We start from the raw sequence: 57,671 nt of genomic DNA on the forward strand, positions 1-57,671 counted from the left end.
GCACGGTCAAGGCGTCCGGCGCGGAGCACCGTGAGGAGGCGACCGTCCACGCGGCGGCCGAGGAGTCGTGGCGGCAGAGCGTGCGGGCCGCCAAGTGGTCCGCTGCGGCGGGCAACACGGCCGGTCTGGCCATGCAGACCGCGTTCATCACGGTCCTCGCGGTCGGCGGCGCCCGCGTCGCGACGGGCGCCATCGACGTGGGCACCCTGGTCGCCTTCCTGCTCTACGTCTTCTACCTGATGTCACCGATCCAGCAGGTGGTGGGAGCGGTCACGCAGTACCAGTCCGGCGCCGCCGCCCTCTCCCGTATCGAGGAGGCCCTGCGGCTGCCCGCCGAACCGGCCTCCCGGCCCGCGCCGCTGCCCACCCCGGGCGCCGAGCCGGCCGCCCTCGCGTTCGACGACGTCCGCTTCCGGTACGCGGACGATCTGCCGTACGTCCACCACGGGGTGACGTTCACCGTCCCGGCCCGTGGACTCACCGCGTTCGTCGGCCCGTCCGGCGCGGGGAAGACCACGGTGTTCTCGCTCATCGAGCGGTTCTACGACCCCGAGGCCGGCCTGATCACGGTGGACGGCCGGCCGCTGGAGGACTGGGACCTGCAGCTGCTCCGGTCCGCCATCGGCTACGTGGAGCAGGACGCCCCGGTGCTGTCGGGTTCGCTGCGGGACAACCTCCTGATGGGCAATCCCGAGGCCGAGGAGGGCGAGTTGACCCGGGTGCTCAGGACGACGCGGCTGGACGGTCTGGTCTCCCGGCTGCCGCGTGGGCTGGAGACGCTCGTCGGCCATCGCGGCACGAAGCTGTCGGGCGGGGAGCGCCAGCGCGTCGCGATCGCGCGGGCCCTGCTGCGCCGCCCCCGGCTGCTGCTTCTCGACGAGGCCACGTCGCAATTGGACGCCGTGAACGAGGCCGCGCTGCGGGACACGGTCGCCGATGTGGCGCGGACGACGACGGTGCTGGTGGTCGCGCACCGGCTGTCCACCGTGACGACGGCCGACCGCATCGTGGTCATGGACGCCGGCCGCGTCCGCGCCGTCGGCACGCACCGGGAGCTGGTGGCCGCCGACCCGCTCTACGCCGAACTCGCCACCACCCAGTTCCTCGCGACCACCGGCTGACCGGGAAGGGCCCGGCCGACGCAGGGAAGCCCGGCGGACCAGGGGAAGCACGGCCGGAGCAAGGAGGGGAACGGCCGGGCTGCCGGGCAGAGGAGCCGGTGGCAGCGGCCGAGAAGGAGATCCGCCCGGGCAGAGGAGCGGCCGAACCCCGAGCAGGGGAACCGACCCCGGCCGAGGAACTCGACAGGCCCCGAGCAGGGGAGCGACCCCGGCCGAGGAGTCCCGGCCGACGCCGGAGGGGCGCGGCCGGTCGACCGTCCGAGCCGGCTGAAACCGGCCGAAGGCGTCCCTGCCGACGGGGCCGCGGTCATCGTCGCGAACCGGGTCGAGGCGGCCGTCGCGCCGGACCGGATCGAGTGATCGTTCCGACGCGTTCCAAGGCTCCGGAACAGGGGATTGTCGTGCGGATCGTCGCGAATCAGCGGTGATCCACACGACACCTCCCGAACCGCCACCGTTCGCTCACGGTGAGCGATGTCCTGGAATTCCTTGGCCGGGGACCGCCTCTCCTTTAGGGTGATGCCTCCTTCCGCCACTCGGGGCGCCGTCCGCTCGGCGTGCGCCCCTCACCGCGCGGCAGGGCACGTCCCACCCGGATACACAGGCGACTCATGACGGTCAGATACGGACACCCGGCCGGGCAGGCCACCCCCGAGGACACCTCCGCGGCCTCCGTCGGCACCACCGCCGGACTGGAAGTGATCCCGCTGGCCGCCCTGCGCGCCGCGTCCCGCAGCCGCGGGACCGGTCCCGACAGGCCGCAGCGCCCCCCCTGTCACCACCTGCTGACGCTCTCCTCCGGCACCCTGCGGCCGACCGTGGACTTCACCGCCTACGACGTCGGGCCCGGCGCCTGGCTGTGGGCCCGCCCCGGACAGGTTCTTCAGTGGGGAGATCTCACGCACGCCGAGGGAACAGTGATCGTCTTCGGGCACGACGTCCCCGACCCGGCCACCGCGCGCGCGGCGGGGCTCGACGATCCGCACGCACGCGTGCTGCGCACCCCGGAGGCCGAGGACGCCGTGTCCCTGCGGGCGGCGGGCGACCATCTGCGGCACGAGTTCCAGGGCCGCGGCGGACTGCCGGCCGACGCGCACGCCGCCGTACTGCGTCATCTGCTGGACGTGCTGATCCTGCGGGTGGCCCATCTCGGCACGCCGGGCGACCCGGACCAGGAACCAGGGGAAACCTTTCTGCGGTTCCGTGCCGCGGTCGAACGGGACTTCGCGCGCACCCGCCGCGTCGACGACTACGCCGTCGCTCTCGGCTACTCGACGCGGACGCTGTCCCGGGCGACCCTGGACGCGGTGGGGGTCGGCGCCAAGGAGTTCGTCGACCGCCGGGTCGTCCTGGAGGCGAAGCGGCTGCTCGCCCACACCGATCTGGCGGCCGCCCGTATCGCCGGCGGGCTGGGCTTCTCCAGCGCCACGAACTTCGCGAAGTACTTCCACCAGCGGGCCGGTCAGGCCCCGATCGCGTTCCGCACGACGGTCCGGGGCGAGGGGCCGTCCGGGGTGTGAGTCCCGGACCCGCCCCGCTCGACGACTCCGGGCCCGAGCACTCCCCCCGTGGACACGGACAGCCGCACGCACGGCGGGCCCCCGCGGAACGTCGTCGTTCCGCGGGGGCCCGCCGCCGTCGCGCCGGAGCCGGCGCACACTGGCTCGGCTAGCTCTCGATGCCGCCGAGCAGCCCGGTGACGGGCGCGGCGAGGTCGGTGACCTGGTGGAGCTGGTTCAGGTCGTTCAGCCCGTTGAGGCCCTTGAGCTGCGCGGAGGGCCTCGGGAGCTCGGCCTGGTGCTCGGCCGGGATGTCGCTCAGGGCGAGCGAGTCGAGCGTGGCGATGGGGTTCAGCTTCCCGGCGTCGTGGGCCTCGGAGCCCGCCGCGGCCGCCATCGGGGCGGCGAGTCCCGTGACGCCGATGGCGAGACCAACGGCGGCGGCGATACGTCGTGTTGAGATCATGCTTTCAGCAACGGCCACGGACCCCGCGCGGACACGGCCCGCCCGCCGGGCTCACCCGAGAGGCGCATCACGGGGGCCCGCGTTTGCCGTCCGCCCCGAGGCGGAGGAGGCTCGTTACAGAGGCCCTTCGCGGCCGGCTCCTGGCCGGTCGCGGACTTCCCGAGGAGGTCACCATGGGCACAGCGGCAGCCCCCGCCTTCGACACCGAAGCGCTGCGCCGGGGCATCGAGGGAGACAGGGCGGCAGATCTGCTGTCGCTCTACGCCGACGACGCGGAACTGCGGGTCGTCGACCGGAACACCCAGCCCAGCCATCCGATGGTCAAACACGGTCGTGCCGAGATCGGCGCCATGCTCGACGACGTGTACAGCCGGGACATGACGCACAGGATGGACCAGTGCGTCGTCCAGGGCGACCACGTCGCCTTCACCGAGTCCTGCGAGTACCCCGACGGGGTCCGGGTGATGAGCACGTCGATGATGTCGCTCCGCGACGGCAAGATCGTCGACCAGACGCTGGTACAGGCATGGGACGAGTAGGAAGGAACTGGCCGAAGGTCCAGATCAGGTCGAGTCTGAACTGGACCTTCTCGGCGAGCGCGGGGATGGGCCGCTCCAGGCCCACCCGGACGCGGCGCCGGCCGGTCTCCGCGGCGGGCCTGCGGGTGTCCGCCTCCCTGCTGGACTCCCTCCTCAGGGCGGCGCGTTCACAGCAGCCGCCCGGGCCCCCGCGGGCCGTCCGCCGGCTGCGTATCCGACGGCGGTGAGCCCGGCCTCGGCGCCCGCGGACGGCGATCCGGGGTGCGCAGATCGGCCCGATGCCCCGAGGACCCGGGGACCCGACAGCGACCGCCGTGCCGTCGAAGCGGACCGTCACAACGACCCGTCCGCCCGAGGAGTCGGCGCAGGGAGTCAGCGCAGCCAGGCGGAGTAGGACATCACGTCGCCCTTCTTCACGCCCCACTCGGGGTCGCCCCGGGTGACGGTGTCCTCCAGGCCGAGGACCGTTCCGGTCGCCGGGTCCAGAATGAGCATCCGGCGGACCGAGTGGGTCCTGTCCGCGTAGACGTACGCCTGTCCGGGGCGGCCCAGCCGGTCGGTGACGGCTCCGACGGGGCGCAGGTCCGGGGCGTCGGCGAGGACGCGGGTGAGGGCGGCGGTCTCCCGGCTACCGAGCGTCCAGTTGTCCAGCAGCGTGCCGACGGCGTCGAGGAGGCCACCGGTATCCATGGCGTCGAGGCGGTCGATCTCCTCCAGGTAGGCACGCAACCGCCGTGTGTCGTGCGGGGGGCGGGCGCTCGGCGGGGCGTCGCTCCAGCTCGGCGGGTACGTCCGACGGCTGATGACATGGCCGTCCTCGACCGTACGGGGGACGGGGTCGGCGTCGGTGACGACGGGCTTCCCGGGGTGGCTCGGGTCGGTCGCCACGACGAGTTCCGTGTGACTGTCGTCCGCCGCCCAGCGCACGACGCGTTCCTCGGGCAGGGTGACGGGCGGCCGGGCTCCGGGCCCCGAGGTCATGCTCAGGCTCCAGGTCTGCACATGGGTTCCCTGGCGGAGCCCGCGTCGCGCACCCTGAGCGGCGGCCCGGTCGGCGAGCACGTCCAGGGGCAGCGGGGCGGAGCCCGTCTCCACGACCAGGGGGCGCGGGGCGGCGACCGCGGGGACGGTGGCGGGGCCGGACAGGGTGAGGGCCAGGACGACGGCGCCGACGGCGGCCGCCGCGGTGACGGTCCAGGCCCAGTCGCGGGGGCGGCGCGGCCGGAGGGCGTCGAGCAGCGGGCCGAGGCGGGGACGGCGTCCGGTCCTGGCGGGCTGCGCGCGGCCGGTGCGGGTCAGGACCTGGAGACGGTGTTCGGCCCTCGGGTCGAGCGGGCGGTCGTGGAAGCGGGGGTCGTCGGCGGGCACCGGGTTGGCGCGGCGCAGCAGGTCGAGTTCGTCAGCCATGGCCGTCTTCCTTCGGGGTGTCGCGGCGGGGCGTCGCGGGGCCGGCGGCCACGCTGATCCGCAGGCCGTCTATCTCGGCGGCGAGCCGGCGGCGGGCGCGGTGCAGACGCATCGCCGCGGCGCGGCTGCCGCAGCCGAGCGCGACGGCGATCTCGTCGACACCGAGTTCCTCCCAGGCCGTCAGGCGCAGGACTTCCTGGTCGGACGGGGCGAGCCGGGCCAGCGCCTCGTGCACCCAGTCGGCGGGGGAACCGGCGTCGGGGCCCTGGACGACGTGCTTGCCGTGCGCGCTCTCGTCGTTGCCGATCCGGTCGAGGAGCCTACGGCGGCGCCCGTAGCCGCGTACCGCGTTGGCCAGGCAGTGGCGGGCCACGCCGTACAGCCAGGGAAGAGGGATGGCCGGCAGGTCGTTCCGCCGTCGCCAGGCGACGGTGAAGACCTCGGCCACCACCTCCTCGACATCACTGCTGCGGCCGTCCAGTCGCCGCGCAACATAGCGGCTGACCGCCCAGTAGTGCTCGCGATAGGCAGCGGCGAAGCTCTCGTCGTCGCTCATGATCGGTAGGTGTCCGGCACGTCCTCCATGGTCACACCCGTGTGATGTGACGCTCGTCGCAGGGCTTCAGTGTGACGGCCGTGCGGGCGCCGGACACAGGCGGGGCATGGAGAGCAACACTGACACGGCGCTGCCCGCGCCCCCTCCGGTGCGCGTACGCCGCCGGGGAACCGCCGCGGTGAGATGGCTGACCACCACGGACCACAAGACGATCGGAACGCTCTATCTGGTCACGGCGTTCGGATTCTTTTGCCTGGCCGGGGTGATGGCACTGCTGATGCGCGCCGAACTGGCGCGACCCGGGCTGCAGATCATGTCGAACGAGCAGTTCAACCAGGCGTTCACGATGCACGGCACGGTCATGCTGCTGATGTTCGCGACGCCGCTGTTCGCCGGGTTCGCGAACTGGATCATGCCGTTGCAGATCGGTGCGCCCGATGTGGCGTTCCCCCGGTTGAACATGCTGGCCTACTGGCTCTATCTGCTCGGTTCGCTCATCGCGGTCGGCGGGTTCCTCACCCCGCAGGGCGCGGCCGACTTCGGCTGGTTCGCGTACGCCCCGCTGTCGGACGCGGTGCACTCGCCGGGTGTCGGAGCCGACATGTGGATCATGGGGCTGGCCTTCTCCGGCTTCGGCACGATCCTCGGTTCGGTCAACTTCATCACGACGATCATCTGCATGCGGGCCCCCGGCATGACGATGTTCCGGATGCCGATCTTCGTGTGGAACGTGCTGCTCACGGGTGTCCTCGTGCTGCTCGCTTTCCCCGTTCTCGCGGCGGCGCTGTTCGCCCTGGAGGCGGACCGGAAGTTCGGTGCCCACGTGTTCGACGCGGCGAACGGCGGGGCCCTGCTCTGGCAGCACCTCTTCTGGTTCTTCGGTCATCCGGAGGTGTACATCATCGCGCTGCCCTTCTTCGGGATCATCAGCGAGGTGATCCCGGTGTTCTCCCGCAAGCCGATGTTCGGGTACATGGGACTGATCGGGGCGACCATCGCGATCGCCGGTCTGTCGGTGACCGTGTGGGCGCACCACATGTACGTCACGGGCGGTGTCCTGCTGCCCTTCTTCTCGTTCATGACGTTCCTGATCGCGGTGCCGACCGGCGTGAAGTTCTTCAACTGGATCGGCACGATGTGGCAGGGTTCGCTGTCCTTCGAGACGCCGATGCTGTGGGCGGTCGGCTTCCTGGTGACCTTCGTGTTCGGCGGCCTGACGGGGGTGATGCTGGCCTCTCCGCCGATGGACCTCCCCGTCTCGGACAGCTACTTCGTGGTGGCGCACTTCCACTACGTGATCTTCGGGACGGTCGTGTTCGCGATGTTCTCCGGATTCCACTTCTGGTGGCCCAAGTTCACCGGCCGGATGCTGGACGAGCGCCTCGGGAAGATCACCTTCTGGACGCTGTTCATCGGCTTCCACGGCACCTTCCTCGTCCAGCACTGGCTGGGTGCCAACGGCATGCAGCGCCGGATCCCGGACTACCTGGCGGTGGAGGGGCTCACCACACTCAACACGGTGTCCACCATCTCGTCGTTCCTGCTCGGCATCTCGTTCCTGCCGTTCCTCTACAACGTCTGGAAGACCGCCCGCTACGGGGAGAAGGTCGAGGTGGACGACCCGTGGGGGTACGGCCGTTCCCTGGAGTGGGCCACCTCCTGTCCGCCGCCCCGCCACAACTTCCGCGTCCTGCCGCGTATCCGGTCGGAGTCCCCGGCGTTCGACCTGCACCATCCCGGGATCGCCGCCGCTCAGGCCGTCCGCTCGGAGGCGGCGTCCGGGCAGTTGCGGTGACGGCCATGGACGACCGTCCGGCGACGGCGGACGCCCTGATCAGGGAACTGGAGGGTCATCTCCTGGTCGCGGCGGTACGGGCGGAGGGCCGCGCCGAGGCGGTGCGCTTCGCCGGCTCGCTGGCGTGGCTCACGGACAGCCAGCGCGACGAGGTGGAGACCCGGTTCGAGGAGGCCCACCTCGCGCTCGCCCGGCTGTCCTGGGAACGCACCGCCCGCCGGGGAGGGGAGCTGCGGGCCGAGTACGAGGAGCGGTACCGCGCCCTGCGCAGACGCTGGTGCGCGGCAGTCCTTCTGGGCGCCGCCCTCGCGCTGGCGGCGCTGGCGCTGACGACCGTCCGGGTCGGGTGACCCGGGTTCAGTCGCGGGCCGGGACCGCGCCGGCGACGGGCTCCTCCGGGCGCAGCAGCATCGGGGAGGCCAGGTCCACCAGGTCGTGCAGGAGCGCAAGATGGGTGGTGTCCCCGCCGAGTTTGTCGAGGAGTCCGTGCGCTCCGTCCCGGAAGCGGATGAGGTCCTCCTCGTACGGGCGGAGCACGTCCGGTGCGAGCAGGACCGTGGTGAGTGCGGCACGGGCCTCGGGTGAGTGCCGTGCGTCGGCGTGCAGCCGCAGGACCTCGTCGGCGCCGTCGGGCGCGGCGTTGTCCAGGGCGCACGCCAGCAGGTAGGTCACCGTGCCGTTGGCCAGGTCCTCGTTGCGTCCGGTCAGGATGTCGTGCTGGTCGTTGAACAGCTGCCACAGGATGCCGAAGGCGTTGCCGAACTCCCGCCACAGTTCGACTCGTTCGTCGGTCCGGCCCGCCAGCTCGGCGGCCATGGCGGTGACCATGCTGAACGGCGCCCCGGACTTTCCGAGATAGGCCGCGATCACCGCCTCGCGCGTGGCGGCCCCGACGTCCGCGCGCAGGTCCCTCAACTGCCCCTCGCTCGCGTTGATCCAGCACCGCACCACCTCGGCGGACAACGGACCGCGGGCCGCCTCGGGGATGCGCGGGGACTGAACGACGAGCAGGGGCAGCATGGTTCCGCCGATGACGGTGGCGAGCAGCGCCTCGCTCTCGTCGAGACTGCCGGCGGCGGAGGCGGCCTGGCCGTCCGCGAGGTCGTCCAGGTAGCACGCGGCGGTCCACCACAGGTCGCTGACGACGGCGAGCGGGACGGCCGGCCCGGGCGCGCCCGTCTCCACGCCGTGGACGATCAGCGGCAGCACGCCGAGGGGGTAGGTGAACGTCCGGTTCTCCAGGAGTTCGGCCACCACCGCCCGGACCGACCCGGCGGACGCACCCAGCAGACCGAGCACGGCCTCCCGCTCCGCCCGGATGTCCGAGGACATCTCACGATGCAGATCCACGTACGACATCACCTGCACGGGCCCACCCCCCAGCGCCGAGATTAATCGAGCACTGATTCGATCATTCGGCATCATCGGGAGCTAGGGCGAATTTGGGCCATGGCCGATTTCTTGTGCCCGGTCCCCTGCGTCACCGGGCGGGCGGCCTCCGATCCCGCTCCGGCTTCGGCCGATCCGCCGTCGATCCACGACGCACAGGGGCCCGCCCGGGGTCGTGACGGCCGTGCGACCGCCATACTGACCGTCGTGCGAGTAGCGATCATGACCGCGGGTTCGCGGGGCGACGTGGCACCGTTCACCGGGCTCGGCCACGGCCTGGTGCGGGCCGGGCACGACGTCACCCTGGTGACGCACGGATGCTTCGAGCCGCTGGTCGCCGGTTCGGGGGTCGGCTTCCACGCGCTCCCCGTCGATCCCCGCGCCGAGCTGGAGTCGGCGCGCGGGCAGCGGCTGCACCGCAGCGTCACCGGGGTCGGCAAGATCGTGCGGCTCGTCGAGATGGCCCGGGCCCTCGTCGGCACCCTGACCGAGGACCTGATCGCGGCCGCCCGCCACAGCGACGTCCTCCTGCTGTCCGGCTCACTGGGGCCGCTCGGGCTCGCCGTCGCGGAGGGTCTCTCCCTGCCGAGCATCGGTGTGCATCTCCAACCGCTCTCCCCCACACGCGAGTTCGCGCCTCCGGTCATGGGCGTCCGATCCCGGGGGCCGACCGTCAACCGGGCGGCCGGGACCGGGGTGAGCCTGGCCGTGGAGCGGGTCTACGCGGACACCGTACGGACCCTGCGCGCACGGCTCGGGCTGCCGCCGCTCGGCCCCCTCGCGGCGCACCGTTCCCGTGAGGGGCGCAACTGGCCCGTCCAGCACGGCTTCAGCCCGCTGGTCGTGCCCCGGCCGCGCGACTGGCGGCCCGGTCTCGACGTGTCCGGCTACTGGTGGCCCCACGACCGTCCGGACGCCCAACTCCCGGACACGTTGCGGGATTTCCTGGACGCCGGGCCACCGCCGGTCTTCGTCGGACTGGGCAGTGCCACCGTCCCCGATCCCGGGCGGCTGAGCACCGAGGTCGTGCGGGCCCTGCGGGCCGCCGGGCTGCGCGGTGTGATCCAGCGGGGGTGGGGCGGACTGCACGCCACCGGCGACGACATGATCACGGTCGGCGAGGTGCCGCACGCGCTGCTCTTCCCCCGCGTGGCCGCCGTGGTCCACCACGCCGGAGCGGGCACGACGGCCGCCGGGCTGCGGGCCGGCGTTCCCGCCGTGCCGGTGCCGGTCCAGTTCGACGAGGGCTTCTGGGCCGCCCGGCTCGTGTCCCTCGGCGTCTCGCCGGGTGGATTCACGCTGCGGGGGCTGCGCGCCGACCGGTTGGCGGCGGCTCTCGTGCGGGCGACCACGGAACCCGCGTACCGTCGGCGCGCCCAGTCCCTGGCGGAACGGCTGCGCGCCGAGGACGGCGTCGCCCCGGTCGCCCGGGCCCTGGGCCGGCTGGGGACATGAGCGGACCGCCGGGCCCTCACGGGCCCGGGCGGCCGGACCGCTCGGCTCCTCCCACTCGTCAGCCACTCGTCCTGCGCGTCACGTGCAGCAGATACTCCTTCCGGTCCAGCGGGTTCATGTCCGTCCGCGGGCGGTCCGGGATCGCGCCGTGCGCGACGGGCGCGTAGTGGTCGAAGGCGCATTCCAACTCGCCCTCGCCCCGCGTCAGTCCGGGGAGGAGCTGCTCCAGACCATGTGTCTCCATGACGGGCAGGACCCCCTCCAGAACACAGGTGGCACCGAGCATCCGCGTGGTCTGCGGCACGGCACGCTGCCGGGCCAGCACCGGCAGCACGACGGCCAGCGTGTCCGCGGGAGCCTCCAGCCGGAAGCGGTTCATCGGCTCGTTCACCCTGCTGCCGGCCGCCCGCAGAGCGTCCATCAGCACCAGCGGGGTGAGCCCACGGAAGTCGGCGCCCGTGCTGGACATGCTCTTGTCGAAGCGCTGGTGGGCGTGGCTCTGGCGCGGTGAGTACCCCGAGTGCGTCATCGTGACCGTGCAGTCGGTGACCTGCCAGCCGTGCACACCCTGCCCCAGTGTCTCCTGGACGGTGTCCTCGACCGCCTTGAAGAACGCGTAGGGCATCGAGCCGAGTTCGACCTCCAGCCGGAAGGAGACACCCGATCCGACCGGCGCCGCGTCGACACGCAGCCCGACGGTCGCGAGGAAGGGGTTGGCGTCCTTCTTGTTGAACTCGACCGCCGCGCCCGTGCCGACCGGCCGTTCGACGCAGAGCGGGGTCGTCTCGCGGAACACCACGTCGATGCCGAACTCGTCCTCCAGCGTCGCCTGGATGACCTCCTTCTGCACCTCGCCGTAGAGGGAGACGGAGACCTCCCCCCGCACGTCGTCCTGGCGGAGGTCGATCAGCGGGTCCTGTTCGGCGAGTTGGGTGAGCGCGAGATGCAGTGCTCCCCTGTCACCCGTACGGCGGGGGGAGACCACCGTCTCCAGGGTCGGCGGCGCGAAGTGGTGCCCGTCGGCCGACGAGGTCCGTGCCGCGCCGAGGGTGTCACCGATCCGCACCGCGCCGAGTCCCCACAGCCGGGCGATGCGCCCGGCTGTCACGGACTCCGCCCGGACGTCCGAGCCCCCGTCGAAGACGCTGATCCCGGTGACCTTCCCCTCCTCGCCGCCGTGGAGCGTGAGCCGGTCGCGGGTGCGCAGGGTGCCGGAGAAGAGGCGCGCGTACGCGATCTTCTCCCCGGCCGCTCCGCGCTCCACCTTGAACACGGTTCCGGAGACGGGCGCATCGGCGTCCGCCGTGGCCGCCGGGAGCAACTCCCTTACACCGGCGATCAGTTCGGGGACGCCGGCGCCGGTCGTCGCGGAGCCGAAGAAGACCGGGTGGACCTGGGCCGCCCCGGTCTGCGCGACGAGGGCGGAGCGCAGCCGGCCGTACGACATGCGGTCCTCGACGTACGCGGCGAGGAGTTCCTCGTCGTGGTCGGCGAGCGGGTCGAGGAGGTGGGGGCGTAGCCGGGCGGCCGGGTACGGGGTGAAGTACGCGGCGCGGGTGCCCTGTTCACCGACCTCGCCCATGGGGACGACCGCCGGGGTGAGCCGCTCGGCGATCCGCTCCAGGACGTCCGCACAGCGCGCGCCACGGCGGTCGATCTTGTTCACGAAGATCAGGGTGGGGATGCGCAGCCGCTGCAGGGTGCGCATGAGGACGCGGGTCTGGGCCTGTACGCCCTCCACGGCCGAGACGACGAGGACGGCGCCGTCGAGCACGCCGAGGACCCGCTCCACCTCGGCGATGAAGTCGGGGTGTCCGGGTGTGTCGATGAGGTTGACGGTGGTGTCGTCGACCGCGAAGGAGACGACGGCGGATTTGATGGTGATGCCGCGCTGCCGCTCCAGTGCGGACGAGTCGGTCTGTGTGCTGCCGTCGTCGACGCTGCCGATCTCGTCGATGACGCCGACCGTGTGCAGGAGGCGCTCGGTCAGGCTCGTCTTACCGGCGTCTACGTGCGCGAGAATTCCCAGGTTCAGCAAGTGCACCGCGTGTCATGTCCTTCGAAATGGGAGTGGTTCCTTCCTGGGGGGACATGAACGGTGCGCGCATGGGTGTGCTCCTCGATTCGGTGCCGGTGAACGCTTCCCTCTCACTCCAGCAGGCGGCACCACCCGACAGCAACGCATTTAACGCTCGCCCGGCGGTCGTCGGCGGCCGGTCGGGGCGAGGCCGGTGGCCGGCCGGGAGTCAGCCGGTGCGCGGGGGCAGCCGGTGCAGGGTCACGTCGGTGAGCCGACTGTCGTCGGTCACCGTCGCGGTCATGTACGTGCGGTGCGGCTGCCGGCGCCGGTCGGTCGGCGAACCGGGGTTCAGCAGCCGCAGGCCCTCCGGCGCGGTGGTGTCCCAGGGGATGTGGCTGTGGCCGAACACCAGGACGTCGAGGTCGGGGAAGCGCTCCGCGCAGCGCCGTTCGCGGCCCTGGGCGGCGCCGGTCTCGTGCACGACGCCGAAGCGCAGGCCGCCCAGGTCGGCACGGGCGATCTCCGGGAGGCGGGCCCGCAGCTCGGGGCCGTCGTTGTTGCCGTACACCCCGATCACCCGGCGGGAGCGGGCCTCCAGCAGGTCGAGGGTGGCGGTGTCGACCCAGTCCCCCGCGTGGATCACGACGTCGGCGAGCGGGAGCTCGGCGAGCAGCGGCGCGGGGAGTTCGCGGGCCCGCTTCGGGAGGTGGGTGTCGGACAGCAGCAGAAGGCGCACCCTCCCAGCGTGTCACCCGGGCCGTCAGTCCAGCGAGAGTTCGCTCCAGACCTGCTTGCCGCCGCTCACCGGGACCGTGCCCCAGGTGTCCGACATCGCCTCGACGAGGAGGATGCCGCGCCCGCCGGTGGCCTCCCAGCCGATGCTCGTCGGTTTGATCGGGGTGCGCGCCGAGTTGTCCGCGACGGCGATGCGCAGCCGGCGGTGGATGAGGGTGAGGTCGAGCCTGACCTGCCCGTCGGTGTGGACCAGGGCGTTGGTGACGAGTTCCGACACGATCAGCAGGGCGGCGTCCGTGTGGTCGGCGACGCCCCAGGTGCGCAGCGCCCGCCGGGTGTAGCGGCGGGCGTGCCGGACCGCCTCGGGGACCCGCCAGACGGTCCAGCTCTCGCGCAGCGGCAGGACGTCCATGCCGTCGAAGCGCATCAGGAGGAGGGCCACGTCGTCCGAGCGGTTGGCCTCCGTGAGCAGTTCGTCCGCCACCAGACCGAGGTGGGAGGGGTCGGAGCCGGCCAGGCCCACCGCGAGCCGGTTCAGGCCGTCCTCGATGTCGACCTCGACGGACTCGACCAGGCCGTCCGTGGTCAGCGCCAGGATGGTGCCGGGCTGCAGCCGGAGCGGGCTCATGGGGAAGTCGGTCTGCCGGACGACGCCGAGCGGCGGGCCCGGTTCGGATACGGGGACCTCGGTTCTGCCGTCCGGGTGACGGAGCACGGGCGGGAGGTGTCCGGCGCGCACGTACCAGGCGGAGCCCTCCTCCATGTCGACGTCGACGTAGCAGCAGGTGGCGAAGAGGTCGGTCTCCAGATCCAGCAGGAGCCGGTTGGCCAGCGAGACCACCACGTCCGGCGGGTGCCCCTCGACGGCGTAGGCGCGCAGGGCGGTGCGCATCTGGCCCATGAGCGTGGCGGCCGAGGCGTTGTGTCCCTGGACGTCGCCGATGACGAGGGCGACGTGGTTGTCCGGCAGCGGGATGACGTCGTACCAGTCGCCGCCGACGTCGAGGCCCGAGGTGGTCGGCAGATAGCGGGCCACGGCGACCGCTCCTGGCAGCTTGGGCAGCCGGCGCGGGAGCAGGGTCCGCTGGAGCATGCCGATGAGTTCGTGCTCGGCGTCGAAGGCGTGGGCGCGGACCAGTGCCTGTCCGGCGAGGCCGGCGGAGGCGGTGAGCAGGGCGCGCTCGTCGGGGCCGAAGTCGTGCGGGGCGTCCCAGCCGATGAGACAGGCGCCCGCCATACGGCCGGCGGCGGGCAGCGGCAGGACGGCCAGCCCGCCCGGGCCGACGCCGGCGAGCGCGGGTTCCAGGGGTGCGCCCGCGGGCCAGATCGCCGGGCGGCCCTCGTTGAGGGCGGCCTCGAGGGTGGGCATCGAGCGGACGGGGGCGTCGGGCCATTCCGAGCGCCATTCGGTGCGCCACAGTTCCGGCCAGGAATCCGGCTCGGGCGGGTCGAGGACGGTGACGACGAGGCGGTCGCCCTCCAGCTCGGCGAGGGCGATCCGGTCGGCCTGGAGGGGCCCTCGCAGGGCGTCGACGACCGCCTGGCCGACGTCACGGACGGTGCCGGCGGTGGCGAGGGCCGAGGCGAGCCGCTGGACGCGGGCCACGTCGTTCAGGCCGGAGCGCAGCTTGGAGGCGTCGGAGACCGTGCCGACGAGCCGGGCGGGGCGGCCCTCTCCCGAGGGGAGCAGTCGGGCGCGCAGCCGGAGCCACTGGTGTCCGCCGGAGGGCTGGAGGATGCGGAACTCCAGCTCGCGCTCGCCGAGGGACATGTGGTCCGGTTCGACCGCGGACATCAGCGAGGGCAGGTCCTCGGGCACGGTCATCGACAGGAGCGTCTCGACCTTGCCGTCGAAGTCCGCGGGGTCCAGTCCGAACAGGTCGAGGACCTCGTCGTCGACGTCGACGTGTCCGCTGTCCATGGAGAGGGTGAACGAGCTGGCGGGCAGGTCGTCCGCGTCGTCGGGCAGCGGGGTGGGCGGGCAGACCACGGCCTCGGCGAGCATCGCCAGGCAGTCCCGCTCCTCGGGGCCGAAGCCGCCGGTGCGCTCGGTGACGGCGACCATGCAGCCGTTGTCCCGCAGGGGCAGCACGGCCAGGGAGAAGTCCTGGGAGGGCAGCCGCCGGGCGTCGGCGCAGCGGGCGACCTCGTCCGGTCCGAGCCAGCTCGGGTTCCCGGTGCGCAGCACCTCGGCGGCGGGGGACGTGCCCGACAGGGGGTAGCTGTCCCGCAGGCCGTACAGCGTCCGGGGTACGCCCGCGGACTCGGCCAGATGGAGTTCCTCGCCGTCCGCGCTCGGGGCGTAGGCGGCGGCGACGGAGGCACCGCAGAAGACGAGTGCCTGTTCGAGCAGCCGGTGCAGCCGTTCGCGGGGGTCGAGGTCCGCGGTGAGCGTCTTCAGGGCGATTTCGGCGCGCGAGGTTCGCGTTTCGCGTTCCGTAGCGCCCTCACTGACCACGTCCGTCATTACAGCGCTTCCGGGGCTCCGGCGCAGCCCCTGTGACCGTTCCGAACGCGTCGGGCCTGCGCAGGGGCCTCACCCGCGTGCCTGGTCGAACCTCTGCCGGACGGATGCGGGGGTGCCCTACGCGGGCGTACGGCGGAGTGGTCCGGCCCTCCCGCCGGAGGGCCGGACCGTCCACCACCGGCCGGAATCCCTGTTCCCTTGGCCGGATCAGTGGCCCCGCGTCACCGGGGGCACCGGCGGCAGGGGGTTCAGCCGGGTCAGGGGGTGGTCACCATGCCCGAGCCGTCGTCCATGCCGGAACCGGACTGGCCGTAGGCCGCGCCGCCCTGGTCGTCGGCGATCCCTTGGTCGTCGGCCGCGCCCTGGTCGTCGGCAGCGCCGCCGCCCTGGTCGTCGGCAGCGCCGCCGGCCTGGTCGTCCGCCGCGCCGCCGGCCTGGTCGTCCGCGCCGCCCGCCTGGTCACCGGCTCCGGCCTGGTCACCGGCGCCCGCGCTCGGGTCCGCCGCGCCGCCGGCACCGGCGTCACCCGCTCCCAGCGTCGCGCCGACCGCCTGGAGGGCGGTGGTCACCGGCTGGAAGAAGGTCTCGCCGCCGACGGTGCAGTCGCCGCTGCCGCCCGAGGTGAGGCCGATCGCGCTGCCGTCCTGGGTGAACAGGGAGCCGCCGCTGTCTCCGGGCTCGGCGCAGACGTCGGTCTGGATGAGACCGGTGACCGTGCCCTCGGGGTAGTTCACGGTGGCGTCGAGGCCGGTGACGTTGCCGTCGTTCAGACCCGTGGTGCTGCCCATCCGGAAGACCTGCTGGCCCACGGCCGCGTCGGCCGCCTGGTTGATCTGGACGCTCTGCCCGTTGCCGACGTTGACCGCGCTGTTGGCCTGCGTCGCGGGGTCGTCGTACTTGACGAGGGCGAAGTCGCCGTCACCGGGGAAGGTCGCCTGGTCGACGGTGGCGATCGGCGCGCCGTCCTGCGCGTCCGACCACTGCTTGGCGGCAACCCCGCAGTGACCCGCGGTGAGGAAGGCGGGGCTGCCGTCGCCCGCGGTGACGTTGAAGCCGAGGGAGCAGCGCGCGCCCCCGCCGAAGATGGCGTCGCCGCCGTCGACGAAGGTCTTGAAGGTGCCCGCCGACTTCTTGACGGTCGCCACCCCGGAACCGAGGTCCTTGACCGTCGAGGTGAGCGTGTCCCACTTGGAGCCCGTGACGGTGGAGTCCGCGGTCACGCGGATCTCGTTGGTCTTCGGGTCGACGGACCACGCCGTGCCGGGGATCGTCGCGTCCGTCCGCAGCGTCTTGGCGGCGGCCCGCAGGTCGGACGTGCTGTTCTGCACCTGGTGGGCGACGGCTCCGGCCTGCTCGATCCGGTTGACGACGTTGCTGTTGTTACCGACGACGTTGACGACGAGCTGCTTGTTCGCGGCGTCGTAGTACGACCCCGCGAAGGCGCCGCCCAGCTGGGAGGCGAGCTGCGCGGCGACGTCGGAGACGTCGGTCGCCTTGAACGTTCTGGGTGTGGCGTCGTCCCCGTTCGACTGCGAGGCATTGGCGTTGGGGAGCAGGAGAGCCGCTGCTCCGAGCGCTGCCACGCTGCCCACCGCGATCGCGGCCTTGCGCTTGGGTATCCGTTTGTGACTCAACTCTTGACCTCCTGGGGACGGGGCCGATGCCACCGTCCGGCGGCTGACTGGGGGCGCCTGGTTGCCCGTTGATACGCGAGTGCCGGGCGGGGTGTTCAACTGCCATTGCAAAGAGCCGGAGTTGACGGGTCCATAGCTACGGATTGCGCGACAAACGGACCTTTCCGCCGCGCGGCCGACGCCTTCGAGCGGGAGCGGCGGCCACCTTCCGCCCCACGCCACGCGACGCCCCGCGCGACGCTCCGCGTCCGAGCGGTGACCCTCCGTCGAGGATCGGTAGCGGAATCCTGGATTCAGCGAATCTGCACATCCCGCGCTCACCGGAGTCACGGCGTCCGGGGGATCTGCACACTCGCACGCCCCCCTCCGCGTCATTGGGCCGGACTGTCCCATTCGGTCCGCGCGCGGCAACCCGAGGTGTGCGCCGATACCGCGCACGGTGTGAAGAACTCGCCGCAACGTGGTGTGGAGACCTGCACGCTTCCCCGCACTCGGCACTCAAGTTCCCAGGTGGGAGCCCTGGTTGATTGGAAGCGCGCGGCGCGCCCGTGCTTTGATCCGTTGCACCGCGGAGGTCGCAGCAATGCTCCCGGCAACGGGATCCGCACTCCTGCGGTGGCGGCCGCGTCTGTCCCCAGAGGGGGCCGCTCTCCCCCTTGTGAATATCCATATGAAGGGAAGTTCCATCATGAACTCCACCCCCCGTTTCCAGACCGCCGAGATCTCCGACGCCGACCTCGACAACGTCTCGGGCGGCCTCGCGCTGAACGCCGTGGGCACCGTCACCGACCTGGTCGACGGCGTCGTCCCGGTCTCGGGCGTCGTGGGCACGGTCGTCGGCACCGTCGAGGGTGCGACCGGCCTGAACACCGGCGCGGTCACCGGCCTGGTCGCCGGTCTCTGACCGGTCGCTGGATCGCGCTTCACACCGCGGAGTCCCGGAACCGCCCCCCGGTTCCGGGACTTCCGGGTGCCGTACCTCTCTCGAAACAGGTGAGGGAAGCTCCGTGCAGTTCCGTCAACAGGCCCTCGCCAAGCTCCAGTCGCCCGAGGAACTCGACCTCCCGGTGCGCTTCGCCCGCCCGCAGGGCTGGCTCGTGCTGGCCGTGACCGTCGTCGTCATGGCCGCCGCCTCCGTGTGGGCCGTGACCGGCACCGTCTCCTCCACCGTGAGCGCGCCCGCCGTCCTGACGCACGGCCAGGGCAGTTACCTCCTGCAGAGCCCCGTCGCCGGCCAGGTCACCTCCGTCGTCGCGAAGGAAGGTGAACGGCTCCCCGCGAACGCCCCGGTGGTCAAGGTCCGTACCGCGCGCGGCACCACGACAGTGGTGCGCACGGTCGCCGCGGGCCGCGTCACCGCGCTCGCCGCCACCATCGGCGCGATCATCTCGACCGGCGCGAACGTGGCGTCCGTGGAGAAGGTCGCGCACGCCGACGACCCGCTGTACGCGACGGTCTACGTCCCCGCCGAGAGCGCCGCGGCCCTTCCCGCGAACGCCTCCGTCGACCTCTCCGTCCAGTCCGTGCCCGCCCAGCGGTACGGCGTGCTGCGCGGCCATGTGGCGACCGTCGGACGCAGTGTGCAGACCCGGCAGCAGATCGCCGCCTACCTCGGTGACGACCAACTCGGCGAGCAGTTCAGCAAGAAGGGCAGACCGGTCGCCGTCCTGGTACGGCTCGACCGCTCGTCCGGCACCAGGAGCGGACTGAAGTGGTCCTCGTCGGACGGACCCCCCTTCCCGCTCACCTCGATGTCCCTCGCCACGGGTTCGATCCGGCTGGCCGACCAGCGCCCCGTCGATTGGCTCCTGCCGTGACCACCACCGACACCCGCGGCAGACGCCGCGCCGCCCCGCCCCGGCGCGCCGTGCCCAAGAGCCGCGTCCGGGCCGTGCGCACGCCCACGGTGCTCCAGATGGAGGCGGTCGAATGCGGCGCGGCCTCCCTCGCCATGGTGCTCGGGCACCACGGCCGGCACATCCCGCTCGAAGAACTGCGCATCGCGTGCGGTGTCTCGCGGGACGGCTCCCGGGCCAGCAACCTGCTGAAGGCGGCGCGCGGTTACGGCCTCACCGCCAAGGGCATGCAGATGGACACCGCCGCGCTCGCCGAGGTGCGGGCGCCCGCGATCCTGTTCTGGGAGTTCAACCACTACGTCGTGTACGACGGCATGGGCCGCCGGTTCGGACGTCGCGGCGTGCACATCAACGACCCGGGCAAGGGCCGCCGGTTCGTGCCCATGGAGGACTTCGACACCAGCTTCACCGGAGTCGTCCTGGTCATGGAGCCGGGTCCGGAGTTCCGCACCGGAGGCCGCAGGCCGGGCATCCTGGGCGCGATGCCGGCCCGTCTGCGCGGAACCTCGGGCACGATGCCCGCGGCCGTCCTCGCGAGTCTGCTGCTGGTGGCCGTCGGTGCGGCCGTACCGGCGCTCAGCCGGACGTACATCGACCAGTATCTGATTGGTGGTCAGAGTTCGCTGCTCGGCGTGCTGTTCGCGTCGATGGGCGCCTCCGTGCTGCTCACCGTCGTGCTCACCTGGCTGCAGCAGGCGAACCTGCTGCGGGGGCGCATCATCTCCTCGACGCTCTCCAGCGCCCGGTTCCTGCGCCATCTGCTGCGCCTGCCCGTCACGTTCTTCTCCCAGCGCAGCCCCGCGGACCTGGTGCAGCGCCTCCAGTCGAACGACGCGGTGGCCGAGACGCTGGCCCGCGACCTTGCGGCCGCCGGCGTCGACGCGATCGTCGTCGTCCTGTACGCCGTGCTGCTCTACACCTACGACCCGCAGCTCACGGCTGTCGGGATCGGCGTGGCGCTGCTGAACGTGGTCGCCATGCGCGTGGTGATCCGGCTGCGCGCGACCCGCACCGCCAAGCTGCGTGCCGACACCGCCCGGCTGACCAACACCGCCTACACCGGGCTGCAGTTGATCGAGACGATGAAGGCGACGGGCGGCGAGGACGGCTACTTCCGCAAGTGGGCCGGACAGCACGCCACGACCCTGGAGGAGCAGCAGCGCCTCGGGGTGCCGAGCGCGTGGCTGGGTGTCGTCGCCCCGACCCTCGCGACGCTCAACAGCGCGCTGATCCTGTGGATCGGCGGTCTGCGTGCGGTCGAGGGGCACATCTCCGTGGGGCTGCTGGTCGCCTTCCAGGCGCTCGTCACCCGCTTCACCGCGCCGCTCACCCGGCTGAACGGGGTCGCGGGCCGCATCCAGGACTTCGCCGCCGACGTGGCCCGGCTGAAGGACGTCGAGAACTTCCAGACGGACCCGCTGTACGCCCGGCCCGGCGGTGGGGAGTCCACCCGGCGGCTGCAGGGCCATGTCGAGCTGGAGAACATCACGTTCGGCTACAGCCCGCTCGACAAGCCGCTGCTCAGCGGTTTCTCGCTGACCGTGGGCCCCGGCCGGCAGGTCGCGCTGGTCGGCGGGTCGGGCAGCGGCAAGTCGACCGTCTCGCGGCTGATCTCGGGCCTGTACGCGCCGTGGGAGGGCACGATCCGCATCGACGGACGGCTCCTGGAGGACATCCCGCGCGGCGCGCTGGCGTCGTCCGTGTCCTTCGTCGACCAGGACGTCTTCCTCTTCGAGGGGACCGTGCGGGACAACATCGCGCTGTGGGACCCCTCCATCCCTGACGACGCGGTGGTCACCGCGCTGCGGGACGCGGCGCTTTACGACGTGGTGACGCGGCGCCCCGGCGGCATCCACAGCAGGGTGGAGCAGGACGGCCGCAACTTCTCCGGCGGGCAGCGTCAACGCCTGGAGATCGCGCGGGCGCTGGTCCGCAGGCCGAGCATCCTCGTGCTCGACGAGGTGACGAGCGCCCTCGACGCGGAGACCGAGCAGACGGTCATGGACAACCTGCGGCGGCGCGGCTGCGCGTGCGTGGTGATCGCCCATCGGCTCAGCACCGTGCGGGACAGCGACGAGATCGTCGTGCTCGAACACGGAACGGTCGTGGAACGCGGCCGGCACGACGCGCTGGTCGCCGCCGGCGGACCCTACGCCACGCTGGTCAAGGAGCGATGAGATGACCACGGTTCACGAGGGTGTGCACGAAGGGGACCTCGTCCTCGGCGCGCTCGGCGGCATGGGCGCACCGGTGGACTGCGCCGGACTCAACCGCCTCGATCTGGAAGGCCCGCAGGTCCTGTGGCTGGTCGCCGCGGGAGCGATGGACCTGTTCGCGGTGGACGCCGCGCAGCAGGGGCACTGGCACCACCTCGGCCGGCTGGAGGCGGGCTCGCTGCTGCTCGGTCCGGTCGCCGGCCCGCAGCACACCCTGGTCGGGCGCCCGTTGCGGGACTGCGTGGTGCGTCGCATCGCGCTGCGGGAGCTGTATCAGCAGGCCGACACGGCGACCTGGTCCTACGACGCGTACGGCAACGCGCAGTACGTGCCGCCGACGGAGAGCCCGTTGGAGTACGCCCTGGCGCTCGGGGTCGGGCGCAGCCTGTCCATCCTCTTCCAGGCACCGATGGCCACGGAGAACGCGGCCGCCCTCACCGACGACGACGTGTTCTGGATGCGGGTGCCGCCGGGCAGTGTGCAGTACGGCTCGCTGTACGGGGCCGAGGCGGCGGCCGACCTGCTGATGGACCCGGCCGTCTGGCAGGGCATGGTCGACCAGCAGTACCGGTTGCTGGCCACCCTCGACCGCTGGATCGAGCAGGTGGAGGCCGGTCACGAGGACCGTACGGCGGCCGGCATCAGGGCGGGTGAGGCCGTCCGCGTGCAGGCCGACCGCACGCTGCTCGCCTCGATCGGCAGGGCGTCCGACAAACGCCCGACCGCGGCCGACGCGGACGCCACCCACGCCGCCTGCAAGCTGGTGGCCCGCGCGGCGGGGATCACCCTGGCCGGGCCGGCTCAGAGCGGCGCGGAGAGCGACCGCCTCGACCCGGTCGAGCGGATCGCGCTCGCCTCACGGGTCCGCACGCGCGCCGTACGACTCGACGGGCGCTGGTGGCGGGACGACATCGGCCCGCTGGTCGGCCGTCGGGCCGTGTCCGGCGCGCCGGTCGCGCTGCTGTGGCGGCGCGGCGGATACGTCGCCGTCCATCCGTCGTCCGGACGGGAGACGCCGGTCGAGAAGGCCAACGCGGCCGAGTTCGAGCCGCGGGCCGTGATGTTCTACCGTCCGCTGCCCGAGCGGAGGCTGAGCCCGCTGCGACTGCTGCGCTTCTGCCTCGGGGGCACCGCGGGCGACCTGCGCAACCTCGCGATCAGCGGGCTGGTGACCGTCGCGATCGGCGCGCTGGTCCCGATCGCGACCGGCCGGGTGCTCGGCGAGTACGTGCCGAAGGCGCAGCACGGTCTCATCGTGCAGGTGTGTCTCGCGCTCATGGTCACCAGCGTGGTGTCGGCGGCGTTCATGCTGCTGCAGAACCTCACCCTGCTGCGGATGGAGGGCCGGATCGAGGCGAGCCTGCAACCGGCTGTCTGGGACCGGCTGTTGCGGCTGCCGACGACGTTCTTCACCTCCCGCTCGACCGGTGAACTCGCCAGTGCCGCGATGGGCATCAGCGCCATCCGCCGGCTCCTCGCGGGCGTCGGTCCGACCCTCGCGCAGGCGGGCACGGTCGGTGCGATGAACCTGGGGCTGCTGTTCTGGTACAGCGTGCCGATGGCGCTCGCCGCGATCGGCATGCTCGTGGTCATCGCCGCGGTGTTCCTGGGGCTCGGTCTCTGGCAGGTGCGCTGGCAGCGCCGCCTGGTGGTACTGAGCAACAAGCTCAACAACCAGGCGTTCCAGACCCTGCGCGGCCTGCCCAAGCTGCGGGTGGCGGCGGCCGAGAACTACGCGTACGCGGCCTGGGCGGGCGAGTTCGCCCGCAGCCGCGAACTGCAGCAGCGGGTCGGCCGGATCAAGAACCTCACCACGGTGCTGGGCGCGGTGTACCTGCCGCTGTGCTCGCTGCTGATGTTCATGCTGCTCGCGGGCCCCGCGCACGGTTCGCTGTCCGCGGCCGAGTTCCTCACCTTCAACACGTCGGTGACGATGCTGCTGACCTCGGTCACGCAGATCACCGGCGCGTTCGTCTCGGCGGCCGCCGCGCTGCCGATGTTCGAGGAGATCAGGCCCGTGCTCGACGCGACCCCCGAGGTCAGGGTGGCGAGCACCCGGCCGGGCCTGCTGTCCGGCGGTATCGAGGCCCGCAGGCTGTCGTTCCGGTACGCCGACGACGGGCCGCTCGTCCTCGACGACGTGTCGTTCGCCGTCCGCCCCGGCGAGTTCGTGGCGGTCGTGGGCCCGAGCGGCTGCGGCAAGTCCACGCTGCTGCGCCTGCTGATCGGCTTCGACAGGCCGGTGTCGGGCAGCGTCCTGTACGACGGCCAGGACCTGGCGGCGCTCGACCAGTCCGCGGTACGGCGCCAGTGCGGTGTGGTGCTCCAGCACGCCCAGCCGTTCACCGGGTCGATCCTGGACTGCATCTGCGGTACCGAGCCGTACACGCCGGAGGAGGCGATGGCCGCCGCGGAGATGGCGGGTCTCGCCGAGGACATCCGGCGGATGCCGATGGGCCTGCACACGCTCGTGTCGGGCAGCGGCGCGATCTCCGGCGGCCAGCGCCAACGCCTCATGATCGCGCAGGCGTTGATCCGCCGGCCGCGCATCCTCTTCTTCGACGAGGCGACCAGCGCCCTCGACAACGAGACGCAGCGGACGGTGATCGAGAGCACCAAGGCGCTCAACGCCACCCGGGTCGTGATCGCGCACCGGCTGTCGACGGTGCTGGACGCGGACCGGGTCGTCGTGATGGAGGACGGCCGGGTCGCTCAGCAGGGCACGCCCGCGGAGCTGCTGGCGGACACGGGCGGGCGGCTGCACGAGCTCGTGCGCCGCCAACTCGCCTGAGCCATCAGTCCGTTCCGGGCACCGGGGCCCCCGAGGGGACGCCTTCGGCGAGGTACCCGCGGTAGATCTCCTGCCAGCGTGCGAGCCCTCCGGCGTGCGGTCCGCCGGAGGGTTCGTCGCGCGCCAGCGTGTCGAGGGCGGCGAGGCAGACGTCCCAGCCGGCGCCGTTGCGGGCGGCCGTGTCCCGGGCGGCCAGCACGTTGGTGAGCGTGAAGCGGGTGCGCCCGCCGTCGAGGGCTTCGAGGTCGAAGTGCAGTTCGTCGTCGCCCCACGCGAAGGAGAGGTGGCGGTGGGGTTCGACGGCGAGGACGTGGCCCGTCGACTCCGGCATGTTGGGATCGCCGCTGAACGTGACGGTGCCGCCGGGGCGCAGGTCCATGTCGGCGCGCGAGGGGAACCAGGCGGCCAGCTCGTCGGGGTCGGTGACGAAGCGCCAGACCCGCTCGGCGGGGTGGTCGTAGGTGCGGGTGAACCGGACGGCGGGGCGGCCGTCGTCGAGGGTGAGGAACGTCCCGGTGGGGGCGGTGGGTTCGGCGGACATGGCGGCTCAGTCCTTCGGTGAGGGGGCTGGGGGCGGTGTCGGTTCGCGTGGGGTCCCGGTTGGTGGTGTCCCCGTCGGTGGGGTCCCGGTCGGTGGGGTCGCGTCGCCCGGCGGCGCCGGATCCGCGGGCGCTCCGGACGGGGTCGAGGGGGACGTGTCCCCGAGCGGCGCCTCGTCCAGGCGGCGGCCGAGCGTGTCCAGGCTCTCGTTCCACAGCGCGCGGTACGGGGCGAGCCAGGCGTCGAGGGCGGCGATCGGGGCGGGGTCGAGGGCGTAGACCCGGCGTTGCGCGTCCTGCCGTACCCGGACGAGTCCCGCGTCGCGCAGCACCCGCAGGTGCTTCGAGGTGCTCGGCTGACTCAGGCCGCAGGCCTCGACCAGTTCGCCGACGGCCCGCGGCCGCTCCAGTAGCAGGGCGACGATGGCCCGCCGGTGGGGGTCGGCGAGCGCGGCCCAGAGCGAGGCGTCGGACATGCTCACAATATGCCTCCACCGTTATATGCCCGTCAAGGAATGAAGAGGCGACGGACGTCACACGCGCCGGACTAGCGAAACGTTGCCGTTTCGCTCGACGCGGTCTAATCTCGAGACGTCGATGTGTACGAAACCGTTTCGTTTACGTGCACGCACCGTCGAGCCACTTCCCTGGAGTGCTTCTCCCATGTCTCAGACCCTGACCGAAGGCACCGGCACGGGTGCCGCGGACGCGACGTCCGCAGCCACGTCGAAGCGGCGGTGGTGGATCCTCTCGATCATCGGGATCGCCCAGCTGATGGTGGTGCTCGACGCCACCATCGTGAACATCGCCCTTCCCTCCGCCCAGGCGGACCTCGGCTTCTCCGACGGCAACCGGCAGTGGATCGTCACCGCCTACTCCCTGGCCTTCGCCTCCCTGCTGCTGCTCGGCGGGCGCATCGCGGACCTGTTCGGACGCAAGCCCGCCTTCCTCGTCGGTGTCGCCGGGTTCGCCGGCGCCTCCGTGCTGGGCGGCGCCTCGACCAGCTTCGGGATGCTGGTCACCGCCCGCGCCCTGCAGGGTGTGTTCGGAGCGCTCCTCGCGCCCGCCGCCCTGTCCCTGCTGAACACGACGTTCACCGACGCCAAGGAGCGCGCCAAGGCGTTCAGTGTCTACGGCGCGATCGCCGGTGCCGGTGGCGCGGTGGGTCTGCTGCTCGGCGGTGTGCTGACCGACGCGCTCGACTGGCGCTGGACCCTGTTCGTCAACCTCGTCTTCGCGGTCGTCGCCTTCGCCGGCGGCTGGGTCCTGCTGAGCAACCACCGTGACGCGGCGGGCTCCAAGCTCGACCTGCCGGGCACGCTGCTGGTCTCCACCGGTCTGTTCGCCGTCGTCTTCGGCTTCTCCAACGCCGAGACGCACGACTGGAGTTCACCCGCCACCTGGGGCTTCCTGCTCGCCGGCGCGCTGCTGCTGACCGCGTTCGTCTGGTGGCAGACCCGCGCCAAGCACCCGCTGCTGCCGATGCGCGTCCTGCTCGACCGCAACCGGGCCGCCTCGTTCCTCGCCGTGCTCATCACCGGCGCGGGCATGTTCGGTGTCTTCCTCTTCCTCACCTACTACCTCCAGCTGAACCTCGGCTTCAGCCCCACCAAGACGGGTGTGGCCTTCCTGCCGATGATGGCGACGCTGATGGTCATGGCGCAGGTCTCCACGACGATCCTGGTGCCGCGGATCGGCCCGAAGGCCGTCATCCCCGCCGGCTTCGCGGTGGCAGCGGTCGGTATGGCCTGGCTGACCGGGATCGGCATGGGCTCGTCCTTCTCGACCGACGTCCTGCCGCAGGTGCTCCTGATCGGCGCCGGACTCGGCATGGTGATGCCGCCCGCCATGTCGCTGGCCACCAGCGGCATCGCCGCCGAGGACGCGGGGGTCGCGTCCGCCACCGTCAACACCATGCAGCAGGTGGGCGGTTCGATCGGCACCGCGCTGCTGAACACGCTCGCCGCGAGTGCCGCGACCAGCTACCTGGTCGGCAAGGACGCGACGAACAAGCTGGTCCAGGCCCAGTCGACGATCGAGAGCTACACCACCGCGTTCTGGTGGTCGGCCGGCTTCTTCGCCGCCGGAGCGCTCATCGCGCTGGTGCTCTACACCCGCGGCAAGCCCACCCAGGACCCGGAGGCCGCACCGGTCGTCCACATGTGATCGCGCCCTGAGCCGATCACCGTCAGGCCGAGGGGCCGCCGTCTTCAGGGAGACGGCGGCCCCTCATCGTCCGCCGGTGGCGCGCCGTGGCGACGGCTCGGCGCGCCTGCGCACGGACCTCGTCCAGAGGCCGGGTGGGCCGGTACACCACCAGGGCCCGGGGTTCCTTCTCCAGCCGCAACGCGGCCGCGCCGGGGGCGACTTCACCGTCGTACGCGAGTGTGTCCGTACCGGAGACGCCCGACAGCTCCACCCAGGGGACGTGCTCGGCGTCGTAGACCCGTGAGTGACGCAGCGCCCCCACGAGCGCGGAGGCGACGACCCGGGTCCGGGCGAGGCGGCGTTCCGCGGCGACCAGACGCAGGTCGAGGAGTCCGTCGTCCAGGCGGGGCCGGTACGACGGGGCGAAGCCCTCGGGGACGTACCGTCCGTTGCCCGCGAAGAGCAGCCACAGCCGGCGGGGCCGGCCGTTGAGCTCCAGCTCGATCGGTCGCGCGGTGCGCAGCACCCGGGCCAGGGCCATCGCGGCGGCCGGCCACTTGCCCCACCGCGGCTCCAAGTGCTGCCGGATACGCACGAGTTCGGGGTAGAGCCCGATGCTGAAGGTGTTGAGGAACCGCAGGTCCCGCCCGGCGTCCGGGCGGGCCGCGCCGAGGTCGACCGCCACCGCCTCTCCCCCGCTCACGGCGACGGCGGTGGACTCGAAGTCGGGCACGCCGACGTCGAGGGCGAAGTGGTTGAGGGTGCCGCCGGGGAACACCGCCAGCGCCAGGCCGCGTTCGCCCGCGGCGCGGGCCGCGGCGTTCACACTGCCGTCGCCGCCGCAGACGCCCAGGGCGCCCCCGGCTGCGGCGGCCCGGTCGGCGGCCTCGGTGAGCAGTGCCGCGAAGTCGCCGTCGGCGCCGCGCTCGACCAGCTCCGCCTCGGGCAGGAGGTCACGCAGCCGGTCGGCGGGCGACATCGCCGACGCGGGCGCCCCGGCACCGGCGTGGCCGTTGACGAACACGACGAGCCCCCGGCCCAGCGGCAGGGCGGGTGCGGGCGCGACGGGCCGTTCCCGCTCCGGCACGGCGGCGCGGGGCGGCCACCAGCGGCAGGTCAGGAAGGCGGCACCCGCCCCGATGGCCACGCCGGCGAGCACGTCGCCGGGGAAGTGGACCCCCACGTAGACACGGGAGAAGGCGACGCCCGCGGCCACCGGCGCGACCACGGCGCCGTACCGCGTGGACTCCAGGGCGACGCCGGTGGCGAAGGCCGCGGCGGAGGCGGAGTGCCCGGAGGGGAAGGAGGTGGTGTGCGGCTGACGTTCGAGGAGGCGGACCCGGGGGACGCCGTCCAGGAGCGGGCGGGGCCGGCGGGCGCTCCATTTCACCAGCGTGTTGACGGCCAGCGAGGCGAGCGCCAGGGAACCGAGGCCCCGCACCGCCGCACGGCGCGCGGTGTGCCCGCCGACGAGGGTGAGCCCGGCCGCGGTCCCGAGCCACAGCCGCCCGTGGTCGGCCGCGTGACTGAGCCGCCGCAACGCCGGATCGGCGCCGGGGACCCACGCCGCGGCGACCCGTGTGAACAGCCGCTGGTCCAGTTCGCCGAGTGAACCCATGGTCCACGGGTACGCCGTCCGGTCGCGGTCGGCATGCCGGGTGACTCGGAACGGTGAGGCCCTTGCGCCGTGCGGCGGTGCACGGCCGCCGCCGTGCGGTGGAACGTCCCCGGCCGCCGGGCCCCGCCAGGAGCAGGCGCCGCGGGCAGCGGAAGCCAAGTGCGGCGGACGGGCTGCGCGGAGGTGCGGCGGGCGTCGGTGTCCGGACATGCCGAAGGCCGGCCGACAGCCCCACTCCGTCGGCCGACCCTCGGTGCGAAATCACATGGCACCCCCGCGACGGGGTCCGCACTCCCCAGCAACGGACCCCGGTCGTTGTCCACGGGGGCCACGCGATCCCGGTCTCAGAACGCGAAGACCGTCATCCCGTAGGAGCTCTTCACGCACTCGTTGGCGAAGGTGTGCTCGTAGGCCACGCGCTTGCCCTGCCAGACGCCGGCCACGGTCACCACGACAGGGTCGTACTGCCTGGTACAGAAGACGTCGTGTCTGGCGGTCAGTCCTTCCAGATCCCCCTTGATTCCCCGGAGTTCGGCGCAGGCGTCGACGGCGGCCGGGTGCGTCCCGGAGGCCGTGGGCGCGCAGTTGAGGGTGACGGCGCGTTCCGGCGTGGCGTCGGTCGCGCTCTGGCCGTGGCCCGTGGTGAGCACCAGGGCCGAGGGGGCGTAGAGCCCGGACGGCGCGAGGCCGGGGGCCGCGGTGGCGGACCCCATGAGGGGTCCGCAGACGGCGGTGGCCGTCAGAGTGAGAGTCGCTGCCCAGCGTGCGGTGTTCGGCATTGTGTGCATCCTTCCGCTCGATCGAATGCGATACCGGCTCGGTCGGTGCCGGTTCGGCGAGCGCGAGTCTGCCGAGTTCACACCGGAAACACACATCGACCCCATGCGTTTCGGTAACTTTGAGTATTGAAGTAGTGGCGTGAAGTTACGGAATTCGAACGCGTGAAGCCAACGCCTGTGCGGTTGTTGATCGTCGGCGACCACCCCCTGGCCTGATTGGCACGGCTCGGCAATAGGCCTGAAACATTCCGGTTCAGCCCGCGAGGCGCCTCGACTTCACCCCGCCGCTTCCGCCCACAGCGGAGTTCCGCCCCCACTCTTGCCCCTGATCCGCAAGCGCGTAAGGCTGATTACATGATTACAACTGAGCAGAACGAGAAGCTGCGCGGCTGGTTCGCCGGCCGGCTGCCCGACGATCTCTTCGAGAGCCTCTCCGAGGTGACGGTCGACCGGGAGGAGATCACGGTGGTCGGCCGCATCCCCGAACCGAAGCTCGCCGAAGGCGCCTCGGACGCGGAGAAGTCGGCGGCACGGACGTCCCGTGTCCAGGAGTTCCGCGAGCGCACCCGCGAGGAGCGGGTGGCCGTGGCCCGGGAGGCGGAGCACCGCTTCCGCCGGAAGGTCTCCTGGGGTGTGGAGTGCGGTACCGAACGGGCTCTGTTCACGCACGTGGCCGCGCCGGTGATGACCCGGCTGCGCCAGCCGGAGCGCGAGGTCCTCGACACCCTCGTCGAGGCCGGGGTGGCCCGCAGCCGCAGCGACGCCCTCGCCTGGTGCGTGCGGCTCGTGCAGCGGAACACCGACGACTGGCTCGCCGACCTGCGGACCTCCCTGGAGCACGTGCGACAGGTCCGCTCCCAGGGCCCGGACACGGCACGGGAGGAGGCTTCCGGCGACGAGGAGTGACCCGTCCGCCCCGGCCTTGAACGGCCTGCCGCGGGGTACCGCGTCACACTGGCAAGGGATGCCGACGAGACGAGGTGGTCGCCCATGAAGTTCGGAGTGTCGACGTTTCTCACGGACGAGGGGATCGGACCCGCGGCGCTGGGCCCGGCCCTGGAGGAGCGCGGGTTCGACGCGCTGCTGCTCGCGGAGCACTCGCACATTCCGGTCAGCCGGGAGACCCCCTACCCGGCCGGCGGCGAACTGCCGCGCGTGTACTACCGGACGCTGGACCCCTTCGTGGCGCTCGGCGCCGTCGCGGCCGTGACGAGTGAGCTGCTGCTGGGCACGGGCATCGCGCTCGTGGTCCAGCGCGACCCGATCAGCACGGCCAAGGAGGTCGCCTCCCTCGACCTCGTCTCCGGCGGACGCGCCGTGTTCGGGGTCGGCGCGGGCTGGAACCGCGAGGAGATGCGCAACCACGGAACGGATCCGACCCGTCGCGGCCGTCTCATGGACGAGCGAATCCGCGCCATGATCGAACTGTGGACGAAGGAACAGGCCGAGTTCCACGGCGAGTTCGTCGACTTCGACCCGGTCTTCCAGTGGCCCGAGCCCGTCCAGCGGCCGTATCCGCCGATCTGGGTCGGGGGTGACGGGGAGCACGCCTTCCGCCGGGTCGCCGAGTACGGCGCGGCCTGGATGCCGACCGGAGTGCCGGCCGATCAACTGGGTGACCGGATCGACGAGTTGAGGAAGACGGCGGGAGACGGCCCGGACGTGGTGGTGTACGCGGGCCGGCACGACCGCGAGACCCTCGACCGGTACGCGGAACTCGGCGTCGACCGCGTCCTGCTGTACCTCCCGACCCGGCCCGGGGACGAGACCCTGCGGACCCTCGACGAACTGGCCGCCGCCGTGTCCTCGCACCGCTGACGAGGCAGGGCCCGCCGCCGGACGACAGGAGCCGACCGTGCCGGACATGGACGAGGACGAGGCGCGCCGCCGCTTCCTTGCGGCGCGGGTGGCCCGGCTCGCGACCGTCGACGCGGAGGGGCGGCCCCATCTGGTGCCGCTCGTGTTCGCGGGGTGCGGTGGCGGGCTGGTGAGCGCCGTCGACCACAAACCAAAGCGGTCGCCGCTGCTGCGGCGGCTGCGCAACATCGCCGTGCATCCCGGTGTGTGTCTGCTCGTCGACCGCTATGACGAGGAGTGGGAGCGGTTGTGGTGGGTGCGGGTGGAGGGGGATGCGCGGGTGGTGGCGCCCGAGGATGCGGGGATCCATCCCGCAGCGGTGGGCGCGCTGCGGGAGAAGTACCCCCAGTACGGGGACCGGCCTCCCGACGGTCCCGTCATCGCGATCACCGTCCACCGGTGGCGCGGCTGGCAGGCGACGGGGGCCGCCTGACCGCGGGGTTTTCGCCCCCTCCGCCCCTGCCCGTCCCGTTCCCGGGGGCTGCCGCCCCCGGGCCCCCGCTTCGGCCTGAACGGCCTCGTCCTCAATCGCCGGAGAGGCTGAACTTTCCAGCGCCCCCGGTCAGTCGCGGATCGTTCGGGCGATGTCCAGGGTGAGGCGGTGCCAGGGGGTGCGGGGGTCGCGGCCCGTGAGGTCGTGGATGCGGCGCAGGCGGTACCGGAGGGACTGCGGATGCAGGTGCAGCACGCGGGCCGCCGCACTCGCGGACCCGGCGTCGAGGTACGCCGTCAACGCCTCCAGCAGATGCCCGCGAGCGGCATCGGTGAGCGGCCCGAGCACCAGCCGGGCGATGTGGTCCGGCGCCGCGGCGGGCCGCGCGGCCAGCAGGGCGAGGACGTGCGCGTCGGCGTCGGTGAGGACGTGCCCGGTCCGGTGGGCGTGGGCCGGCGCGGTGTCGAGCGCGTCGGCGGCGAGCCGGTGCGCGACGGCGACCCGGTCGAGGCTCTCGCCGGTGACGGCGCACCCGCGCCAGGCCCGCTCCCCCAGCACCGCCCCCGCCCGGCCGGCCGCCGCGACCGGCAGCAGCAGGACGGCCCGCGGCCCCCGCACCGTCGCGAGGGAGGTCACCTCGCCGGCGGCCGGAACCAGCGCGTCGAGCAGTGCCGACGCCGTGTCCTGGGCCAGGTCGGGCCGGTCCGGTGCGACGGGCTCGGCCACCAGCAGGCAGCAGGGGTCGGGGAGATGGATGCCGAGCCGGGCGGAGCGGTCGGTGAGCGCGCCCACCGAGGCGTGCCGTCCCGCGATCAGGTCGTCGAGCAGCAGCCGCAGCGCACGGTCCCGGTCACCCGACAGGTCCTCGCTGGTCGCGGCGTACGCGGTGGCCATCTCCTCGGAGAGGGTGTCCAGGGTGGCGAGCAGCATGCGGGCGAGCGCGAAGGCGTCGGAGGCGGCTAGGAGAGGGGCACGCGCCGCTACCTCCGCGGTGAGCACGGTACCGGCGACCCGGTAGGCACGCAGCACCGCTTGGACGGGCCGCCCGTCCGCCGCCCGGGCCGACGCGATGCCGCGGAAGCGCCGCAGATCGGCCGGGTCCAGGGTGCCGTCGGTGGCCCAGAGGTGGAGGAGCCGCTCCAGGCCCCAGGCGGCGATGGCCCGCACCTCGGGAAGGCGGGTGTCGTCGAGCGCCGCGTACACCGGGACCTGCTCGTGGATCGCCGCGACGATCGCCTCCACGACGCGCGGGTCGGCGACCATGTCCTGCCGGACCCGCTCACGGGCCTCGGACGGTTTGTTTGTCACAGGGTGATGATTCCAGGCGTGTGATGTGCGCACCACGGTGGACGGGACTTGTCACAGTCGCCAGGATCGACGTCGTACAGCGCGGTCTCAGGGACGAGAGGCGGGACGTACGGATGGCGAAGCACTGGGCCGATTTCCAGTACGAGATCTATCTGAACGGGATGACGGGAGCCGTACCGCGGCTGCCGACCGATCTGACGCGGCTGGAGGAGCTCACCGAGCAGCGGCTCGGACCTGGCCCGGTCGGCTATGTGGCGGGCAGCGCCGGCAACGGCAGCACGGCGCGGGCCAACCGGGAGGCGCTCGACCGGCGCCGGATCGTGCCGCGCATGCTGCGTGACGTCCACGAACGCGACCTGTCCGTCGAGGTGTTGGGGCGTGCGCTGCCGGCGCCGATGGCGCTCGCGCCGGTCGGCGTGCTGTCGATCATGCACCCGGACGCGGAGACCGCCGCGGCTCGTGCGGCGGCCGCGCAGGGCGTGCCCTACATCCTGTCCTCCGCGTCCAGCACCCCCATGGAGCAGGTCGCCGAGGCGATGGGGGACGCCGAGCGCTGGTTCCAGCTGTACTGGGCGAAGGACCGCGAGGTCACCCGGAGTTTCCTGGAGCGGGCGAAGGCGGCCGGGTTCACCGCCCTGTTCGTCACGCTCGACACCCCGCTGCTGGCATGGCGGCCACGCGATCTGGACCAGGCGTACCTGCCGTTCCTGCACGGCGTGGGTACCGCCAACTACTTCTCGGACCCCGCGTTCCAGGCCGGTCTGGCCAAGCCGGTGCACGAGGACCCGAACGCGGCCGTGATGCACTTCGTGAGCATGTTCGCGGACCCCGGGAAGACCTGGCCCGACCTCGCGTTCCTCCGGGAGAACTGGGACGGGCCGATCGTCCTCAAGGGCATCCTGCACCCGAACGACGCCCGGCGGGCCGCCGAGGCCGGGATGGACGGCGTGGTGGTCTCCAACCACGGCGGCCGGCAGGTGGCCGGGTCGGTGGCGGCCGCCGACGCCCTGCCCCGCGTGGTGGACGCGGTGGGCAAGCGGATGACCGTCCTCTTCGACAGCGGGATCCGCACGGGCGACGACATCTTCAAGGCGCTGGCGCTCGGCGCCCGGGCGGTGCTCGTCGGACGGCCGTACGCGTACGGGCTGGGCCTCGACGGACAGGCCGGCGTCGAGCACGTGGTCCGCTGTCTGCTCGCCGAGTTCGACCTCACCCTCGCCCTGTCCGGGCACGCCCGCCCCGACACCCTCGGCCCCGACGACCTGATCGAGGAAACCGCATGACCGTCACGAAGAACGTCCTGGCCGTCGTCTCCCCGCACGTCGGAGGCCGTACGGCGGGGGCCGCGCTCGCCACCCTCTTCCCCGGCGAGGTGCGTGTCACCGTCGTGGAGTCGACGGACGAGGACCCGGCGGCGCTGCGCGCGGCACACGTCATCATCACGGGTCTGGGTCCGGTGACCGCCGAGCACATCGCCGCCGCACCGGACCTGGAACTGGTGCAGTGCGCGAGTCACGGCTTCGACTACGTCGACCTGGACGCCGCGCGCGGACGGGGCGTGCCGGTGTGCAACATCGGCTCCAGCGGGGCCGAGAAGCAGAACGTGGCCGAGCAGACCTTCGCCCTCATGCTCGCTCTCGCCAAGCAACTGGTGCCCGCCCACACGGCGTTGACCGAGGCGGACTGGGCGCTGCCGCGGCTCCAGCAGTCGATCACCGAACTGTCCGGCAAGACGCTCGGCATCATCGGACTCGGCCACATCGGCGAGGAGGTCGCCCGGCGGGCCGTCGCCTTCGACATGAGCGTGGTCTACGCCGGTCCGAAGCCGGTCCCCGCCGAGACGGAGGCCCGGCTCGGCGCCCGCCACGTCGGACTCGACGAACTGCTGCGCACGGCGGACTACGTGAGCCTGCACGCGCCGCTCACCGACGCGACCCGGCATCTGCTGAACGCGGAGCGGCTCGCGCTCCTCAAGCCGACCGCGTTCGTCGTCAACACCGCGCGGGGCGCCCTGATCGACCAGGACGCCCTCGCGGACGCGCTGCACGCGGGCGCCCTGGCCGGTGCCGGACTCGACGTCTTCGACCCCGAACCGCCCACTCCCGCCCTGCGGTTGCTCAAGGCGCCGAACGTGGTGCTCTCGCCGCACGTCGCCGGTGTCACCCGGGAGACGCTCGTACGGATCGCGCTGGCCGCCGTGCAGAACGCCGCGGACTTCGTGGCGGGCAAGACGCCGCGGGACGTCGTCTCCTAGATCTGTTCCGCGACGTCCCGGCTGCCCGGCGACGGGCGCGTCCGAGACCCCGCCACCCCGTACGCCCCGCCACCCCGCGCACCGGGCCGGTCCGCCGCGGCGAGACCGGCCCGGAGGGGTTCGGTGGTCCTACGAGCCCGCTCCGAGCACGGCGTCGGCGGAGACGGCGGCGCCCTCGGGCTCGCCGGGAGCTCCGGTGACACCGGTGGCCGAGACCGTTCCTGTCGGATCCACGTCCACCAACGGGTCGGTGAGTTCCCGGGTGTCGGGGAGCCGGATCGGCAGGGCGCCCGGTCCGGCCGGGCCCGGTGTGGCGGGACCCGGTGCGAGGGGCCGCGGTGGCGGTGTGGAGCGGTGGCCGTCGTCGACGGTCACCGACTTCGGCTCTCCCCCGGACACCTGCGGCCCGGTCCGCTCCGGCCCCGTCGTCCGCGCGTCGGCGGAGACACCGGTCGCGGGCGCCTCCGTGGGTTCGTCCGGTGCCTCGGAGCCGCCGTCCGCCGACGGGCCCCGACCGGTGGCCCCGGGCAGGGGGTTCGTCCCCACGACGGACTGGGAGTCGGGGCGGGGCGACGAGCCGTCGGTCCGCCACCGCTGGGCGTCGGATCCGTCACGGACCTTGACGAGCACATCGCCATTCGGGTCCGTGGACTCCGGAGCGACGGCCAGCCCGTCGTGCCAACGGGGCAGCAACTCCCCCTGCACCGTGAGGTCGTAGCGCATGTCCTTGCCGCGCTTCGCGTCCTCGGCGACGCAGCGGACGAGGAGGACGACACCGTTGTCGGCGTGCGAGTCGAGGCACAGGCCGGGATCGGCGACGCTGCGCAGCAGCCCGTCCTGCTCGTACGACCACTGCTGGGTCCAGGCGGACGAGCAGACCGCGAGCCTGGTCCCGACGCCCGCCTTGAGCGTCGTGCCCCGGATGTCGAGGCACAGGTCGGCGGCCAGGTTCCGCAGACGGGTGTGCTCCGCGGTCCCCGGCACGCCGGCCGGGGCGGAAGCGTCGGACCGCACCGGCGGAACCGGGGAGCCGGGGTCGGGCGCCAGGGTGCGGCTGCTGCTCGCGCCGGTGGTCGCCGCGGGGTCGGCTCCGCCGTCGTCGTTCGACCACAGGCTGACGGCGAGCACCGTCGCCAGCAGGGCGGCGGAGACCCCGGCCCCGGCGAGCAGCGCCTGCGAGGGCCGCTGTTCCGCCGGACGGGCCGCCCGGCGCCCGGGCGCCGCGATCTGCGCCAGCAGGCGATGACGTCCGCCGGATCCCGGCTCCGCTCCCGGCGCCGTCACGGGACGCGCGCGCCGACCGGGACGGCCGCTTCTCGCGGCGCGTCCCGCGGCGCTCTGCCGCCGCGCACCGAGCGGGGAGACGGTCCGGGGGCGCAGCGCTTGCCCCACCCGGCTCGGGCGGGACTCGAGATAGCGCCGTGCACCCCACCCCAGGACCGCCTCCGCGAGGAGGAATCCCAAAGCCTCCTCGAAATCGCGGAGTTGCTCGGCTGCGTGCCGGCAGTAGGCGCACTCCCCGAGATGCAGCCGGACATCCGGCAACAAGGTGCCGCCGCGGCGAATCTGCACATCGAGCAGCCTGTTGTAGAAACCGCATTCCCTGCTCGGCGCGAGTTCCCGGTGGGCGCGCACCAGACCTTCGCGGAATTGGTCGCGGGCCTGTTCCAGAGCGGCCGACGCGGTGTCCGTGTCCATGCCCGCCAGGCCGGCCGGGACGGATAGCGGCTCGGCTTCCACCTCGGTGTGCCAGAGCAGGCAGCGGGCGAGTCCGGGAAGACCCAGGAATGCCCGTTCGGTGAGCCTCCGGTTTTCCGCCGTGAGGGTCTTGGCCGTGCGCATACCGCGGCCGCCCGCGGGTTTCCGCAGATCCGGAAGCGCGCCGGATATCCGCCCGTCCCCCGCCCAGTCCCTGACCGTGTCCCGCACGGTCACGAGGAACCGGGGCCGCAGCGCGAGGCCGGACTCGCCCTCCCCGAGCCGGCCCAGCACCTGGTGGAAAGCGGTCGCGGCGACCATGGCGGCGACGTCGGTCTGCGTGGCGAGGCAGATCACCGCGTAGTCGTACGTCGGCTGCCAGTGGCGGGCGGTCAGCAGGGCGACGGGGCGCGTCGCTTCGCCGTGCGGCCGGCCCCTGAGCAGGCCGGCGAGGTCCTCGTCGGACTCGCCGGGAACGCCACTGGGCGGATACGGGGGAAGCGGTGGGCGGGGGGTGTGCACGGAGCGGGTTCCTTCCGAGGCGCGTGGAGGCACGCGGAAAATACTGGCCCGCCGAAAAGGAGTCCTGATTGGTGTGTACCTTTTTGACGGAGCGCCGGGAAAACGGCCGGGGACGAAGGCCGTACGGCGACCGTCGGACAGGAGCCTTTCGAGCCCGTCGACAGCCGGGGATGACGAACAGCGATTCAGCCCCGGGCATTGACCAGGCGCAGGGGGATCACCCTCGCACAACACGCTCGCGACCAACAAGACACATGGGCCACGGCGGCCTTATTGAAAGAATGTCAAAAGGCACGTCGGCAACACACCCGGATCGCACCGGCATTCGATATTCATGCGCCCCGTGTGAACCGTATGCACCCGCCGGTGCCGCTCGCACGCTTCCGGCGCGCACGGCCTCGTAGTCCACTGGGGACCGGCCCTTCTCGGAGGCCCCGCGCGGAACGGCGGCTCTCCCGCGCGAAACGGCCGCCGACCCCGTTCCTCCCGCCCTCGGTCGGCGGCCCGAGAGAGCCTCGCGCGGCGCGCGCCGGCGACCGGGTGCGCTCCGGACGTCAGGCGGTCTTCCTGCCGGTCAGGGCGAGCAGCCGTTCCAGCGGTGTGGCGTCGGGAGCGGGTCCGGCCGCGGGCCCGAAGGCTCCCGAGGCCCGTGCGCCCTCCGCGATCCGTTCCGCGACGGCCGTCGCGGTGGCGACGACGTCGTCGTCCGCCGCGAAGGTGCTGCCGGTGGCGACGGCCAGGTCCCAGCCGTGCACGGTCAGTTCCATGATGGTGATCGTCCCGGCGAGGGCCGCGGGCCGCGTGCTCCCGAAGAACGGCGTCTCCCCCTCCCACGCCGCCGGCTCGGCCCAGGCGTCGGCGAGCCGGCCGACGAGCGGCGGGAAGACCACCCAGGGCGCTGCGGTCAGGGGGCCGGGGGCACCTGCCGGCAGTGGTTCCTTGGCGGCGGCGTGCAGGCCGGCGACCAGGGTGCCGAGCAGGTGCTCGCTGAGCCGGTGGACATCGAAGTCGGCACAGGGCGTGGGGAGTTCGCGTTTCCCGTCGAGGGCTTGCTGCCCCGCGTGGTCCTGGAGGGTGCGGGCCGCGCGGGCCAGTTGGCCGGCGAGGTCCACGGCGTGGGTGTTCATGGCGGTCTCTCCTGTTCGGCGGGCGGACCGAGGAAGGACGGACCGCTCACCAGGAACAGACCCGGCCCGGCCCGGAAAGGAATCGGTCCGGCCTTCCGGAGGCGCGGGCCACGCCGAGAGGCGGGCGCCCGGCCTCGGAACGGCCGGGGTCCCGGAGCCCGGCCGACGACTGTCCGAGGCAGGGGCTCCGGAACACGCCCTGCGTGTCAGCTCCGCCAGAGGCCCGTCCTGCGGTAGCCCGGCTCCCAGAAGAGGCGGTTGAGGGCGCGGACCGGCGGGGGCAGCGCGCCGAGGAACGTGGCGCGGTCGGCGGGCGCCACCCCGTCGACGATCCACGGGACGAACACCGCCGCTCCCCTCAGCCCCTGCGTCCTGCGGATCCGGCCGGTGAAGGCGGCCCAGTCCTCGGGGGTCAGCACCTCCTGGATGAGTGGCAGGGCGCTCCGCTCCTCGTGCGCGAGGTGGTCGTCGAGGGTCGTCGCCAACGCGTGCACCAGGGAGGGCAGTTCGGCGGACCGGTCCCGCAGCGCCCGCTCCACGGCCGTCAAACGGGGGTCGAGCTCGGCGTGTTCGGCGGCCATCTCCGCCAGCAGGGCGATGTCGCGGGGCCTGCCCTCGACCCGGCGCTCGACCCGCGGCCAGAGGTCACTGTCCTCCGCGGTGTGGTGGATGTGCAGTTGCCGGGTGAAGTTGGCCCAGCCGGCGCGGACCCCGGCGGTATCGGCGGCGCCGTCGGCGGCGGCCTTGCCGAGGCGTTCCAGGTCGCGCCGGAAGGCGTCGTGGGCGGCGTACATGACGGTGAGGTCGATGCTCATGAGCTCGCTTCCTCCAGTTCGGTCGGTTCGGGCTCGTACACGGGCAGGGCGTGCGGGTTGGCGGACGGGCCGCGGTGCCGGGCGACGGCGAGGCAGGCGAGAGCGCCCGTCAGCAGGACCGCCGCGGAGACCAGCACCGCGGGGCGCATGGCGTCCACGAAGCCGTGCCCGTACACCTGGCCGCCGAGCGCGCGCATGCGGTCGGCGACGTCGTGCGGCACCCCGGTCGGCGTGGGGGCCGTCTGCCCGGCGGACACGTCGGTCTCGGCCCGGGAGAAGGCGGCGACGAAGCCGTCGCGGTAGCCGGCCGGGAGCGCTCCGGCGCGCCGGCGCGCCTGGTCGGTCAGCGACTGGGCCAACTGCGCCTGGAGCACCGCTCCGACGACGGCCCCCGCGAGGACCGAACCGACCTGCCGCAGCGCGTTGTTCACGCCCGAGGCCGCTCCGGAGAGCCGCGCCGGGACGTTGCGCATGACCTCGGTGGCCATCGGCGCGAACGTGCAGCCGGCGCCGAGACCGGCGAGGAAGAGGGGGAAGGCGACCGCCGTCCAGCCGGAACCGACGTCGGCGGCGGTGACGATCCAGACCAGGGCGCCGGTCCAGGCGAGCAGCCCGGTCATGAGGATGTACTTGCCGCCGATCCGGTCCGCGAGGACCCCGGCGGGCCCCGCCATGACGAACGATCCGAGGGCGAGCGGCAGCAGCACGAGGCCGGACTTCAGGGCGCTGAACCCGAGGACGGACTGGAGGTAGATCGTGAGGGGCAGGAACATCCCGATGACCCCGAACGACACGGTGACGCCGACGAAGTTGATCAGGGTGAAGCTGCGGTCGCGGAAGAGGGAGAAGGGCACGAGCGGATCACCGTCCTGCCGGCCGCGTTCGTGGAGGAGGAACCACGCGAAGAGCACCGCGGCCGCGCCGAGCAGCGTCCGGATCCAGCCGTTCCAGTCGTAGCGCTGTCCCTCGGTCAGGGCGAAGGCCAGGCAGAAGAGGGCACTTGAGGCGAGCAGTACGCCGACGGTGTCGAACCGGTGCCGTACCGAACGGCGCGCACCGGGGATGATCGCGACGGCGAGGAGCAGCACCACGGCGCCGAGCGGGAGATTGACGTAGAAGATCCAGCGCCAGTCGAGGTGCGTGATGAGCGCGCCCCCGACGATCGGGCCGAGGGCGCCCGAGATGCCCGCGACGGCCCCCCAGACGCCCATCGCGGCGCCCCTGCGGTCGGCGGGGAACACCTCGGCGATGATCGACAGGGTCTGCGGCATGAGCAGCGCGGCACCGAGGCCCTGGACCGCGCGGAAGGCGATCAGCTGGGGCGGGTTCTGCGCGAGGCCGCAGGCCAGGCTGGCGAGCGTGAAGACGGTGACCCCGGCGAGGAACAGAGTGCGTTTGCCGCGCAGGTCTCCGAGGCGTCCCGCGGTGATGAGCAGGACGGCGAGGGCCAGGGTGTAGGCGTTGACGACCCACAGGATCTCGTCGAGGGAGGCGTCCAGGTCCTGGCCCATGTCGGGGATGGCGATGTTGACGATCGTCAGGTCGAGGAGCGTCATGAAGAAGCCCAGGGAGAGCGTGACGAGGATCGCCCAGGGGTTGCCGTGCCATTTCTTGAACACGATGTGTGTCTCCTTGTGCCGGAACAGCCGAGTGCGGGGAGACCGGACTCGCGTTCAGGAGGGCGACCGGCGCGAGCGGTGTGACACCCAGGACGGGCCATGAGACGTACGTCACAGTCGGGGCGTCCGCTGTCACACTCGGCCCGCCGTTTCCCTCGCTGTGGTGAGAGCCGAGGGAGGCGAGCCATGTCCGAGAGTCCCGAGCCCGACGCGCAGGCCGCGACGCGGGTCTTCGTCGAGCACCGCGAGCTGCTGTTCGCGATCGTCTACAACATCCTCGGCACCGTCGCCGACACCGAGGACGTGCTCCAGGAGACCTGGTTGTCGTGGACGGGCCGGGCGCACCGCGCACCGCTGGACGACATCGTGAATCCGCGCGCCTATCTCGTGCGCATCGCGGTCAACCACGCGCTGGCGCGCCGCGCCGCCATCAGCCGGCGCCGTGAGACGTACGTGGGCCCCTGGCTCCCGGAGCCGCTCCTGGACGAACCCGGCGAGGGCGAGCGGGCCGACGACCGCACCCTGCGCTCCGAGTCCGTCTCCCTGGCGATGCTCGTCGTCCTGGAGTCACTGACCCCGCTGGAGCGCGCGGTGTTCGTCCTCAACGAGGTGTTCGGTTACGCGCACACCGAGATCGCGCAGGTCATCGACCGCAGCCCGGCGGCGGTCCGGCAGCTGGCGCACCGGGCCCGCGGTCATGTGCACGCGCGCCGTCCGCTGTACCGGGCGCATCCGCGGGTGCGCCGACAGGCCACCGAGCGCTTCGTGGCGGCGGCGCTCGGCGGTGACATCGCGGCGCTGATGGAGATCCTCGCGCCGGACGTCACGGTGTGGACGGACGCCGGCGGCAAGGGCCGTGGGGCGGCGGGGCTGCGGCCGGTGCAGGGACGGGACAAGGCGGCCCGGCTGCTCGCGGGCTACGCCACGCGCCGCGGCTCGGGCCTCGACATCCACTACCGGCGGGTGAACGGCGACGACTCCGCGGTGGTCTTCGAGGGCGGCTCGCCGTACGCGGTGATGGTCATGGACCTCACCCCGGACGGCGAGCAGGTCTCCGACGTCTACATCGTCACGAATCCCGAGAAGCTCGCGCACGTACGCCGTGACGAGACGGCCGGCGTGGACGGGCCCGAGGGGACGGCGGAGGAGAGCCGCGCGTGAGCGGCTCGGCCGTGGAGGCCTGGACTCTCAGGCGGCCGGGACCTCCAGGCGGCTGATCCGCAGTCCGCCGTCGTCCGCGCCGGGGTGTCCGCTCGTCATGGCCAGCCGCAGCCGTGCACCGCGGACGCCGTCGAAGGTGATCACGGTGGGCGTGTCCGACGCGTCGGCCCAGTCGACCGTGGCTCCCCGCACCGGCACATGGCGGTGCCCGTCCCACACCGACACCTCGACGGTCGCCGGCCGGGTGTGGGTGGCGTCGACGGTGAAGGAGACCTCGACACGGTCGATCCGGCGGGAGCGCGCCCAGGAGACCGAGACCCAGTCGGCGGCGCGGGCCCCGGCGAAGGCGGGGAGCAGCGCGGTCGCCGCCTTGTAGAAGGCGTTGGACCAGCCCGTGCCGGGGTCGCCGTCGAGCATCGCGGCCGGGAGAGCGTCGGTGCGGCCCGAGTAACTGGCGTCGGGGAAGGGCTGGTTCGGGGCGGCGGGATGCTCGGGTGCGAACCGGGGCGCGGGGGTGGTGGCGCCCGGCCCGGCGGCGGTGGCGCGTACGGTCGTGGTTCCCGCGCGGAGTCCCTCGGCGCGGCCGGTGACCTTGAGCGCCCCCGCCCGTGTCCCGGAGCGGACGATGGCGAGCGCCTTTCCGTGGAAGGCGGTTCGGGTGCTCGCCTGATAGCGCTCGGCGCTCTCCTGGCGGCCGTTGTCGAGGCCGGCGAGCGATCCGCCGTCGGCGTCGAAGGTGATGAGGTGCTCCGCGTCGGGCACCACGACACCCCGGGCGTCGACGATCTCGGCGGTCACGAACACCAGCGACCTGCCGTCCGCGGCGAGCGACGGGCGGTCGGGGGTGAGACGGACGGCGTGCGGGGCGCCCGCGGTCCGCAGCACGTCGGTCGCCACGACGCGGCCCGCGCGTCGGGCCACGGCCTTCAACTCCCCCGGGCGGTAGGGGACTTTCCAGGTGAGGTGCAGTTTCCCGGCGCTGCCGTTCGGGCTCGTGTAACTCCCGGGGTACGGGCCGTCGGTGAACGTCTTGTCGTCGCCGGTCGCCTCCGTCGTCTCCAGGTAGGTCCGGCCGTCGCCGGTCCGCTTGGTGTCGAACGTGCGCGTGCCGAGGGACGTGCCGTTGAGGAACAGTTCGACGGTGTCGACGTTCGCGTAGGCCCAGACCTCGACGGTCTCCCCGGCCGGGTGGTTCCAGCTCATGGGCAGCAGATGGACCATGGGCTCACTCGTCCACTGGCTCCGGAACAGGTGGTACATGTCCTTGGGGAAGCCGGCCGTGTCGACCGCGCCGAAGAAGGACGCCTTCACCGGGAACACGTCGTAGGGCGTGGGTTCCCCGATGTAGTCGATGCCGGACCAGAGGAACTGGCCCGCGAACCACCGGCGGTCGCGGTCCTTCTTGTGTCCGTACTCGCCGCTCATGGTCCAGGAGGCGAGGTTGTTGTCGTAGGAGGAGACGGCCCGCCGTCCCGGCGTGTGGTTCTCGCCGGTGTTGAGGTGTTCCGGCTCCTGGTACGCGGAGCGGGTGGAGGTCTCGGAGGACGACTCGGACTCGAAGAGGAACAGGTGCGGGTAGGCGGCGTGCAGGGCGTCGACGGACTTGGCGGTGTTGTAGTTGAGGCCGAGGCCGTCGAGTCGGGCGAGCATGAGGTCGGCCGCCGACCCCTTGGCCGGCAGGCGGCGGTACTTGTCCGAGCCGATGACGAGCGGGCGGGTGTCGTCCGCCGCCTTCACGGCGGCGATGATCCGGTCGGCCATGACGAGACCGGCGGTGGAGGTGGAGTCGGGGATCTCGTTGCCGATGGACCACAGCACCACGGCGGGCGAGTTGCGGGCCGCGAGGACCATCTCCGTGGCGTCCCGCTCGCACCACTCGTCGAAGAAGCGCCCGTAGTCGTAGGCCGTCTTGCCGGTGCGCCAGCAGTCGAAGGCCTCCACCATCATCACGATGCCGAGTTCCTCGCAGACCTCGACGATCTGCGGCGAGGGCGGATTGTGCGAGGTGCGGAAGGCGTTGACCCCCATGGACTTCATGATGGTCATCTGGCGGCGCACGGCGTCGACGCTGACCGCCGCGCCGAGCGCGCCCTGGTCGTGGTGCAGGTCGACGCCCTTGATCTTGGCGTGGACGCCGTTGAGGTGGAAGCCCTCGTCCGGGTCGAAGCGGACGGTCCGGATGCCGAAGCGGGTGCTGTACGTGTCGACGACGGTGGCCCCGACCCGTAGTTCGGTCTCCAGTGTGTAGCGGTGGCCGGGGGTCGCGAAGTCCCACAGCCTGGGCTCGGCGACGGTCAGTTCGTGGGTCACGTCGGAGCGGTCGGCGACGCCGGCCGTGCTCTCGGCACGGGCGGCCGTGCGCCCGTCGGGGCCGACGATCCGGGAGGTCACCCGGACGTCGGCGGGAGCACCGGAGTCGTTGGCGACCGTCGTACGGACCCGGACGACCGCTCGTTCCCCGCTGACCTCGGGCGTCGTGACGCAGGTCCCCCACCGCGCCACGTGGACCGGCCCGGTCACGACCAGGCGGGCCTCACGGTAGATGCCGCTGCCCGAGTACCAGCGGCTGCTGGGGAGTTGGTTGCGCACCTGGACCGCGATGACGTTCTCGGTGCTGCCGTCCGTGTGGAGCAGGTCCGTCAGGTCGAAGGCGAACCCGGTGTACCCGTAGGGGTGATGGCCCACCTCCTCACCGTTGCAGTACACGGTGGCGTCCATGTACACGCCGTCGAACTCGACGGAGACGCGCCGGCCGGTGTCGGCGGAGGGCAGGGTGAAGGCGGTCCGGTACCAGCCGAGGCCACCGGGGAAGAAGCCGGTGCCGCTGGTGGTCCCGTGCTCCGTGGTGGGCGTCTGCTCGATGCTCCAGTCGTGCGGGACGGCCACCGAACGCCACGCCGAGTCGTCGTAGCCGGGCCGCTCGGCCCCCGTGTAGGCACCCGAGGGATCGGTGGTGCCGCCCGGGTCGACCAGCGCGAAGCGCCAGCCGTCCCGCAGCGTGATCGTCCGCCGGCCCGGACCACCGCCGGGAACCGCCGCCACGGCTCCGTCCGCTCCCGCGAGAGCGCCGACGGCGGGGACGGCCGTTCCCGCTATCAGTACCGACCGTCGAGTGATCGTCATCGCGGCTCTCCCCCGTCAGGGCGCATAAGTCATCACTATTGATCGTGAACAAACAGATTCTGACGGGAGGCAACACGGGACCGTCAAGGGTCTTGACACCACTTCCGTCCCTGCCTTCACATCGGCCGAAAACCTCCGTACGAATGGCTGTCGGCAGCATCCCCGTTCGGGGGTGCCCGCGCCGTACAGGCCCTAGGCTGGAAGCGGAATGACGCGCTTGTTCACTGTGGGTGTGCGCAAGGGAAAGTGGCGACGATGAGCCCGGTCCATCCTCTCGACGAAGCCGCCACGGCACGGGCGGTCATCGACGGGAACGGCATCCTGATCCGCTGGAGCGAAGGCGCCCGGCGGCTGCTGGGGCACGCCCCCGAGGAGGTCGAGGGTCGCCCGGCGGCCGATCTGCTGGCCCCCGGCGCGGAGATCGAACCGCCCGGACCCGCGGGCCGCCGCTGGGACGGCATGCTCGCTCTGCGTCACCGCGACGGACAGGTCGTCGACGTCTGGCTGCTCGCCCACCACCTCGACGGCACCGACGACTGGCTGCTGGTCACCCCGCTGGACGGCCGGCAGCCCCGCGCCCAGGACGACTCCCTGATCCGCGCCGTGCTCACCCAGTCGCCCTGCGCCATGGCCGTCTACGACGAGCGCCTGCGGCTCTACGGGATCAACGACGCGATGTCCCAGGTGATCGGCCTCCCCGAGGACCGGATCAGGGGCCTCACCGTCGCGGAGATCGGTGGCAGACCGGCCAGCAGGGAGATCGAACGCGAGATGGCCGACGTCCTCGCCTCCGGCCGGGGACGCGACGTGGAGACGTACGCCCGTGCCGGCGGTGAGGACCGGGCGCACGCCTGGCTCGCCCGGATCGCCCCGCTGACCGACACCGACGGGCGGGTCCGCGGGGTGTGCGTGGCGGTCCACGACGTCAGCGAGCAGTACCGGGCCCGCGAGCGGCTCCAGCTGGTCAACGAGGCGAGCGTACGGATCGGTACCACCCTGGACGTCACCCGGACGGCCGAGGAACTCGCCGACGTCTGCGTGCCGGCCCTCGCCGACTTCGTCAGCGTCGATCTCCTGGACCCTCCGGAGAACGGCGGCGAGTACCCCTCCGGGCCGCCGACCACCCCGGTCACGCTGCGCCGCGCCGCCCACCGGTCGGTGAACCCGGGCTCCCCCGAGGCGGTCGTACCGCCCGGCACCCTCGACGTCTACCCGGCGTCCTCGCCGCAGGCCGACTCGCTGGTCGCCGGCCGCCCGCTCGTCGCGCCGAACGCCGACGGCACGCTGGAGCAGTGGCTCGCCTGGGACGAACGCCGCGGCAAGCGCGTCGCGGAGTACGGCGTCCACACCACCATGTCGGTGCCCATCGCGGCCCGCGGCAAGACCCTCGGCGTCGCCGTGCTCAGCCGGTTCTCCCGGCCCGAGCCGTTCACCGCCGACGACGTCCTGCTCGCCGAGGAGGTCACGGCCAGGGCCGCCGTCTGCATCGACAACGCCCGCCGCTTCTCCCGCGAGCGGGAGACCGCGCTGGCCCTGCAGCGCAGCCTGCTCCCCCAGTCCCTGCCCCGGACCGCCGCCCTGGAGGCGGCCTCCCGCTATCTGCCCGCGGCGCGTGCCGGGGTCGGAGGCGACTGGTTCGACGTCATCCCGCTGTCCGGGCTGCGGGTCGCCATGGTCGTCGGCGACGTCATCGGCCAGGGCATCCAGGCGTCCGCGACCATGGGCCGGCTGCGCACCGCCGTCCGCACCCTCGCGGACATCGACCTCGCCCCGGACGAACTGCTCACCCACCTCGACGACCTCGTCGTGCGGCTGTCCACCGAAGCAGGCGCCGAGGGCACCACCGGCGAGGTCGGCGCCACCTGTCTGTACGCGGTGTACGACCCGGTCTCGCGCCGCTGCACCCTCGCCCGGGCCGGCCATCCGCCGCCCTTCGTGCTGCCGCCGGACGGCCCGCCCCGCCAGATCGACGTACCCCCGGGACCGGCGCTCGGCCTCGGCGGACTGCCCTTCGAGTCCGTCGAACTGGAGCTGGCCGAGGGCACGGTGCTCGCGCTGTACACCGACGGTCTGGTCGAGAGCCGCGAACGGGACGTCGACGCCAGCCACCGGTTGCTGTGCGGGGCCCTGAAGGAGTCGGCGCAGTCCCTGGAGGGGGCGGCCCACGCGATCCTGCGGGCGCTGCTCCCGGCGGGCGGCGCGCCGGACGACGTGGCGCTGCTGCTCGCCCGTACGCACGGACTCGCCGCGTCCAACGTGACGACCTGGGACATCCCGGCCGACCCCGCGCTCGTGGCGCCGGTCCGCAAGCAGGTCGCCGACCAACTGGACCACTGGGGGCTGACGGCGGCCACGTTCACGGCGGAACTGGTGGTGAGCGAACTCGTCACGAACGCCATCCGCTACGGCGAATCGCCCATCAGGCTCCGGCTCATCCACGACGACGAGACCCTGATCTGCGAGGTGTCCGACAGCAGTCACACCGCGCCGCATCTGCGCCGGGCGAAGACCTTCGACGAGGGCGGACGCGGGCTGCTCCTCGTCGCGCAGCTCACGCAGCGCTGGGGCAGCCGGCACACACCGGAGGGCAAGACCATCTGGGCGGAGTTGTCCCTTCTCGGCGAGGAGTGAGGGCGCTCGGGGGGAACGGGTGTCACGTCTGATGTGATGGGCCGCGCCGCCATCACCGCCCGGAGGACCGAACCCTGAACAGCCCGCTCATGCCCAGCGTCGTCCCGCCGTTCCCCGGTGGCACCGGCGCGCGGGCCACCCCCCTCGCCGACGCTCTCTCGGCGGGCCCGGGAGCCCACCTCGCCGCGCCGCTCGCCGGCGCCCTCGGCAGTCCGTTCGCCGAGGCGCTGTCCGTCGTCCTGCTCGTGGCCGTCCTCGTCTGCGCGGTGGTCCGGCCGTTCAACTGGCCCGAGGCGGTCGTGGCCGTGCCCGCCGCGGGTCTGGTCCTGTTGACGGGGGCCATTTCCTGGGATCACGCGCGGGACGAGGCGGGCCACCTGGGGCCGGTCATCGGCTTCCTGGCGGCGGTGCTCGTCCTGGCCAAGTACTGCGACGACGAAGGGCTCTTCCGGGCCTGCGGCGCGTGGATGGCCCGCTGGGCCGCCGGGCAGCCGGGCCGGCTGCTGACCGCGGTCTTCGTGCTCGCCTCGGCGATCACGGCGGTGCTCAGCCTGGACGCCACGATCGTGCTGCTCACCCCCGTCGTGTTCGCGACCGCCGCGCGCATGGGGGCCCGGCCCAAACCGCACGTCTACGCGTGCACGCACCTCTCCAACACGGCCTCCCTCCTGCTGCCGGTCTCCAACCTCACCAACCTGCTCGCGTTCACCACCAGCGGGCTGAGCTTCACCCGGTTCGCCGCGCTGATGGTGCTGCCCTGGCTGGTCGCCATCGGCGCCGAGTACCTGGTGTTCCGGCGCTTCTTCGCCCGCGACATCGCGGCGGGCGCCTCCTCCCGGGCGGTCGGGGAGCCGCCGGAACTGCCGCTGTTCGCACTCGTCACCGTGGGCTGCACCCTCGCCGGGTTCGTCGTCGCCTCGGCGGTCGGGATCGATCCCGCCTGGTCCGCGACCGCGGGGGCGCTCGTCCTCGCGACACGCGCGCTCGTCCGCCGCCGCACCACCCCGCTCGCCGTGGTGCGGGCCGCCGGGCCGTCGTTCCTGGCCTTCGTCCTCGCGCTCGGCATCGTCGTGCGCGCCGTCGTCGACAACGGGCTGGCCGACGCGCTCGGCGACCTCCTCCCGGGCGGCTCCTCGCTGGCGTCACTGCTGGGCATCGCGGCGATCGCCGCCGTCCTGGCCAACCTGATCAACAACCTGCCGGCGGTGCTCGTCCTGCTGCCGCTGGCCGCCGGATCGGGCTCGGGCGCGGTGCTGGCCGTCCTGCTCGGCGTCAACATCGGGCCCAACCTGACGTACGCGGGTTCCCTGGCGACGCTGCTGTGGCGGCGTATCGTCCATCAGCACGAACACGGCGTCGACCTGAAGGAGTTCACCCGGCTGGGCCTGATCGCCGTGCCGGCGGCGCTCGTGCCCGCCGTACTGGCCCTGTGGGTCTCGCTCCAGGTCATCGGAGGTTGATGGACATGCGGGTGGTCGTCTGGCTGGTCGAGGGAACGTGGCACGCGTGCGTGGACGCCGTCCGCACACACGCCCCCGGCGCCACCGACGTGGTGCTGCTGCACGTCGCCGACCCGGGTGTGCCCGGGCTCGCGCACGGGGCGTTCGCGGGGCTGCTCGGCCGCGGACGCTCCGAGGCCGACCCGGGCGACCTCCTGGAGACCCTCGGGACGGCGTCCGGCGCGGAACTCCTCGACGCCGCGGCCGAACGCCTGGGCGGCCCGGCGACGCGGGCGGAGCGCGCGGGCCGTGCCGAGCGCGAGGTGGTCGCCGCGGCCGAGGGCGCCGACCTGCTCGTGGTGGCGCGCGACGGGGACCGGGCGCGGCTCGGTCCGCACAGTCTGGGACCGGCCGGACGCTTCGTCGTCGACCACGCGCCCTGCCCGGTGCTGCTCGTCTGGCCCGAACCGGCCCCGGACGTCACGACGATGCCTCCCCCGCCGCCGCACCCCCCGCACCCTCCGGAGCCCCCGCACCCGCCCGGGCCGCCGCACCCCCCGCGTCCGTAGGCCGTCGCCCGACGGGCTCCCGCGCACGCTGGAGCCGGCCCCACCGGATGAGGCCGGGTCCTGGGCCGTCCGCGCCGTGATCAGGGCGTACGTGGCCGAAGGGCGACCCTGTGGCGGAGGGCCCGCCTTGACGGATCAGGGGCGCACGCGCTTTGATCCTGGCGTGCCGTGGTGCGACCCGGCACACAGAGGTACGCCCAGCCGGTAGTGGACTCGCTTCAAGTCCGGCCAAAGTCGCCAGGATCGCTCGCAGCGTCCGAGGCGGGGACGTACTCGCGATTGATGGAGCGGACATGCCCCCCGTCAAACGTGCTCTCCGCGCCGGAGTTCTGGGTACCGCCACAGCTCTGGCCGGCCTTCTCGCCCTCGCCGGCTGCGGCTCGGGGAAGGACACCGACGTCTCGCCGAAGACCCCGCGCGGGACCACCGGCGCGCCGGCCCCGTCGTCGAAGCCGAAGCCGTCCCGGACCGCGGCCGAACCCTCGGCGGACTCGGGCAAGCGCTCGTCCGGCTCGCCGGAACCGACCCGAGGCAGCGACCCGAAACCGACCGCCGTCGAACTCCCGCCGCTGCACGCGGGCTTCGACTACCAGATCGGCGGCGCCTACCCCCCGGCCCCGGGGGTCCGCATCGTCAGCCGCGACCGTTCCTCGTCGCCCGCGCCCGGCCTGTACAACATCTGCTACGTCAACGCCTTCCAGGCACAGCCGGAGGAGCGCGGCCAGTGGCCCGCCGACCTGCTGCTGCGGGACGCGGACGGCAAGGTCGTCGTCGACAAGGACTGGGACGAGGCGCTGCTGGACATCAGCACGCCGGACAAGCGCCGCCGGGTGGCGGCGCGCGTCGACCGCTGGATCGACGCGTGCGCCGACAAGGGCTTCGACGCGATCGAGCCGGACAACTACGACAGTTACACGCGCTCCCGGAAGCTGCTGTCGGCGGACGACGCGACGGCCTTCATCTCCCTGCTGTCGGCGCGCGCGCACGCCCGGCATCTGGCGATCGGGCAGAAGAACACCGTCGAACTGTCCGGGGCCAGGTCCCGGGCCGGGCTCGACTTCGCGGTGGCGGAGGAGTGCGGCGAGTACGACGAGTGCGGTGCGTACGCGAAGGCGTTCCACGACCGGGTGGTCGTCATCGAGTACACCGACAGCGGTCTGCGCAAGGCCCGGGCTGCCTACGGGAACCGGCTGAGCATCGTGCGCCGGGACGTGCTGGTCTCGACGCCCGGCAACGCGGACTACGTCCGCCGGACCCGCTGACAGGGGGCCGGGATGACCCGCGCGATACCGCGGCGCCTGGTCCTCGGCGCGGCGGCGGCCGGCGCGCTCGCCGGCTGCGCCGGCCCGTCGGACGGCGTCGGCTCGGACGGCACGGTGACCGTCGAGCTGTGGCACGGCCAGAACGACACGGCCCGTAAGGCCGTGGAGGCTCTGGTGGCCGAGTTCAACCGCACGCATCCGCGCATCCGCGTGGACAGTTCGGGCGGCGGGGTGCTCGCCGACGCGATGCTCCAGAAGGTGACGGCCGCACTCGCCGCCGGCTCCTACCCCGACATCGCCTACGTCTTCGGCTCCGACCTGGCGAGCGTCGCCCGCAGTCCCCGGGTCGTCGACCTGACGTCGGCGCTGCGCGGCGGCAGCCCGCCGTGGAACTCGTTCTGGCCGCCGGTACGGGACGCCGTCACCGTCAACGGCGCCGTGCGCGCCGCTCCGGCGGCCCTCGACTCGCTGGCCGTCGTCTACAACAAGAAGCTGTTCCGGCAGGCCGGGATCCCGTTTCCGGAAGCCGGCTGGACCTGGGACGCGTTCGTCGACACCGCGCGCCGGCTCACCGCGTCCGGCCGGGGCGTGTTCGGCACGGGCTGGCCGGGCACGGGCGACGAGGACACCGTCTGGCGGCTGTGGCCCATGATCTGGGACCTCGGCGGCGATGTGGTCGCCGCCGACGGCAAGGGCATCGGGTTCGCCGCACAGGGCGCCCGGGCCCTTTCGACCCTCGCCCGGCTGGCCCACGACAAGAGCGTCTACGTCGACCCGAAGACCGGCAGCGAGCAGATGTACCAGGTGTTCCTGGGCGGCCGCATGGGCATGGTGGCGACGGGGCCCTGGCAACTGCCGGACATCCGCGCCGCGAAGGTCGACTACGGCGTCGTCCCGCTCCCGTCGTACAGCGGCAGGCCGGTCACCATCTCCGGACCGGACACGTGGACCGTGTTCGACAACGGCTCGGCCCGTTCCCGGGCGGCCGTCGAGTTCGTCCGGTGGATGGTCCAGCCGTCGCAGGACGCCCGCTGGGACATCTCCGCCGGCGGACTGCCGCTGACCTCGGCCACGGCCCGCCGGGCCGAGTGGCGCCGGCACGCGGAGACCACCGAGGGTCTCGACGTGTTCACCGCCGCGCTGGACTCCGCCCGGGTCCGGCCCGTGCACGCGGCCTACCCGCAGATCTCCCAGGCCCTCGGTGAGGCCGTCGTCTCGGTCCTGCTCGGCAAGGACTCCCCCGCGCAGGCCGTCCGCCGGTGCGCGGACCGGGCCGACGCGGCCCTGCTCATCCCCCGGTGACGTCTCCCCGAGACGCTCCCTGCTGACTTCCAGGTGAAGGAGGCCGTCATGTCCACTCTTCCCCGCGCCCTCACGCTCCCCCCGGGCGCCACCGTGAACCCCGCCGCCGCACGCCGCGCCGCGCGCCGCCGTTCCCGCCGCGAGACCGCCACGGCCTGGGGCTTCATCAGCCCGGCCGTCGTCGTGATCCTCGGGCTCAGCATCGTGCCCGTCGTGTGGTCGCTGCTGCTCTCCTTCCGCGCCGACGACCTGGTCACCCCGGGCCGCTGGGTCGGGCTCGACAACTACCGCGCACTCGCACAGGACCCCAACTTCCGTACGGCGGTGGGCAACACGCTGGTGTACACCGCGCTGTACGTACCGCTCAGCCTGGTCGGCGGGCTCGTCCTCGCGCTCGCGCTGAACCGCCGTATCCGTTTCATCGGCCTCTACCGCACCCTCGTCTTCGTCCCGTTCGTGGTGTCCGCCACCGCGCAGGGCGTGCTGTTCTCCTTCATCCTCGACCCCGAGTTCGGCGTCGCGAACGCCCTGCTCCACCAGCTCGGTTTGTCCTCGCAGGGCTTCCTCACCGACCCGGACCAGGCGATCTATCTGCTGGTGCTCGTCTCGCTGTGGAGCGGCGTCGGCTTCTGCGTCGTGGTCTACCTGGCCGCGCTCCAGGACGTGCCGCCCGAACTCGTGGAGTCGGCGCGCATCGACGGGGCCGACCGCTGGCGGGTGCTGCGCCACATCACCCTGCCGACTCTCACGCCGGTCACCGTGTTCCTGCTGCTGTGGCAGCTGATCATGGCGCTCCAGGTCTTCGACCTGATCTACGTGACCACGAAGGGCGGGCCGCTGGGCTCGACCGCCGTGGTCGTCTACTTCGTCTGGCAGCAGGCGTTCCAGATGTTCACTGCGGGCTACGGGGCCGCGGCGGCGTACGTCCTCGCGGTGGCCCTGCTGGCGGCGGGCGGCGCTCTGCGGCTGGCCCGGCGCCGGCAGGGTCGTACGGAAGGAGCGGTGCGATGAGTTCACCCGGGACCTCACGGCGGCCGAGCGGCTGGCATCTGGCGCTGGCGCCGTTGGCGCTGGCCTTCGCGCTGCCGCTGCTGTGGCTGGTGCTCAGCTCGGTGATGTCAGACGCCGAGATCAACCGGTTCCCGCCCGCGCTGTGGCCGAAGGGCATCGACCTGGGCGGCTACCGCTATGTGCTCGGGAACGCCATGTTCCCCCGCTGGTTCGCCAATTCGCTGATCGTCGCGTCGGTGGCCGTCCTGTCGAACCTGCTGCTCGGGGCGCTCGGCGGGTACGCGTTCGCCCGGATGCGGTTCGCCGGGTCACGGCTGCTGCTCGCTCTGATGCTGGCGACGATGGTGATCCCCTTCCAGCTCACGATGATCCCCACGTTCCTGGTGATGAAGGAGCTGGGGCTCATCGACACGCTCGGCGCGCTGATCGTGCCGTCGCTCGTCACGCCGTTCGCGGTGTTCCTGTTCCGGCAGTTCTTCCTCGCCCTGCCCCGGGAGATGGAGGAGGCGGCCTGGATCGACGGGTGTTCGCGGCTTCGGGTCCTCTTCTCGATCGTGCTGCCGCTGGCCCGGCCGGCGCTCGCCACGGTGGCCGTGCTCACCTTCCTGAGCACCTGGAACGACCTGTCGTGGCCGCTGATCGCGATCAACCACGACACCCAGTACACCCTGCAGCTCGGCCTGACGACGTTTCAGGGACAGCACCACACACGGTGGTCCGCGGTGATGGCGGGCAACGTGATCACGGTGCTGCCCGTGCTCGTGGCGTTCCTGCTCGCGCAGAAGACCTTCGTCCAGTCGCTCACGTCCAGCGGCCTGAAAGGCTAGTCCATGACGAAACCCTTCGATCTGCTGGTCGTCGGCGACGCCAACCCCGACGTCGTGGTGGGTCCGCTGCGCGGCCCCCTGCGGTTCGGCCAGCGTGAACAACTCGTCGAGCACGGCGGTCTGGTGCTCGGCGGCTCCGCGGCGATCATGGCGTGCGGGGCGGCCCGCCTCGGGCTGCGGGTCGCGTTCGCGGGCCGGGTCGGCGACGATCCGGCGGGCGCCTTCGTCCGCGCCGCGCTCGCCGCACGCGGCGTCGACGTCGGCTCCCTCGTGACGGACCCCGGCCTGCCCACCCCGCTCACCACGGTCGTCACGGCCGGGGACGGCGACCGGGCCATCCTCACCGCGCCCGGCTGCCTCACCTCGACCGGGCCCGAGGACGTACCCCGGGACCTTGTCGCGGCGGCCCGGCACGTGCACACGGCCTCCTTCTTCCTGATGCCCCGTCTGGCGCGCTCCCTCGCGGCGCTGTTCACCCTCGCCCACGACCTGGGCGCGACCACCTCGCTCGACACCAACGACGACCCGGCCGGACACTGGGACAAGGGGCTCGTGGACCCGGTGCTCAAGGTCACCGACGTCCTGCTGCCCAACGCCGCGGAGGCGTGCGCGCTGGCCGGGGAACCTCAACTGGTCCTGGCCGCCGCCCTCCTGGCCGGACAGGGGCCGACGGTCGTCGTCAAGGACGGGGCCGACGGCGCCCTCGCGTGCGGGGCGACGACCCGACTGACGCGGGTCCCCGCGGCGCCGGCCGACCCGGTGGACACGGTCGGTGCCGGCGACAGCTTCGACGCCGGGTTCGTCGCCGCGAGGCTGCGCGGTCTCGACCTGCCCTCGTCGCTCGCGGTGGCCGCGGCCTGCGGCTCGCTGTCGACCCGCGCCCACGGCGGGACCGCCGCCCAGCCCACGTGGGACGAGGCGATCGCCGCGGCCCGGCACGTCTCCCCCGACGTGAACACCGCTCCGAACCACCGCACTTCGCAGGACCCCAGCACCCCCGACACCTGGAGCCGTACATGAACGACGTCACCGCCCCGAAGATCGCCTTCGTCGGAGCCGGGAGCGTGGTGTTCACCCAGGGACTGCTGGCCGACCTGTTCACCTTCCCCGAACTCGCGCACACGCGGATCGCGTTGCACGACATCGACGCGGAACGGCTGGACACGGCCGAGGGCGCCGCCCGGTACATCGCGGGGGTCCGGGGCGCCAAGCCCGTGATCACCACCCACCTGGACCGGCGGGCGGCCCTTGCGGACGCGGACTTCGTCATCAACATCATCCAGGTCGGCATGGACCGCGCCACCCGGACGGACTTCGACGTCCCCGCCCGCTACGGGCTGCGCCAGACCATCGGGGACACGCTCGGCATCGGCGGCATCTTCCGTGCCCTGCGCACCTTCCCCGTGCTGCGCTCCCTCGCCGCCGACATGAGCGAACTCTGCCCGGACGCACTGCTGTTGAACTACACCAACCCGATGGCGATGAACGCCCTCTACCTGAGCCGCGTCGCGCCCGCCCTGCGGGTGACGGGGCTGTGCCACTCGGTGTACTGGACGATGCACGACCTCGCCCAGCTCGTCGGAGTGCCCTTCGAGGAGGTCACCTATCTGGCGGCCGGGGTCAACCACCAGGCCTGGGTGCTGCGGTTCGAGCGCGCGGGCCAGGACCTCCACCCCCTCCTGGACGAGGTGATCGCCCGGGACCCGGAGCTGCTGCGCAGGGTCCGGGTGGACATGTACCGCAGGCTCGGCCACTACCCGACCGAGACGAGCGAGCACTCCTCGGAGTACGTGCCGTGGTACCTGCACCACGACAGCGAGATCGAGCGGCTCAGGCTGCCGGTCGGCGCCTACCTCGACATCATCGAGGAGAACGCGGCGAGTTACGCGCGCACCCGCGAGGCCCTCGCGTCGGGGACGCCCCTGCCGGTCGAGGGAACCCTGGAGTACGCCCCGCAGATCATCCACAGCGTCCTCACCGGCACCCCGCGCACGGTCTACGGCAACGTGCCCAACCGCGGGCTGATCGACAACCTTCCCGCCGACAGCGTCGTCGAAGTGCCGTGCCTGGTGGACGCGTTGGGGGTGCAGCCCACCCGGGTCGGCGCGCTGCCGCCGCAGTGCGCGGCGCTGAACAGCGCGTACGTCGCCGTCAACGACCTGGTGGTCCGCGCCGCGACCGACAACGAACCGCGTCACATCCGGCACGCCGCGATGGCCGACCCGGCGACCGCGGCGGCGCTCCCGGTCGAGCGCATCTGGGACCTGTGCGACGACCTCGTACGGGCCCACGGGGATCTGCTGCAGCCCGGGTTGCGGGGGGAACTCGGCCACTGACCGCCGGTGGCACGGGCAGGGCGGACGGCGCGGCGTCGGACGGGCGACGGGCCCGGCCGACGCGGGCGTTCACAGGAGGTTCAGGTCGCGGGCGCGTCGTACCGCCTCGCCGCGGCGGGTCGCCGCGAGCTTGCGGTAGACGCTCTTGAGATGCGTCTTGACCGTGTTGACGGACAGATGGAGGTCGGCGGCGATCTCGTCCCGCGACATCATCTGCGCGAGGCGCTCCAGCACTTCGCGCTCGCGTTCGCTGAGCGGCTCGACCACGGCCACCAGGTCCTCGGTCGGCTCGGGCCGCCGGCTTCCCGCCGCGGCCACCACCGGGAGCCAGTCGTGTCCCTGGGCCAGGGCGGGCCGGCGCCGCACGAGCGCCGGCAGCCAGGGGCCCGCCTCCACGAACGGCCGCCTCAGATGCTCGGGGCGGGCGCCCCGCAGGGCGCGCGCCACCAGCCGCTGTGCGGTGAGGTCGTCGCCCAGGGCCGCCACGGCCTGTGCCCGGGCCAGCAGCACCCGGACCGTCGTGCCCAGCCCCTCGTCCCGCTCGGCGGGGAGCGCGTCCAGCAGGGCCAGCGCCCCCGGCGCGTCACCCGTGGCCAGCCGCGCCCGGGCCGCCGCCGCGGTGGTCTCCGGCCCGGCTCCCCCGGGTGCGTCCCCGGCGAGCGCCTCCAGTGCCGCGGTCGGATCACCCATCGCCAGGTGTGCGGCGGACAGCAGCAGGGTGGCCCGCTCGTCGGCCCACGGGGAGGGTTCCACCCCGCGGGGACGCCTCAGCTCCTCCAGGACCCGTACCGCCTCCTTCGGATGTCCCCTGGCGAGCAGTGTCCGTGCGCGGACGAGACCGAGTTCGGCGGTCGCGACGGGATCGCGCGAGGCCGTCGAGGACGTGGTCGCCTGGTCCAGGTGGGTCTGCGCCGCGGCGAGGTCGTCGTGGTCGACGGCGACCGCCGCGAGGACGAGCTGGGCCACGCCCGTCCGGGCGCCGGGCGGCAGGCCGGAGCGTTCCGCCTCGGCGACCGCGGCCCGCGCGTGCGACTCGGCGCGGCCCGGCCGGCCGTGCAGGAAGTCGATCAGGGCGAGTCTGCTGAGCGACTCGTGGCGCGGGTACGCGGTGGCAGGACCGTCGTCGGTGCGTGCGGCGGCGCTCAGGGCGGCCACGGCGTCGTCGAAGTGCCCCGCCCACAGCTGCGCCGAGCCCAGGTCGGTGAGCATCAGGGCGGACAGCTCCGGGTGGCGTCCGAGACGTTCGGCGGGCAGCAGGCGCTCCGCGGTCCTCATGTCCTGCGCCGCCGCCCGCGCCGGGCCGGCGGCGCCCGTCAGCCGTGCGGCGAGGACCCGGAGCAGGGCGTG

44 protein-coding genes and 1 pseudogene (2 of these 45 only partly in view) are annotated in these 57,671 nt (G+C 72.8%); 26 read left to right on the plus strand and 19 right to left on the minus strand.

Annotated features, from left to right (window positions below; genetic code table 11):
* Positions 1–1,121 carry the 3' portion of an ABC transporter ATP-binding protein gene (locus OG406_RS06460; RefSeq protein WP_329184620.1) on the plus strand. It extends 634 nt beyond the left edge of the window, so the window shows 1,121 of its 1,755 coding nt (coding positions 635–1,755); its start codon lies off the left edge, out of view; its stop codon occupies positions 1,119–1,121.
* A 611-nt stretch (positions 1,122–1,732) separates the two neighbouring features.
* Positions 1,733–2,641: a helix-turn-helix domain-containing protein gene (locus tag OG406_RS06465; protein ID WP_329184622.1), complete on the plus strand. Its 909-nt coding sequence runs from the start codon at positions 1,733–1,735 to the stop codon at positions 2,639–2,641.
* A gap of 148 nt (positions 2,642–2,789) precedes the next feature.
* On the opposite strand, the gene OG406_RS06470 is transcribed toward OG406_RS06465, so the two are convergent.
* On the minus strand, positions 2,790–3,086 hold the full coding sequence (locus OG406_RS06470; RefSeq protein ID WP_081220696.1) for a hypothetical protein: 297 nt from the start codon (positions 3,084–3,086) through the stop codon (positions 2,790–2,792).
* Between the two features lie 173 nt (positions 3,087–3,259).
* Here OG406_RS06470 and OG406_RS06475 point away from each other — a divergent pair, with 173 nt between their 5' ends.
* Positions 3,260–3,625 (plus strand): nuclear transport factor 2 family protein, encoded by a 366-nt coding sequence (locus OG406_RS06475; protein WP_164372151.1) that lies wholly within the window; start codon positions 3,260–3,262, stop codon positions 3,623–3,625.
* A gap of 372 nt (positions 3,626–3,997) precedes the next feature.
* Here the strand turns inward: OG406_RS06475 and OG406_RS06480 are convergent, their stop codons facing one another.
* Positions 3,998–5,032 carry a CU044_5270 family protein gene (locus OG406_RS06480; RefSeq protein WP_329184625.1) on the minus strand — a complete coding sequence of 345 codons (1,035 nt, stop codon included), beginning with the start codon at positions 5,030–5,032 and terminating at the stop codon, positions 3,998–4,000.
* A complete protein-coding gene (locus OG406_RS06485) occupies positions 5,025–5,588 on the minus strand; it encodes an RNA polymerase sigma factor (RefSeq protein WP_329184627.1) in 564 nt (187 codons plus the stop codon). The genes OG406_RS06480 and OG406_RS06485 overlap by 8 nt, the downstream gene beginning before the upstream one ends.
* Before the next feature lie 106 nt (positions 5,589–5,694).
* Here OG406_RS06485 and ctaD point away from each other — a divergent pair, with 106 nt between their 5' ends.
* Both ctaD and OG406_RS06495 read left to right on the plus strand, forming a co-directional pair.
* Complete coding sequence (ctaD, locus tag OG406_RS06490) at positions 5,695–7,383, plus strand: aa3-type cytochrome oxidase subunit I (RefSeq protein ID WP_329184629.1); 1,689 nt, start codon at positions 5,695–5,697, stop codon at positions 7,381–7,383.
* A gap of 5 nt (positions 7,384–7,388) precedes the next feature.
* Positions 7,389–7,733: a hypothetical protein gene (locus OG406_RS06495; RefSeq protein ID WP_329184631.1), complete on the plus strand. Its 345-nt coding sequence runs from the start codon at positions 7,389–7,391 to the stop codon at positions 7,731–7,733.
* Between the two features lie 7 nt (positions 7,734–7,740).
* On the opposite strand, the gene OG406_RS06500 is transcribed toward OG406_RS06495, so the two are convergent.
* Entirely contained in the window at positions 7,741–8,742 is a 1,002-nt protein-coding gene (locus OG406_RS06500) for a polyprenyl synthetase family protein (RefSeq protein WP_329190669.1), read from the minus strand.
* Between the two features lie 252 nt (positions 8,743–8,994).
* On the opposite strand from OG406_RS06500, the gene OG406_RS06505 reads away from it, so the two are divergent.
* Entirely contained in the window at positions 8,995–10,227 is a 1,233-nt protein-coding gene (locus tag OG406_RS06505; RefSeq protein ID WP_329190672.1) for a glycosyltransferase, read from the plus strand.
* Positions 10,228–10,285: 58 nt separating this feature from the next.
* Here OG406_RS06505 and OG406_RS06510 read toward each other — a convergent pair whose 3' ends face one another.
* From OG406_RS06510 to OG406_RS06525, 4 genes are all read right to left on the minus strand, one after another.
* On the minus strand, positions 10,286–12,271 hold the full coding sequence (locus OG406_RS06510; protein ID WP_329184634.1) for a translation factor GTPase family protein: 1,986 nt from the start codon (positions 12,269–12,271) through the stop codon (positions 10,286–10,288).
* Positions 12,272–12,473: 202 nt separating this feature from the next.
* Positions 12,474–12,983, minus strand: a complete 510-nt coding sequence (locus OG406_RS06515) for a metallophosphoesterase family protein (protein WP_266617879.1) — start codon at positions 12,981–12,983, stop codon at positions 12,474–12,476.
* A gap of 24 nt (positions 12,984–13,007) precedes the next feature.
* The gene (locus tag OG406_RS06520; RefSeq protein WP_329184638.1) at positions 13,008–15,449 is read right to left on the minus strand and encodes a SpoIIE family protein phosphatase; all 2,442 of its coding nucleotides are present in this window, start codon (positions 15,447–15,449) and stop codon (positions 13,008–13,010) included.
* 257 nt (positions 15,450–15,706) lie between these two features.
* Entirely contained in the window at positions 15,707–17,083 is a 1,377-nt protein-coding gene (locus OG406_RS06525; protein WP_329184640.1) for a S1 family peptidase, read from the minus strand.
* Between the two features lie 688 nt (positions 17,084–17,771).
* Here OG406_RS06525 and OG406_RS06530 point away from each other — a divergent pair.
* From OG406_RS06530 to OG406_RS06545, 4 genes are all read left to right on the plus strand, one after another.
* The gene (locus tag OG406_RS06530; RefSeq protein ID WP_081220685.1) at positions 17,772–17,987 is read left to right on the plus strand and encodes a hypothetical protein; all 216 of its coding nucleotides are present in this window, start codon (positions 17,772–17,774) and stop codon (positions 17,985–17,987) included.
* A gap of 103 nt (positions 17,988–18,090) precedes the next feature.
* Positions 18,091–18,900: an HlyD family efflux transporter periplasmic adaptor subunit gene (locus tag OG406_RS06535; RefSeq protein ID WP_266850905.1), complete on the plus strand. Its 810-nt coding sequence runs from the start codon at positions 18,091–18,093 to the stop codon at positions 18,898–18,900.
* Positions 18,897–21,116 carry an NHLP family bacteriocin export ABC transporter peptidase/permease/ATPase subunit gene (locus OG406_RS06540; protein ID WP_329184644.1) on the plus strand — a complete coding sequence of 740 codons (2,220 nt, stop codon included), beginning with the start codon at positions 18,897–18,899 and terminating at the stop codon, positions 21,114–21,116. Before OG406_RS06535 ends, OG406_RS06540 begins: the two co-directional genes overlap by 4 nt.
* A gap of 1 nt (position 21,117) precedes the next feature.
* Positions 21,118–23,946: an NHLP bacteriocin export ABC transporter permease/ATPase subunit gene (locus tag OG406_RS06545; RefSeq protein WP_329184646.1), complete on the plus strand. Its 2,829-nt coding sequence runs from the start codon at positions 21,118–21,120 to the stop codon at positions 23,944–23,946.
* 4 nt (positions 23,947–23,950) lie between these two features.
* Here OG406_RS06545 and OG406_RS06550 read toward each other — a convergent pair whose 3' ends face one another.
* On the minus strand, positions 23,951–24,487 hold the full coding sequence (locus tag OG406_RS06550) for an SRPBCC family protein (protein WP_329184649.1): 537 nt from the start codon (positions 24,485–24,487) through the stop codon (positions 23,951–23,953).
* Positions 24,488–24,625: 138 nt separating this feature from the next.
* Positions 24,626–24,961, minus strand: a pseudogene (locus tag OG406_RS06555) (ArsR/SmtB family transcription factor); the annotation flags it as partial.
* Between the two features lie 187 nt (positions 24,962–25,148).
* Here OG406_RS06555 and OG406_RS06560 point away from each other — a divergent pair.
* Positions 25,149–26,651, plus strand: coding sequence for an MFS transporter (locus OG406_RS06560; protein WP_329184651.1), 1,503 nt, complete (start codon positions 25,149–25,151; stop codon positions 26,649–26,651).
* Positions 26,652–26,673: 22 nt separating this feature from the next.
* Here the strand turns inward: OG406_RS06560 and OG406_RS06565 are convergent, their stop codons facing one another.
* Together OG406_RS06565 and OG406_RS06570 are read right to left on the minus strand one after the other, a co-directional pair.
* Entirely contained in the window at positions 26,674–28,251 is a 1,578-nt protein-coding gene (locus OG406_RS06565) for a bifunctional phosphatase PAP2/diacylglycerol kinase family protein (RefSeq protein WP_329184653.1), read from the minus strand.
* Positions 28,252–28,595: 344 nt separating this feature from the next.
* Entirely contained in the window at positions 28,596–29,030 is a 435-nt protein-coding gene (locus OG406_RS06570; protein WP_081220679.1) for a protease inhibitor, read from the minus strand.
* Positions 29,031–29,384: 354 nt separating this feature from the next.
* Here OG406_RS06570 and OG406_RS06575 point away from each other — a divergent pair, with 354 nt between their 5' ends.
* The 3 genes from OG406_RS06575 (at position 29,385) to OG406_RS06585 (ending at position 31,320) form a co-directional block, all read left to right on the plus strand.
* Positions 29,385–29,936, plus strand: a complete 552-nt coding sequence (locus tag OG406_RS06575) for a hypothetical protein (protein ID WP_267049213.1) — start codon at positions 29,385–29,387, stop codon at positions 29,934–29,936.
* Positions 29,937–30,020: 84 nt separating this feature from the next.
* Positions 30,021–30,848 carry an LLM class F420-dependent oxidoreductase gene (locus OG406_RS06580; RefSeq protein WP_266850916.1) on the plus strand — a complete coding sequence of 276 codons (828 nt, stop codon included), beginning with the start codon at positions 30,021–30,023 and terminating at the stop codon, positions 30,846–30,848.
* A 37-nt stretch (positions 30,849–30,885) separates the two neighbouring features.
* Positions 30,886–31,320, plus strand: a complete 435-nt coding sequence (locus tag OG406_RS06585; protein WP_443067056.1) for a TIGR03668 family PPOX class F420-dependent oxidoreductase — start codon at positions 30,886–30,888, stop codon at positions 31,318–31,320.
* Positions 31,321–31,449: 129 nt separating this feature from the next.
* Here OG406_RS06585 and OG406_RS06590 read toward each other — a convergent pair whose 3' ends face one another.
* The gene (locus OG406_RS06590) at positions 31,450–32,628 is read right to left on the minus strand and encodes a PucR family transcriptional regulator (RefSeq protein ID WP_266850920.1); all 1,179 of its coding nucleotides are present in this window, start codon (positions 32,626–32,628) and stop codon (positions 31,450–31,452) included.
* A gap of 113 nt (positions 32,629–32,741) precedes the next feature.
* Between OG406_RS06590 and OG406_RS06595 the strand changes: the two genes are divergently transcribed.
* A complete protein-coding gene (locus OG406_RS06595; RefSeq protein WP_164371135.1) occupies positions 32,742–33,911 on the plus strand; it encodes a lactate 2-monooxygenase in 1,170 nt (389 codons plus the stop codon).
* Positions 33,908–34,882 (plus strand): 2-hydroxyacid dehydrogenase, encoded by a 975-nt coding sequence (locus OG406_RS06600; protein WP_164371136.1) that lies wholly within the window; start codon positions 33,908–33,910, stop codon positions 34,880–34,882. Before OG406_RS06595 ends, OG406_RS06600 begins: the two co-directional genes overlap by 4 nt.
* A gap of 129 nt (positions 34,883–35,011) precedes the next feature.
* Here the strand turns inward: OG406_RS06600 and OG406_RS06605 are convergent, their stop codons facing one another.
* From OG406_RS06605 to OG406_RS06620, 4 genes are all read right to left on the minus strand, one after another.
* The gene (locus tag OG406_RS06605; RefSeq protein WP_329184661.1) at positions 35,012–37,102 is read right to left on the minus strand and encodes a ricin-type beta-trefoil lectin domain protein; all 2,091 of its coding nucleotides are present in this window, start codon (positions 37,100–37,102) and stop codon (positions 35,012–35,014) included.
* A gap of 554 nt (positions 37,103–37,656) precedes the next feature.
* Positions 37,657–38,229, minus strand: a complete 573-nt coding sequence (locus OG406_RS06610; protein WP_329184663.1) for a TIGR03086 family metal-binding protein — start codon at positions 38,227–38,229, stop codon at positions 37,657–37,659.
* 206 nt (positions 38,230–38,435) lie between these two features.
* Positions 38,436–39,044 carry a hemerythrin domain-containing protein gene (locus OG406_RS06615; protein ID WP_164371139.1) on the minus strand — a complete coding sequence of 203 codons (609 nt, stop codon included), beginning with the start codon at positions 39,042–39,044 and terminating at the stop codon, positions 38,436–38,438.
* Entirely contained in the window at positions 39,041–40,663 is a 1,623-nt protein-coding gene (locus tag OG406_RS06620; RefSeq protein WP_164371140.1) for an MFS transporter, read from the minus strand. Before OG406_RS06620 ends, OG406_RS06615 begins: the two co-directional genes overlap by 4 nt.
* A gap of 186 nt (positions 40,664–40,849) precedes the next feature.
* Between OG406_RS06620 and OG406_RS06625 the strand changes: the two genes are divergently transcribed.
* Positions 40,850–41,824, plus strand: coding sequence for a sigma-70 family RNA polymerase sigma factor (locus OG406_RS06625; RefSeq protein ID WP_164371141.1), 975 nt, complete (start codon positions 40,850–40,852; stop codon positions 41,822–41,824).
* Positions 41,825–41,851: 27 nt separating this feature from the next.
* Here OG406_RS06625 and OG406_RS06630 read toward each other — a convergent pair whose 3' ends face one another.
* Complete coding sequence (locus tag OG406_RS06630) at positions 41,852–44,947, minus strand: glycoside hydrolase family 2 TIM barrel-domain containing protein (protein WP_329184667.1); 3,096 nt, start codon at positions 44,945–44,947, stop codon at positions 41,852–41,854.
* Between the two features lie 255 nt (positions 44,948–45,202).
* On the opposite strand from OG406_RS06630, the gene OG406_RS06635 reads away from it, so the two are divergent.
* The 9 genes from OG406_RS06635 (at position 45,203) to OG406_RS06675 (ending at position 56,324) form a co-directional block, all read left to right on the plus strand.
* Positions 45,203–47,578, plus strand: a complete 2,376-nt coding sequence (locus OG406_RS06635; protein ID WP_329184669.1) for a SpoIIE family protein phosphatase — start codon at positions 45,203–45,205, stop codon at positions 47,576–47,578.
* Positions 47,579–47,667: 89 nt separating this feature from the next.
* On the plus strand, positions 47,668–49,038 hold the full coding sequence (locus OG406_RS06640) for an arsenic transporter (protein ID WP_266617836.1): 1,371 nt from the start codon (positions 47,668–47,670) through the stop codon (positions 49,036–49,038).
* A 5-nt stretch (positions 49,039–49,043) separates the two neighbouring features.
* The gene (locus OG406_RS06645; RefSeq protein ID WP_329190676.1) at positions 49,044–49,586 is read left to right on the plus strand and encodes a universal stress protein; all 543 of its coding nucleotides are present in this window, start codon (positions 49,044–49,046) and stop codon (positions 49,584–49,586) included.
* 293 nt (positions 49,587–49,879) lie between these two features.
* Positions 49,880–50,848, plus strand: a complete 969-nt coding sequence (locus tag OG406_RS06650; RefSeq protein WP_329184673.1) for an endo alpha-1,4 polygalactosaminidase — start codon at positions 49,880–49,882, stop codon at positions 50,846–50,848.
* Positions 50,849–50,860: 12 nt separating this feature from the next.
* Positions 50,861–52,150, plus strand: coding sequence for an ABC transporter substrate-binding protein (locus OG406_RS06655; RefSeq protein ID WP_267049205.1), 1,290 nt, complete (start codon positions 50,861–50,863; stop codon positions 52,148–52,150).
* A gap of 48 nt (positions 52,151–52,198) precedes the next feature.
* Positions 52,199–53,161, plus strand: coding sequence for a carbohydrate ABC transporter permease (locus tag OG406_RS06660; RefSeq protein ID WP_329184675.1), 963 nt, complete (start codon positions 52,199–52,201; stop codon positions 53,159–53,161).
* On the plus strand, positions 53,158–53,988 hold the full coding sequence (locus tag OG406_RS06665) for a carbohydrate ABC transporter permease (protein WP_266617829.1): 831 nt from the start codon (positions 53,158–53,160) through the stop codon (positions 53,986–53,988). Before OG406_RS06660 ends, OG406_RS06665 begins: the two co-directional genes overlap by 4 nt.
* Positions 53,989–53,991: 3 nt before the next feature.
* Positions 53,992–55,008 (plus strand): carbohydrate kinase family protein, encoded by a 1,017-nt coding sequence (locus OG406_RS06670; RefSeq protein WP_329184679.1) that lies wholly within the window; start codon positions 53,992–53,994, stop codon positions 55,006–55,008.
* A complete protein-coding gene (locus OG406_RS06675; RefSeq protein ID WP_329184681.1) occupies positions 55,005–56,324 on the plus strand; it encodes an alpha-glucosidase/alpha-galactosidase in 1,320 nt (439 codons plus the stop codon). The genes OG406_RS06670 and OG406_RS06675 overlap by 4 nt, the downstream gene beginning before the upstream one ends.
* A 69-nt stretch (positions 56,325–56,393) precedes the next feature.
* Here OG406_RS06675 and OG406_RS06680 read toward each other — a convergent pair whose 3' ends face one another.
* A protein-coding gene (locus tag OG406_RS06680) for a LuxR C-terminal-related transcriptional regulator (protein ID WP_329184683.1) crosses the window boundary here: on the minus strand, positions 56,394–57,671 show its 3' portion. It continues 1,377 nt past the right edge of the window; 1,278 of the gene's 2,655 nt are visible here — the last part of the coding sequence; its start codon lies beyond the right edge, outside the window — the gene reads right to left on this strand; its stop codon occupies positions 56,394–56,396.

The sequence above is a fragment of the Streptomyces sp. NBC_01428 genome, assembly GCF_036231965.1.
GTDB lineage: Bacteria > Actinomycetota > Actinomycetes > Streptomycetales > Streptomycetaceae > Streptomyces.

Coding starts and splice junctions, on each gene's coding strand:
- OG406_RS06600 (WP_164371136.1), top strand. CDS start 33,908: ATGACCGTCACGAAGAACGTCCTGGCCGTCGTCTCCCCGCACGTCGGA.
- OG406_RS06665 (WP_266617829.1), top strand. CDS start 53,158: ATGAGTTCACCCGGGACCTCACGGCGGCCGAGCGGCTGGCATCTGGCG.
- OG406_RS06500 (WP_329190669.1), bottom strand. CDS start 8,742: ATGTCGTACGTGGATCTGCATCGTGAGATGTCCTCGGACATCCGGGCG.
- OG406_RS06595 (WP_164371135.1), top strand. CDS start 32,742: ATGGCGAAGCACTGGGCCGATTTCCAGTACGAGATCTATCTGAACGGG.
- OG406_RS06560 (WP_329184651.1), top strand. CDS start 25,149: ATGTCTCAGACCCTGACCGAAGGCACCGGCACGGGTGCCGCGGACGCG.
- OG406_RS06470 (WP_081220696.1), bottom strand. CDS start 3,086: ATGATCTCAACACGACGTATCGCCGCCGCCGTTGGTCTCGCCATCGGC.
- OG406_RS06625 (WP_164371141.1), top strand. CDS start 40,850: ATGTCCGAGAGTCCCGAGCCCGACGCGCAGGCCGCGACGCGGGTCTTC.
- OG406_RS06570 (WP_081220679.1), bottom strand. CDS start 29,030: ATGCCGAACACCGCACGCTGGGCAGCGACTCTCACTCTGACGGCCACC.
- OG406_RS06505 (WP_329190672.1), top strand. CDS start 8,995: ATGACCGCGGGTTCGCGGGGCGACGTGGCACCGTTCACCGGGCTCGGC.
- OG406_RS06565 (WP_329184653.1), bottom strand. CDS start 28,251: ATGGGTTCACTCGGCGAACTGGACCAGCGGCTGTTCACACGGGTCGCC.
- OG406_RS06615 (WP_164371139.1), bottom strand. CDS start 39,044: ATGAGCATCGACCTCACCGTCATGTACGCCGCCCACGACGCCTTCCGG.
- OG406_RS06675 (WP_329184681.1), top strand. CDS start 55,005: ATGAACGACGTCACCGCCCCGAAGATCGCCTTCGTCGGAGCCGGGAGC.
- OG406_RS06670 (WP_329184679.1), top strand. CDS start 53,992: ATGACGAAACCCTTCGATCTGCTGGTCGTCGGCGACGCCAACCCCGAC.
- OG406_RS06475 (WP_164372151.1), top strand. CDS start 3,260: ATGGGCACAGCGGCAGCCCCCGCCTTCGACACCGAAGCGCTGCGCCGG.
- OG406_RS06640 (WP_266617836.1), top strand. CDS start 47,668: ATGCCCAGCGTCGTCCCGCCGTTCCCCGGTGGCACCGGCGCGCGGGCC.
- OG406_RS06520 (WP_329184638.1), bottom strand. CDS start 15,449: ATGACGGACGTGGTCAGTGAGGGCGCTACGGAACGCGAAACGCGAACC.
- OG406_RS06630 (WP_329184667.1), bottom strand. CDS start 44,947: ATGACGATCACTCGACGGTCGGTACTGATAGCGGGAACGGCCGTCCCC.
- OG406_RS06495 (WP_329184631.1), top strand. CDS start 7,389: ATGGACGACCGTCCGGCGACGGCGGACGCCCTGATCAGGGAACTGGAG.
- OG406_RS06655 (WP_267049205.1), top strand. CDS start 50,861: ATGACCCGCGCGATACCGCGGCGCCTGGTCCTCGGCGCGGCGGCGGCC.
- OG406_RS06480 (WP_329184625.1), bottom strand. CDS start 5,032: ATGGCTGACGAACTCGACCTGCTGCGCCGCGCCAACCCGGTGCCCGCC.
- OG406_RS06650 (WP_329184673.1), top strand. CDS start 49,880: ATGCCCCCCGTCAAACGTGCTCTCCGCGCCGGAGTTCTGGGTACCGCC.
- OG406_RS06660 (WP_329184675.1), top strand. CDS start 52,199: ATGTCCACTCTTCCCCGCGCCCTCACGCTCCCCCCGGGCGCCACCGTG.
- OG406_RS06635 (WP_329184669.1), top strand. CDS start 45,203: ATGAGCCCGGTCCATCCTCTCGACGAAGCCGCCACGGCACGGGCGGTC.
- ctaD (WP_329184629.1), top strand. CDS start 5,695: ATGGAGAGCAACACTGACACGGCGCTGCCCGCGCCCCCTCCGGTGCGC.
- OG406_RS06545 (WP_329184646.1), top strand. CDS start 21,118: ATGACCACGGTTCACGAGGGTGTGCACGAAGGGGACCTCGTCCTCGGC.
- OG406_RS06580 (WP_266850916.1), top strand. CDS start 30,021: ATGAAGTTCGGAGTGTCGACGTTTCTCACGGACGAGGGGATCGGACCC.
- OG406_RS06485 (WP_329184627.1), bottom strand. CDS start 5,588: ATGAGCGACGACGAGAGCTTCGCCGCTGCCTATCGCGAGCACTACTGG.
- OG406_RS06575 (WP_267049213.1), top strand. CDS start 29,385: ATGATTACAACTGAGCAGAACGAGAAGCTGCGCGGCTGGTTCGCCGGC.
- OG406_RS06645 (WP_329190676.1), top strand. CDS start 49,044: ATGCGGGTGGTCGTCTGGCTGGTCGAGGGAACGTGGCACGCGTGCGTG.
- OG406_RS06610 (WP_329184663.1), bottom strand. CDS start 38,229: ATGAACACCCACGCCGTGGACCTCGCCGGCCAACTGGCCCGCGCGGCC.
- OG406_RS06550 (WP_329184649.1), bottom strand. CDS start 24,487: ATGTCCGCCGAACCCACCGCCCCCACCGGGACGTTCCTCACCCTCGAC.
- OG406_RS06530 (WP_081220685.1), top strand. CDS start 17,772: ATGAACTCCACCCCCCGTTTCCAGACCGCCGAGATCTCCGACGCCGAC.
- OG406_RS06465 (WP_329184622.1), top strand. CDS start 1,733: ATGACGGTCAGATACGGACACCCGGCCGGGCAGGCCACCCCCGAGGAC.